This window comes from Mesorhizobium waimense (genome assembly GCF_003601975.1).
Classification (GTDB): domain Bacteria; phylum Pseudomonadota; class Alphaproteobacteria; order Rhizobiales; family Rhizobiaceae; genus Mesorhizobium; species Mesorhizobium waimense.
In genome coordinates this window covers 230380-272825 of record NZ_QZWZ01000005.1, presented here as the reverse complement: position 1 = coordinate 272825, position 42446 = coordinate 230380, and the positions used below count along the sequence as shown (strand labels likewise).

At 60.8% G+C, this 42446-nt stretch carries 44 protein-coding genes and 3 pseudogenes (1 of these 47 running past the window's edge); 27 read left to right on the top strand and 20 right to left on the bottom strand.

Features of this window, described 5'->3' with window-relative positions; translation table 11 throughout:
• A partial coding sequence (locus tag D3227_RS09360) for a hypothetical protein (protein ID WP_245451708.1) occupies nt 1-358 on the bottom strand: 358 nt, incomplete at its 3' end.
• A 129-nt stretch (nt 359-487) separates the two neighbouring features.
• Here D3227_RS09360 and D3227_RS09355 point away from each other — a divergent pair.
• On the top strand, nt 488-952 hold the full coding sequence (locus tag D3227_RS09355; RefSeq protein ID WP_120013845.1) for an Lrp/AsnC family transcriptional regulator: 465 nt from the start codon (nt 488-490) through the stop codon (nt 950-952).
• Nucleotides 953-1045: 93 nt separating this feature from the next.
• Here the strand turns inward: D3227_RS09355 and D3227_RS09350 are convergent.
• The 5 genes and pseudogenes from D3227_RS09350 to D3227_RS09330 form a co-directional block, all read right to left on the bottom strand.
• Nucleotides 1046-1480: pseudogene (locus D3227_RS09350) on the bottom strand (DUF2083 domain-containing protein); the annotation flags it as partial.
• A gap of 116 nt (nt 1481-1596) precedes the next feature.
• A complete protein-coding gene (locus D3227_RS41535) occupies nt 1597-1770 on the bottom strand; it encodes a hypothetical protein (protein WP_167480654.1) in 174 nt (57 codons plus the stop codon).
• Between the two features lie 32 nt (nt 1771-1802).
• Nucleotides 1803-2930: a WD40 repeat domain-containing protein gene (locus D3227_RS09340; protein ID WP_120013813.1), complete on the bottom strand. Its 1128-nt coding sequence runs from the start codon at nt 2928-2930 to the stop codon at nt 1803-1805.
• A 14-nt stretch (nt 2931-2944) separates the two neighbouring features.
• A complete protein-coding gene (locus tag D3227_RS09335) occupies nt 2945-3271 on the bottom strand; it encodes a hypothetical protein (protein WP_120013812.1) in 327 nt (108 codons plus the stop codon).
• A complete protein-coding gene (locus D3227_RS09330) occupies nt 3268-3744 on the bottom strand; it encodes a hypothetical protein (RefSeq protein ID WP_120013811.1) in 477 nt (158 codons plus the stop codon). The genes D3227_RS09335 and D3227_RS09330 overlap by 4 nt, the downstream gene beginning before the upstream one ends.
• Nucleotides 3745-4306: 562 nt before the next feature.
• Between D3227_RS09330 and D3227_RS09325 the strand changes: the two genes are divergently transcribed.
• The 8 genes from D3227_RS09325 (at nt 4307) to D3227_RS09290 (ending at nt 13280) form a co-directional block, all read left to right on the top strand.
• Nucleotides 4307-5980: an aromatic/alkene/methane monooxygenase hydroxylase/oxygenase subunit alpha gene (locus D3227_RS09325; RefSeq protein WP_208646352.1), complete on the top strand. Its 1674-nt coding sequence runs from the start codon at nt 4307-4309 to the stop codon at nt 5978-5980.
• Between the two features lie 53 nt (nt 5981-6033).
• Nucleotides 6034-7095, top strand: a complete 1062-nt coding sequence (locus D3227_RS09320) for an NADH:ubiquinone reductase (Na(+)-transporting) subunit F (protein WP_120013810.1) — start codon at nt 6034-6036, stop codon at nt 7093-7095.
• Between the two features lie 48 nt (nt 7096-7143).
• The gene (locus tag D3227_RS09315; RefSeq protein ID WP_120013809.1) at nt 7144-8202 is read left to right on the top strand and encodes an aromatic/alkene monooxygenase hydroxylase subunit beta; all 1059 of its coding nucleotides are present in this window, start codon (nt 7144-7146) and stop codon (nt 8200-8202) included.
• Between the two features lie 17 nt (nt 8203-8219).
• Nucleotides 8220-8591: an MmoB/DmpM family protein gene (locus tag D3227_RS09310; protein WP_095486293.1), complete on the top strand. Its 372-nt coding sequence runs from the start codon at nt 8220-8222 to the stop codon at nt 8589-8591.
• A 73-nt stretch (nt 8592-8664) separates the two neighbouring features.
• The gene (locus D3227_RS09305; protein WP_120013843.1) at nt 8665-9687 is read left to right on the top strand and encodes an amidohydrolase family protein; all 1023 of its coding nucleotides are present in this window, start codon (nt 8665-8667) and stop codon (nt 9685-9687) included.
• Nucleotides 9688-9692: 5 nt separating this feature from the next.
• Nucleotides 9693-10490 (top strand): iron-sulfur cluster assembly protein, encoded by a 798-nt coding sequence (locus D3227_RS09300; protein ID WP_120013808.1) that lies wholly within the window; start codon nt 9693-9695, stop codon nt 10488-10490.
• A 76-nt stretch (nt 10491-10566) separates the two neighbouring features.
• Nucleotides 10567-12198: a molecular chaperone GroEL gene (gene groEL, locus D3227_RS09295; protein ID WP_120013807.1), complete on the top strand. Its 1632-nt coding sequence runs from the start codon at nt 10567-10569 to the stop codon at nt 12196-12198.
• A gap of 38 nt (nt 12199-12236) precedes the next feature.
• Nucleotides 12237-13280: an NAD(P)-dependent alcohol dehydrogenase gene (locus D3227_RS09290; protein WP_120013806.1), complete on the top strand. Its 1044-nt coding sequence runs from the start codon at nt 12237-12239 to the stop codon at nt 13278-13280.
• A gap of 319 nt (nt 13281-13599) precedes the next feature.
• Here D3227_RS09290 and D3227_RS09280 read toward each other — a convergent pair whose 3' ends face one another.
• From D3227_RS09280 to D3227_RS09270, 3 genes are all read right to left on the bottom strand, one after another.
• Nucleotides 13600-15675, bottom strand: coding sequence for a sigma-54-dependent Fis family transcriptional regulator (locus tag D3227_RS09280; RefSeq protein ID WP_245451707.1), 2076 nt, complete (start codon nt 15673-15675; stop codon nt 13600-13602).
• A gap of 89 nt (nt 15676-15764) precedes the next feature.
• Nucleotides 15765-16238 carry a hypothetical protein gene (locus tag D3227_RS09275; RefSeq protein ID WP_120013803.1) on the bottom strand — a complete coding sequence of 158 codons (474 nt, stop codon included), beginning with the start codon at nt 16236-16238 and terminating at the stop codon, nt 15765-15767.
• A 179-nt stretch (nt 16239-16417) separates the two neighbouring features.
• Nucleotides 16418-16723 carry a ribbon-helix-helix domain-containing protein gene (locus tag D3227_RS09270; protein WP_120013802.1) on the bottom strand — a complete coding sequence of 102 codons (306 nt, stop codon included), beginning with the start codon at nt 16721-16723 and terminating at the stop codon, nt 16418-16420.
• Nucleotides 16724-16961: 238 nt separating this feature from the next.
• Here D3227_RS09270 and D3227_RS09265 point away from each other — a divergent pair, with 238 nt between their 5' ends.
• Nucleotides 16962-17357 (top strand): VOC family protein, encoded by a 396-nt coding sequence (locus tag D3227_RS09265; RefSeq protein WP_120013801.1) that lies wholly within the window; start codon nt 16962-16964, stop codon nt 17355-17357.
• Between the two features lie 309 nt (nt 17358-17666).
• On the top strand, nt 17667-17873 hold the full coding sequence (locus tag D3227_RS09255; RefSeq protein ID WP_120013799.1) for a ribbon-helix-helix domain-containing protein: 207 nt from the start codon (nt 17667-17669) through the stop codon (nt 17871-17873).
• 239 nt (nt 17874-18112) lie between these two features.
• Here the strand turns inward: D3227_RS09255 and D3227_RS41070 are convergent, their stop codons facing one another.
• Complete coding sequence (locus tag D3227_RS41070) at nt 18113-18331, bottom strand: hypothetical protein (RefSeq protein WP_147377590.1); 219 nt, start codon at nt 18329-18331, stop codon at nt 18113-18115.
• Between the two features lie 9 nt (nt 18332-18340).
• Nucleotides 18341-18529: a hypothetical protein gene (locus D3227_RS09250; protein ID WP_120013798.1), complete on the bottom strand. Its 189-nt coding sequence runs from the start codon at nt 18527-18529 to the stop codon at nt 18341-18343.
• Between the two features lie 1022 nt (nt 18530-19551).
• Between D3227_RS09250 and D3227_RS09240 the strand changes: the two are divergent.
• Nucleotides 19552-19868, top strand: a pseudogene (locus D3227_RS09240) (GGDEF domain-containing protein); the annotation flags it as partial.
• A 155-nt stretch (nt 19869-20023) separates the two neighbouring features.
• On the opposite strand, the gene D3227_RS09235 reads toward D3227_RS09240, so the two are convergent.
• From D3227_RS09235 to D3227_RS09210, 6 genes are all read right to left on the bottom strand, one after another.
• A complete protein-coding gene (locus tag D3227_RS09235; RefSeq protein ID WP_120013797.1) occupies nt 20024-20764 on the bottom strand; it encodes a ribonuclease activity regulator RraA in 741 nt (246 codons plus the stop codon).
• Between the two features lie 22 nt (nt 20765-20786).
• The gene (locus tag D3227_RS09230; RefSeq protein ID WP_120013796.1) at nt 20787-21950 is read right to left on the bottom strand and encodes a mandelate racemase/muconate lactonizing enzyme family protein; all 1164 of its coding nucleotides are present in this window, start codon (nt 21948-21950) and stop codon (nt 20787-20789) included.
• Nucleotides 21951-21983: 33 nt separating this feature from the next.
• The gene (locus D3227_RS09225) at nt 21984-23081 is read right to left on the bottom strand and encodes an ABC transporter ATP-binding protein (protein WP_120013795.1); all 1098 of its coding nucleotides are present in this window, start codon (nt 23079-23081) and stop codon (nt 21984-21986) included.
• A 10-nt stretch (nt 23082-23091) separates the two neighbouring features.
• Complete coding sequence (locus D3227_RS09220) at nt 23092-23982, bottom strand: carbohydrate ABC transporter permease (protein WP_120013794.1); 891 nt, start codon at nt 23980-23982, stop codon at nt 23092-23094.
• Nucleotides 23979-24926 carry a carbohydrate ABC transporter permease gene (locus D3227_RS09215; RefSeq protein ID WP_120013793.1) on the bottom strand — a complete coding sequence of 316 codons (948 nt, stop codon included), beginning with the start codon at nt 24924-24926 and terminating at the stop codon, nt 23979-23981. Before D3227_RS09215 ends, D3227_RS09220 begins: the two co-directional genes overlap by 4 nt.
• 77 nt (nt 24927-25003) lie before the next feature.
• A complete protein-coding gene (locus D3227_RS09210; RefSeq protein ID WP_120013792.1) occupies nt 25004-26485 on the bottom strand; it encodes an ABC transporter substrate-binding protein in 1482 nt (493 codons plus the stop codon).
• Between the two features lie 211 nt (nt 26486-26696).
• Here D3227_RS09210 and D3227_RS09205 point away from each other — a divergent pair, with 211 nt between their 5' ends.
• The 9 genes from D3227_RS09205 to D3227_RS09165 all read left to right on the top strand — a co-directional run bounded on the left by D3227_RS09205 (nt 26697) and on the right by D3227_RS09165 (nt 36456).
• On the top strand, nt 26697-27407 hold the full coding sequence (locus D3227_RS09205; protein ID WP_120013791.1) for a GntR family transcriptional regulator: 711 nt from the start codon (nt 26697-26699) through the stop codon (nt 27405-27407).
• A 56-nt stretch (nt 27408-27463) separates the two neighbouring features.
• Entirely contained in the window at nt 27464-28630 is a 1167-nt protein-coding gene (locus tag D3227_RS09200; RefSeq protein ID WP_120013790.1) for a mandelate racemase/muconate lactonizing enzyme family protein, read from the top strand.
• Between the two features lie 62 nt (nt 28631-28692).
• Complete coding sequence (locus D3227_RS09195; protein ID WP_120013789.1) at nt 28693-30051, top strand: mandelate racemase/muconate lactonizing enzyme family protein; 1359 nt, start codon at nt 28693-28695, stop codon at nt 30049-30051.
• A 17-nt stretch (nt 30052-30068) separates the two neighbouring features.
• Complete coding sequence (locus D3227_RS09190) at nt 30069-31268, top strand: mandelate racemase/muconate lactonizing enzyme family protein (protein WP_120013788.1); 1200 nt, start codon at nt 30069-30071, stop codon at nt 31266-31268.
• 324 nt (nt 31269-31592) lie between these two features.
• Nucleotides 31593-32312 carry a FadR/GntR family transcriptional regulator gene (locus D3227_RS09185; protein WP_120013787.1) on the top strand — a complete coding sequence of 240 codons (720 nt, stop codon included), beginning with the start codon at nt 31593-31595 and terminating at the stop codon, nt 32310-32312.
• 55 nt (nt 32313-32367) lie between these two features.
• The gene (locus tag D3227_RS09180; protein WP_120013786.1) at nt 32368-33342 is read left to right on the top strand and encodes a sialic acid TRAP transporter substrate-binding protein SiaP; all 975 of its coding nucleotides are present in this window, start codon (nt 32368-32370) and stop codon (nt 33340-33342) included.
• An 84-nt stretch (nt 33343-33426) separates the two neighbouring features.
• The gene (locus tag D3227_RS09175) at nt 33427-33999 is read left to right on the top strand and encodes a TRAP transporter small permease (RefSeq protein ID WP_120013842.1); all 573 of its coding nucleotides are present in this window, start codon (nt 33427-33429) and stop codon (nt 33997-33999) included.
• A gap of 4 nt (nt 34000-34003) precedes the next feature.
• Nucleotides 34004-35410: a TRAP transporter large permease gene (locus D3227_RS09170; RefSeq protein ID WP_120013785.1), complete on the top strand. Its 1407-nt coding sequence runs from the start codon at nt 34004-34006 to the stop codon at nt 35408-35410.
• Nucleotides 35407-36456 (top strand): L-idonate 5-dehydrogenase, encoded by a 1050-nt coding sequence (locus tag D3227_RS09165; RefSeq protein WP_120013784.1) that lies wholly within the window; start codon nt 35407-35409, stop codon nt 36454-36456. Before D3227_RS09170 ends, D3227_RS09165 begins: the two co-directional genes overlap by 4 nt.
• Nucleotides 36457-36682: 226 nt before the next feature.
• Here D3227_RS09165 and D3227_RS09160 read toward each other — a convergent pair whose 3' ends face one another.
• Nucleotides 36683-36940 (bottom strand): permuted SH3 domain-containing protein, encoded by a 258-nt coding sequence (locus D3227_RS09160; protein WP_483466629.1) that lies wholly within the window; start codon nt 36938-36940, stop codon nt 36683-36685.
• Nucleotides 36858-37052 (bottom strand): hypothetical protein, encoded by a 195-nt coding sequence (locus D3227_RS44785; protein ID WP_483466630.1) that lies wholly within the window; start codon nt 37050-37052, stop codon nt 36858-36860. Before D3227_RS44785 ends, D3227_RS09160 begins: the two co-directional genes overlap by 83 nt.
• Between D3227_RS44785 and D3227_RS42605 the strand changes: the two are divergent.
• A pseudogene (locus D3227_RS42605) lies at nt 37019-37203 on the top strand (protease); the annotation flags it as partial. The gene D3227_RS44785 and the pseudogene D3227_RS42605 overlap by 34 nt on opposite strands.
• A 420-nt stretch (nt 37204-37623) precedes the next feature.
• Here D3227_RS42605 and D3227_RS09150 read toward each other — a convergent pair.
• Nucleotides 37624-38334, bottom strand: a complete 711-nt coding sequence (locus tag D3227_RS09150) for a TetR/AcrR family transcriptional regulator (RefSeq protein ID WP_425374491.1) — start codon at nt 38332-38334, stop codon at nt 37624-37626.
• Between the two features lie 120 nt (nt 38335-38454).
• Here D3227_RS09150 and D3227_RS09145 point away from each other — a divergent pair, with 120 nt between their 5' ends.
• The 5 genes from D3227_RS09145 to D3227_RS09125 form a co-directional block, all read left to right on the top strand.
• Nucleotides 38455-39381, top strand: coding sequence for a shikimate dehydrogenase (locus D3227_RS09145; protein ID WP_245451706.1), 927 nt, complete (start codon nt 38455-38457; stop codon nt 39379-39381).
• Nucleotides 39382-39400: 19 nt separating this feature from the next.
• Entirely contained in the window at nt 39401-40387 is a 987-nt protein-coding gene (dctP, locus tag D3227_RS09140) for a TRAP transporter substrate-binding protein DctP (protein WP_120013783.1), read from the top strand.
• Between the two features lie 72 nt (nt 40388-40459).
• Nucleotides 40460-40978 carry a TRAP transporter small permease gene (locus tag D3227_RS09135; RefSeq protein WP_245451705.1) on the top strand — a complete coding sequence of 173 codons (519 nt, stop codon included), beginning with the start codon at nt 40460-40462 and terminating at the stop codon, nt 40976-40978.
• Entirely contained in the window at nt 40975-42276 is a 1302-nt protein-coding gene (locus tag D3227_RS09130; RefSeq protein ID WP_120013781.1) for a TRAP transporter large permease, read from the top strand. Before D3227_RS09135 ends, D3227_RS09130 begins: the two co-directional genes overlap by 4 nt.
• Before the next feature lie 20 nt (nt 42277-42296).
• Nucleotides 42297-42446, top strand: partial view of a type II 3-dehydroquinate dehydratase gene (locus tag D3227_RS09125; protein ID WP_120013839.1) — the 5' portion only. 300 nt of this gene lie beyond the right edge of the window; the window shows 150 of its 450 coding nt (coding positions 1-150); its start codon is at nt 42297-42299; its stop codon lies off the right edge, out of view.

Below are 42446 nucleotides of genomic sequence, written 5' to 3'. Positions count from 1 at the left end.
CGAGATAATCCTGCTCGTCTGCGCTCAGAACCAACGGCGCGGTTGGGCGGCCATTCGCGTTCGCCATAATGCGCTCCTCTCCAGAAGCGACGTAGCATACAATGTAACGAACTTCAGTTCCAGATGAGTAGATCGGGCTGGCATGCGGCTTCACCGCAACTCTGTCCTCAGGCCGCAGAATGGCGAAATAGAGCGCAGTCAGGATCGTGTTCAGCGAAGCTGAAGACGCTTGGTGGCCCCCCACCTTCAGCCCGTCGCCATTGTCCCGCAGGTGGTTGGCATTGTGGATTGTCCAGATTGCGAGCCACAGCACTTTACGCTCAAGTTGGGAAAGGATGGAAAGTCGTTGCGTTGTCATGATCAGGCCCCTCGAGAGGGTAGAGACTAGGCCTCTTCAGGCGCGAAATGTAACCAAACTTGCCTTTAGGCTGGTGATCATTTAGCTGTTTTCACCAACTTTACGCTTCCGATGAAAGAAAATCAGCTAATGCGCGGGTTGGACGATATCGACAGGAAAATCATCGCGGCGATCCAAGGTAACGGCAAGATCACAGCCAACGAGCTGTCTGATCGCGTCGGTTTGTCGCCGTCCCCTTGCGCCCGGCGTGTGCGCTTGCTGGAGGATTCTGGCGTGATCAAAGGTTACACCGCGGTGATAGACCAAAAGAAGGTCGGCCTGCCGATCAGCGCCTTCGCTTCGATCAAACTCGAGCGGCAGCGCGAAGAAGATCTTGACCGCTTCGCGCTCGCCGTGGCGCGCTGGCCGGAGGTCGTAGACTGCTACCTCATGACTGGGCAGCGCGACTATCTGATGCGCATCGTTGTGCGCGACCTCGAAGCGTACGAGCGGTTCATTAAGGATAAACTCACGCGTTTGGATGGCGTCGCCTCGATCGAAACCAGCTTCGCCCTTGACCAGGTCAAGCGCTCCGAAGTGTTGCCCTTAGAGTAGGAATCAGAGGTGTCGCAGTCGACGACCACGGTCCGGTCGGACTGTCCGATGGAGTGTGAGGCACGTTGGTGCAGTTCCGCCAGAGAGATCAAATCAGGAGATTTGGCAAGGTAGGAATGCCCGCCGCTGATGATCGACGGTCAGCCTGCTCTTCAGGGGAGGCACGGCCCGTTGCGGACAGCTTGCGCGCACGCAGATGCGCCATGAAATTCCGATCGGGTCGAATGCCAACCGATTGTTCAGGTCGAAACCGTCAGCATGGACGAAGTCTTGCGCATACGCTACCTCGCGGCCCAGAACGATGGCGGACCGTCGGTGCGGAGCGTTGAATCCACCGCTGCCTTTGGCAAATTTCGGTGGCTATGCTGAGGTAGCGCGCGCCGTCGGGCCGTCTCAGCCAGTTGGCGGATGATACGGTCCGGCGCTTCAAACGCCTAATGTACATTCCAGAGCGGACATGCTGCCCCGAGGCGAGCGATTTGCAGTATCGCAGCGCTATGACGCTTTGGCGATGTCTCCGGCGCGATCGCGACCATGGCGAGTTGGGAGTCAGCAAGTCCCGCGATCAAGACGACCGCAAGCCATAGCGCCGCTTGAAGCTCCTTCGGAGCATGGTTTGTGAGCGCAATTCGTCGGTCGTGAGCCTAGTTGGTCTTCAACTGGCCGACGCGGTTTTCGGCAATCCAGCGGGCGGCAAGCACCAACGCGCCCATACTGAAATCCTTGCCGTGCTTGGCCACCATTTCTTCCGACAGTTTGGCGAGCCGGTCGAAAAATTCGTCCTTGCTCTCGTCCTCGGGGTTGGGTTCGGATTGCATTTTGTGCTCCTGTTGCATGCGGCCTGCCTTTGCTATTTGAACATCTGCGCGGGAAAGGTGACGATCGCGGCGGTGCCGTCGACGGTGCCCACCGCCAGGTGCAGTCCGTCGCCGGACCAGGCAAGCGCGGTCACCGCGCTGCCCAGGGGTCTGACGAGGAGTTCGTCCCGCGCGCCGATCTGGGCGATGGTGATCCGACCGTTGGCATAGCCGGCGGCAATCAGTTTTTTCTCCGGGTGCGCAGCCACTGTCTCGACCGGAACCAGCCCGGCGCGACCAGTCTCCAGCGCGCCAGAGGTTTCGCCGTCACGTGGCGGCGCGGTCATCGACCAGCCGGCGATCCGGAAGGCGCCCGATGCAAACAGTGCATTTTCCGGCAGGCTCCAGCACACTGTCCGGACCGGCAACGGAAATCCCGCGACGATGTCAGTTCGGCCATCGGTCATGCTGACCAGGGCAAAGCCTCCGGTTTCGAGCCCGCAGGCCAGCCAGGTGCCGTCGTCACTCCAGCGCATAGACACCGGACGCGCCGAAAGGGAAATGTTGCGCATCGGGGCGGCGCCGCCTTCCAGCGCCCAGATCGACAGTCCATGGTCGAAGCCGCAAGCGAGGTGCCGTCCGTCCGACGAGAAGGCAATCGCGTCCGCGGACGATGTCGCGCCGTGTCGCAGCCTCGCTGCGTCGCCTCCGCCGCGCGATAGGAAGATATCCTGCCCATTGCTAACGGCTGTCAGCGCCGCTCGATCGCTATGGTCGATAGCGACGATCGATCCGTCGATCTTGACCAGCGTCTCCAGCACATTGCCGTCCGCGCTCAGATGCACCGCTTTGCCGGCTGCCGTTCCGACGAGGAAACTGGACCGAAGGTAGCTGGCGAGCGGAACGTTGCCATCTCCCATCGCAGCGGTGGCTATCAATGGCGCCGGCAATTTTTCCCTTGGGCGGATCGTCGTCTGGCCGAGATCGCCGCTCACCCTGATCCGCGACTCTGGCGGTTCCTGGTCTGCGACTGCGGCTATGGCGACCGTTCCATCCAAGCAGGCGAAGGCGACAGTCGAGCCATCGGCGCTGAAGCGCAGCTCGGCGACCGCCGACGGGCGACGCCAGCTTCGCGCCAGCAGGTCGAACAAGGTCAGGTTCTGTATCGCGTGCTGGTTCATGGCGGTTCCCTTCGTCAGTTTCCATCCGTCGCCGCGAGGCTGCGGTCGACGTCCTCGACGTCGCCTTCCGCGGCGACGATGCTGTCCTCGCACGCCGCGCATGCGTGCATGATTGCGGCGGCTCTCTCCTCCGCCTCATGCAAATCCCGCACCAGTTGCGCGCTGGCGCCGCTCCTGCCGATTTCGAGTTCCAGGCGCAGCACATCCATCTCGATGCCGGCGCGTTTCTGATTGAGCCGCATCGCCTCGGCAGTGAGCGCGGAGACGTTGGCGACAAGATCGAGCCGGCGGGCGAGCAACGCGTCACGCTTGCTAGTCTGCCCCATCGGATCCTCCGTCATTTTTCGCTCCCAGACATCTGTCCGGGTGGTTTTTCGAAAGCCGACAGCAATTTGGGCAAGGTGCCGGCCTGCGAATGGAACTGTTTTTCAGCCGTTTCGATGTGGCTCTTGAGCTGATCCCAGATGTCGACGCGGATCATCGATGTCGTATCGCCGGTGAGGCGCTCGATCTCGTCGACGCGGAACTGGCGTGACAGCGAAACGCCGGAAAACACGAAGTCCCGCAACAGGATCGCGTGGTTTTCGATGAACAGATGGATCATCGGATGCGTTTCCGTGGTGACGCCGCCGGCGGCAAGTTCGGCCCGGATGAAGTCCTGGAAATGGCTCTGCAGGCGGTATTGGCTCTCGCCCATGAAGCGCATGACAAAGACCAGATCGCGGGGCATCAGCCTGACAAGATCGCCGGTGACGCCGTCGGCCTGGCTGGACATGAGTTCGGGCGGCCCCCGGCTGTCTCTGTCGCTCGGCATAGTCTCTCTCCAGCGCGAGGCCCGTCCATGGGTCGCGCCTTAAAATAGTAGAGAAAGACGACGAATTGAATAGATGATATTTTTGTTTTCATATTTGCCGCAATTGCTAACTAGAAATATTGCGATTGCGAATAGATGCTAAATATTACAAGCGTACGTTACAAATGTAAAAGAACGTTACAGTTGGCCGTCTGCTCATATGCCGAAAGAGCAGTGATTTTGTTTTGAGCCCCAATCGTCGGTGCTATTTCCAAATTGGCACGGCGCTTGCTTTGTACGTTTCCACAAGAAGCCCATCGCGCTTTGATGCGGTGCCAAAAGAACGAAGGAACGGAGGAAGCAGGTCACGTCCGCTTCGATACGCCCATCGCATATGCGGTTGGCGCCGCGATCCCTGCCAGACGCCTCCAACACCTTTGCCGCGATCCACTTGAATGGCCGGACCATGAGTCGCGCCTGAATGCGCAACCCTTTGTAGTGCCGTTCGCATTCTCACTGGCGGTGCTGTGCGCCGCTTCATGCCGGGGTCAAGGGACCTGCGGCTCAAACCTGGTGGAGGCTTATGACCATGACGTCGCTGACGCTCAACAAGATTACCTCGCAACGCGGAATCTCCGTGGGCGAGGCAACCAAGAAGATTGCCGATCTCGGCTGGAATCCTTCCTACGTCCAGGAAGCGATGACGTTTCCGACGGACTACAAGATCAACAAGACACCGCGCGACCCGATGAAGCAGGTTCTGCGGTCCTACTTCCCGATGCAGGAAGAAAAGGACAACCGGGTCTACGGTGCGCTGGACGCGGCACTGCGCGGCGACATGTTCCGCAACGTGGAACCGCGCTGGGTCGAGTGGATGAAACTCTTCCTGGCGATCATTCCCTTCCCGGAAATCTCCGCTGCCCGCTCGATGGCGATGGTCGCCCGTATCGCACCCGGCGAGGAACTCCGGACCGGCTTCACCATGCAGATGATCGACGAGTTCCGTCACTCGACGATCCAGATGAATTTGAAGAAATGGTACATGGAGAACTACATCGATCCGGCCGGCTTCGACATTACCGAGGAAGCCTTCGGAAAATGCTACGCCACCACCATCGGCCGCCAGTTCGCGGAAGGCTTCATCACCGGCGACACGATGACCGCCGCCTGCATGTACCTGACCGTGGTCGCCGAGACCGCCTTCACCAACACGCTGTTCGTCGCCATGCCTTCGGAAGCCGCCCGCAATGGCGACTATGCCCTGCCCACCGTCTTCCTGTCGGTGCAATCGGACGAGAGCCGGCATATCGGCAATGGCCACTCGCTGCTGATGGCGGCGCTCAAGGAGCCGGAAAACCACCTCTTGCTGGAACGCGACCTGCGCTACGCCTTCTGGCAGAACCACGCGATCGTCGATGCGGCCATCGGCACCTTCATCGAATACGGCACCACCAACCGCGACAAGAACAAGGAGTCTTACGCGGAAATGTGGCACCGCTGGATCTATGAGGACTACTACCGCACCTACATGCTGCCGCTCGAGAAATACGGCATCAAGGTCCATCACGACGACGTCCAGGCGGCCTGGGAGCGCATCACCAAGAAGAACTATGTCCACAAGGTCGGACAGTTTTTCGCAGTCGGCTGGCCGGTCAATTTCTGGCGCATCGAAGCCCAGACCGACAAAGACTTCGAGTGGTTCGAGCACAAGTATCCGGGCTGGTACGGCGAGTTCGGCGAGTTCTGGAAATGGTACGCCAAGCTGAGCCACAAGGGCGAGAAGGTGCTCCTCTTCAATAGCGACGTGGGCTACGTCTATCCGCACCGCTGCTGGTCTTGCCTTGTTCCCTGCCTGATCCGCGAAGACATGGTGGTCGGCGAGATCGATGGCCAGTTGCACACCTTCGCCCACGAGCTCGACAAGTGGACCGCGACCGTGGCCTTCGCCGACGAGTATGAGGGCCGTCCGACACCCGCGATGGGCCGCTTCAGCGGCAAGCGCGAGTGGGAGACGCTCTATGACGGCTGGGATCTGGCCGACGCTATCAAGGACCAGAACTTCGTCCGCTCCGATGGCAAGACACTCATACCGCAGCCGCATATGCGCTTCGACGACAAGGAGATGTGGACGTTGGACGACGTGCGCGGCAACACGCTGGGATCGCCGTTGAAAGCGCTTCGCGGCATGACGCCGGAAGCACGCGCGCAGCACCTGGCGGACTACGCCAAGGGCTTCACCATCAATCCCTGCAACTGATTAGGCCAAGGGGGCGGGTTCGTCCCGCCCCCTTCCTTTTACTGGAGGTCCGTATGTCGGAAACCCACACGGTCAGGCTAAGCCCAGTCGGCGTCGAATTCGACGTCGAGCATGGTGAAACGGTGCTCAACGCCGCTTTCCGCCAGGGCATTGCGCTGCCGCACGGCTGCAAGGAAGGGCAATGCTCGGCCTGCAAGAGCGTGTTGCTCGATGGCGAAGTCGACATGCTCAAATACTCGACCTTCGCGCTGAACGACATGGAGAAGGAGAGCGGCCACATCCTTTTGTGCCGCTGCATCGCCTACTCCGATCTGGAAGTCGAGCTTCTCAACTACGACGAGGAGATTTTGGCGAAAGCGATCGCCGTGAAGACGTTCAAGGGCCGGATTGCTCTGATCGAGCATCTGACTCACGACATTCGCGGCATCGAGATCGAACTCGGCTCGCCGATAAAGTTCTGGGCGGGGCAATATGTCGACATCACGGTTACCACGGAAAAAGGGGAGACGATTACGCGCTCGTTCTCCATGGCAAATACGCCGGACCAAACCCAAAAACTTTGCTTCATCATCAAAAAATACCCTGAGGGAAAGTTCTCCGGAGAACTCGATTCCGGAGGAATCAAGGTCGGAGCCGAAGTCACCGTCGTCGGACCCTACGGAACCTGTTTCCGTCGGGAAGAACGGCAAGGACCCCTAGTGCTGGTCGGCGCCGGCTCCGGCATGTCGCCGATCTGGTCGATCCTCAACGACCATCTTAAGAGCGGCGAGAAACGTCCGGTCTATTTCTTCTACGGTGCCAGGACGCGCAATGACCTGTTCTATCTCGACAGGATCGCCGAGCTGATCGGCCAGCATTCGGATGTCACTTTCATTCCCGTGCTGTCGCACGCGGCTGATGACGCCGAATGGGAAGGCGAACGCGGTTTCGTACACCAGAGTGTCGACGCCAAGCTCAAGCAACTGGCGGTCGACGGGCAGGGCGATGTCCATGCCTGTGGCCCGCCACCGATGATCGATGCGCTTCAGCCGGTTCTGTTCATGAATGGGTTCGAGACCGAGCGGATCTTCTTCGACAAGTTCACCACATCGGCAGGTGCAACGCCGACCCACTGAAGGCGGCAACGCGACTGCAACCACAACTGCAACAAGGGAGTGAAGACTATGCCAGCTATCTCGAGTTCAGTCGGATCCGGAGCCGCCGGCGCGGCGATCTTTGCCGACTCCGACAGCCGGAAGTACCGGTATTTCGACCCGAAGGGCCAGCGCGCCACGCACTACGAAGACATGACGGTCGACGTACAGCCTGACCCGGAGCGTTACCTGATCCAGGACTGGATCATCTCCTTTGCCGACGGCAAGGGCGCCTATGTCAAGCAGAACACCGCCGCGCAGAGCTCCAACTGGCATGCCTTCCGCGCCCCCGATCAGGAGTGGGAACGCACGCACTACCAGCGCCAGTCGAAAATCGAGACGATGGTGCAGAGCGTCATCAACAATGCCCGCAAGTCGGGGGCGCCGAAGACCTTCGACAAGGCCTGGGTCAAGATCCTGCAAACGCAGCTCGGCGCCTGGAAACACGCCGAATTCGGCCTCGGCACCTCGCTGATGCAGGCGCAGCGTTACGGCTACACCCAGATGATCAACAACGCGACGCTGACCAATTCGTCCTACAAGCTGCGGCTGGCGCAGGACATCACGCTCTACCTTGCCGAGATCGGCCTGGACTTGCCCGGCTGGGACGACGAACTCGGCAAGAAGTCATGGCTCGAGGACAAGAACTGGCAAGGTACCCGCGAAGCGGTCGAAACCGTCATGGGCGCGACCGACTATCTCGAACAGTATTTCGCCATCAACATCGTCTTCGAACCGCTGGTTGGAGAAGTGTTCCGCTCAGGCTTCCTGATGCAGATCGCCGCCGCCAACCATGACTTCATCACGCCTGCGGTGATCTCGGCAGCCGAGGCCGACTATGAGCGCAACCTCGCCAACACGATCGACCTCATGCACTTGCTCGCCAACGACGAAAAACACGGCGCGGCCAACAAGAAGCTCTTCCAGGGCTGGGTCATGAAGCACGGCGCGCTCGCCGACAAGGCAGCCACCGGTCTGCAGCCGATCTGGTCGATGCCGCATTCCAAGCCGGTCGCTTTCGCGGATGTCCGTGCCAAATCCGAGGAACGGATTGGGCAGATCCTCGGCGAACTTGGCCTCAAGCGCTGACACAAGGAGAAACCGTCATGTCAACTGCAGCACGCGACGCATCGCAATCCAACATCTTCAGGTCGATGAAGGACATCACCTTCGAACAGACGATTTCGCATCAGTGCGGCGTCACCATGAACGACTCCGTGGAAGCCAGGGCCATCGCTGAATTCATGGGCCTGAAGCCGAACGTAACCGTCACCTACCAACCGGCGATGATCCGCATCGATGGCACAGGCAAGCTGATCTTCAAGATGGACGAGATCAGCGAATATCTCGGCCGCGAGATGACGGCTGAAACCTTCGAGGTCAACAGCTCCACCCACTACGGGCGGATGGTGCGCATCGACGACAACACCGTGATCCTGTTCGGCAACATGGACGAGATGTTCGAATACATCGAATAGGCGACAAAAATTAGGGCGCGCCGCCCGGTTGTGGCGCGCCGATCCGATCAACACGCATCTTGCGGAGGGAAGAATGTTTAGGACACCGGAAGGCAAGGATATTTTCGTGGTCGACGGCCACACCCATTTCTGGGACGGCAGCCCGGAGAACCAGAAAAATGTCCACGGCAAGCAGTTCATCGATTGCTTCTACGCCTATCACACGGGGCTGAGCCCCAAGGACCAGCTGTGGGAGAAGAGCAAGTTCGAGAAATACAGCGCTGACGATCTCTATCGCGACCTGTTCATCGATGGTCCCGATGACGTGGCGATCGTCCAGTCGACCTATCTCAAGGACTTCTACAAGAACGGCTTCAACACGATCGAGCGCAACGCCGAAGTGGCCAAGCGTTATCCGGAGCGTTTCATCGTCAATGGCGCCTTCGATCCGCGCGATGGTGTGAAGGCGCTTGAGTACATCCACTTCCTCAAGGAGACCTACGACGTCAAGGGCGTGAAGATGTACACGGCCGAATGGAACGGCTCTTCCAAAGGCTGGAAGCTCACTGACCCCGATGCCTACAAATGCTTCGAACTCTGCGACAAGCTCGGCATCAAGAACATCCACGTCCACAAGGGTCCGACCATCATCCCGCTCAGCAAGGACGCCTTCGACGTGCATGACGTCGACCACGCGGCGACCGATTTCCAGAACCTCAACTGGATTGTCGAGCATTGCGGCCTGCCGCGCCTCGACGATTTCTGCTGGATCGCGACGCAGGAAACCAACGTCTATGCCGGGCTGGCAGTGGCGCTGCCCTTTATCCACTCGCGTCCGCGCTATTTCGGCGAGGTCATCGCCGAACTTCTGTTCTGGATCGGGCCGGAGAAAATCCTGTTCGGTTCCGACTACGCGATCTGGACGCCGCGCTGGCTTGTCGAGAAATTCTGGGACTATCAAATCCCCGAGGATATCGCCGCAGAACGTGGTGTGCAGCTGACCGACGAGATCAAGGAAAAGATCCTCGGCCTCAACGCCGCGCGTCTCTACAACATCGACATCGAAGCCAAGAAGAAGGCGCTCGCCAGTTCGCCCTTCAGCGTCGCGGCGGAGTAGGAGCCATGGCAACCGCCAGCGTTTCCGGCAGCCGCGAGAAGGAACTCTGGCGGCGCCTTGGTGAGGTCAACGACCCGGAACTCGACGAGCCGATTACCGAGATGGGCTTCGTCGAGCGGGCCGCGATGACGAGCGACGGCAGCGTGGAGATCGACTTCCGCCTGCCGACCTACTGGTGCTCGCCCAACTTCGCGTTCCTGATGCTGGACGGCGTCCGCAAGGCGCTCGACCAGTTATCATGGTCGCCCGCATATCGCGTCAAGCTGCACGACCACATGTTCGCGGAAGAGGTCAATCGCGGCATGGAAGCCGGCAAGACATTCAGCGATATATTCGCCGACCTTGCCGAGGATCAGGATCTCGGCGCTTTGCGCGAAACCTTCAGGATGAAGGCATTCAAGCGGCGCCAGGAGGCAGTCTTGCGGGGCCTGCGGCAGCACGGTCTGACCGATCGGGAAATCCTCGCCATGGAGCTGCCGGCATACGACGCCGCGCGGCTCGAACCAGGCGAAGGGGCAAATCAGATGCCAAGGTACAGGGCGGCTCTGCTTGAACGCTTTCCCGACCGCCGGGTGGATGATCCTGTTTTCGTGACATGGGAAGGGCAACGCATACCGCCCGCCGCACTCGGTGCCCATCTCGCCGACCTGCGTGGTGTGCGCGTCAATATGGAGTTCAACGGCGCGCTGTGCCGTGGGCTCAAGCAGACCAGATACAAGGAACTGGATGTGGTCGACGGCGAACCGACGCTGGTCGATTTCATCATGGATCGCGTGCCGGCACGAGCCGTGCCGACCGCCTGAAGCAGAGCCGACACAACGGCCTCCCTCGCACGAGGCCCCTAACCAACAACCCGCCCGTAAGGCGGAAGGAGGAATCATGCCCAAAATAATGCTTCACAATTCCGAGGCCCGCCGTGCTCTCGCCCGTGGCGTCTTTCGGCTGGCCGCTGCCGTCGAGCCGACGCTCGGCCCCAAAGGCATGAACGCCATGATCGACCGGCCGATCGGCACGCCGATGGTGACCCGCGACGGTGTCAGCATCGCCTCCGAGATCGAGCTGCACGACCGCTTCGAAAACATGGGCGCGCAAGTCGTCCGCGAAGTGTCGATGCAAACCAACGAGGTCGCCGGCGACGGCACCACGACTGCCATCGTGCTCGCCAACGCGCTCATCCAGGGTGGTGTGGAGGCGAATGAACGCGGCGTGAAATCCGTCGATCTGTGCAAGGGCATCGACCTTGCCGTGGCGGCGGTGGTGGCGGCACTCAAGGCTTCGGCCAAGCCGGCAAAGGGCAACGGCATTCTCGCTTCGGTCGCCAACATCGCGGCAACCGATGCCAAGCTTGGCGCACTGGTGGCGGAAGCCCATCAGCGGGTAGGGGTCGAAGGCGTCATCACCACCGATTTCAGTGTGACCACCGAGACCACACTTGATGTGGTCGAGGGCATGTCCTTCGAACGCGGCTATCTCTCGCACCACATGGTGACCGATCAGGAGAAGATGGAGGCGGTTCTCGAACGGCCTTACATCCTGATGACCGACCTCAAGATCAAGGAGCCCGAGGCGTTGGATGCGGCGCGCCGCATTGCCGACGAGGATGGTCGGCCGCTGCTGATCGTGTCCGAGGAAATGTCGCCGGAAGTGGTGGTGACGCTGCTCGGCAAGCAGGGGCCGGGAAAATACCTCGTGGTCCACCCGCCGGAATATGGCCATTGGCGCAAGGCGATGATGGAAGATCTGGCGATCATCACCGGCGGCAAGGTGATCGCGCGCGACCTCGGCGGCCGGCTGGAGGACATCACCGCCGACGATCTCGGAACGGCTGACCGGGTGAAGACCAGTTCGTCCTACACGTCGATCATTCGCGGCGGCGGCGACCATGCGGCAATCGCATCGCGCCGCGCCCAGGTGCAGCGGCAGTATGAAGCCTCGCCGCCGAACATCGATCAGGACAAGCTGCGCGAACGCCTGGCCAAGCTCTCCGGCGGCACCGCGATCCTCTATGCCGGCGGTGTCACACCGGTCGAGCAGAAGCGAACCATTCAGCTCATCGAGGATTCGCTGAATGCGGTGCGCGCCGCAGCCGAAGAGGGCGTGGTCGCAGGCGGCGGCTCGGCGCTTGCCCAGATCGCGCCGCTGCTCGACAAGGTGGCGGCCGGCGTTGACGGCGATATCGCTGAAGGCGTGCGCCTGGTGCGGTCGGTGCTGTCGCGGCCGCTCTGGCGCATCGCCGCCAATGCCGGCGCCGATCCCGAAGCAGTCGTGGCGGAAGTCACGCGCATCAACGGCGGCTATGGCTACAACGCCTCCGCCGGCAGCTACCAGAACATGTTCGAGGCAGGGATCATCGATCCGGTCCGCGTCACCTACACAGCACTCGCCAACGCAGCTTCAGTGGCGACGCTGATCCTGACCACCGAAACGCTGATCGGCCATCTCGCCGAAGACGAGGACCCGACGGCGGGACCGGCTCGCGGCGGCGGCTCCGAAAAACTCGGCCGCGCCTGAAGCAATCCGAACAATCCCGACGTTGAAAGGACACGACGATGAAAGCTGCCAGACTTTACGAATACGACCCGCACATGAACGTCCAGCTCAAGATTGAGGAGGTCGCGGCGCCGACGATCACCGCCCCCGACGAGGTGATTGTGCGGGTAGGTGCTGCCGGCCTCTGCCGCACCGACCTGCACATCATCGAGGGTGTTTGGAAGCCGACCATGGACCCTGAAGGCACGCTCCTGCCTTACGTCATGGGTCACGAGAATGCGGGTTGGGTCGAGGAGGTCGGCAGTGGCGTCAGGTCGGTCAAGCGCGGCGACGCCGTGATCTGTCACCCGTTTCGCTCGTGCGGCATCTGCCTCAACTGCCGGCATGGCGAGGACATGTATTGCGACAATGGCCAGTTCCCTGGCCTTGGCATGAATGGCGGCTTCGCCGAATATTTCATCACCAGCGAGCGCTCGCTGATCAAGCTGAATGCCAACGTCACGCCGATCGAGGTGGCGCCGCTGGCCGATGCCGGGATCACCGCCTACCGCGCCGCCAAGCGGGCGGCGAAGCTCTTGCGGCCGGGGAGCTACTGCGTACTGCTAGGCATTGGTGGCCTCGGCCATATCGCGCTGCAATCGCTGCACGCCATTTCGGGCTGCCGCATCATCGCCGTCGATCGCGAGCCAGCGGCGCGCGTGCTGGCCAAGGATCTTGGCGCCGACTTCGTCCTCGATGGCGGGCCGAACGTCGTCGAGGAGGTCAGCCAGATCACTGGCGGCGGCGCGCATGTGGTCATCGATTTCGTTGGCGAACTCGGCGTCGAGAATATCTGCTGGAAGATGGTGCGCAAGGGCGGGCAACTGTTCGTCGTCGGCTATGGCGGCACCGTCAACGTGCCGACCGCGCATCTGGTCATCGAGGAGATCAACATCGGCGGCAGCCTGGTCGGCAATTTCACCGAGCTTGTCGAACTGATGGAGCTCAACGCCGACGGCAAGGTGAAGATGCACTACACGGAATACAACCTCGCCAGCATCAACACCGCGCTCGACGATTTCAAGAACCGGCGGTTCACCGGCCGCGGCGTCATCGTGCCCTGAAATATTTGGACCGGACTTCGCGCAGCGCAGACGGGTGCGGCGTCCGGTCCCCACCATCGTCCAGAGGGAGCGGAGAGGTATGAACTAATATATCTGTGAATTCATCGGAACCTCGGTGTTGGTCTTCTTCGGCTGCGCGACAGCTCCGAGGTCGGCTGCCCCGGAGCGGCCGCTGCCCGCTTGACGTTGCGCACTGGTGTCATCGGCGCGGGCGAAGCCGAACCAAAGACTTCCTGACCGGCGGCCGGCCGCCAGCCAGATTTGCCAGCCGGATTTCCCCCAACCCATGGCGCAAATGCCATGGTTTTTGCCGCCTGTATCAGACGAAGCTGCGGCGGATACCGTATTGGTCGAGCTTGCGATAGAGCGTCGGCCGGGAGATGCCGAGCCGCCGCGCGACCCGACTGAGATTGCCGCCTTCGGCTGCCAAGGCGTTCTTCATCGCCTGGCGTTCCGCCTCGACGAGTGTACCTCCAGGCAACTCGGGTGAGAGGATTGTTCCTTCATCCGACGTGGCGCGCGGTTCAGAGCTGGGCGCCGTGATTTCCCCGGGCAGATCGTGAAGTCCGATATCGTGGCTCCGCGCCAGAACATGCAACCGCCCGATGAGATTTTTCAGTTCGCGTACATTGCCCGGCCAGCGATAGGCGAGCAGGGCATCGAGCGCTTCGTGCGAGAATTCCAGCGGGTCCTCGCCCGCTGCGGTGGCGATCTGCCGGTTGAAATGTTCGATCAGCAGCAGCACATCCTCACCGCGCTCTCGCAGCGGTGGGACAGTGATCGAGACCGCGCCAATTCGATAGTAGAGATCGCGGCGGAAGCGGCCTGCGGCAATTTCCTGCTTGAGATCGCGGTTGGTCGAGGCGACCAGGCGCACCTCCACCGGGCGACCCCGGCTGTCGCCAATGCGGTTGACCACGCGCTCTTCCAAGACACGCAGCAGAAACGGCTGGACCTCGAGAGGCAATTCGCCGATCTCGTCGAGACTGAGGACGCCGCCATTGGCGAGCTCGAAAACGCCCGGTTTGCCTTCACGCGAGGCACCGGTAAAGGCGCCGGCGACATGGCCGAACAATTCGCTGCCGAACAAGTCCTTGGTGATCGCCCCACAATTGATCGCGATGAACGGATCGTTCGCCGTGCGCCGGCTGCCGGCATGGACAAGCCGCGCAAACAGCTCTTTCCCGACCCCTGTTTCACCTTCGACCAACAGCGATGTTACGCTGCTCGACCGGGCGACGCGGCAGGCGACGTCGATGGCGGCCTGCAGCGCTTCGCTTTCGCCGACGATCATGGCGACAGCATCCTGAAGATGCTTGTTCACTTCCCGGTGGACCACCGCCACGCTTGAGGCTACCGGCACTGAGGGGAATACCAGCGCCGCGCCTCGCAGGTCGCCGTCGAGCTTGAGCGGCGTGATGTGGCAGGATCGCAGATGGGCCGGCAACGCGCTGGCAAGGTCGGCGTCGGAGCCGGACGACGGAAGGTTCATTAGCCAGCGGCCACGGCCTGGCTCCATCGGACCGTCCATCATCTCGGTGGTCTCGCCGTCAGGCACGTTGTTGCAGAAGATAGCGCGGCCGCGATGGTCGACGATCACCAGCCCGTCTTTTCGGCGGTAGCTGGGAGCTGACGAGATAAAGGCTTCGAGCAGGCGCGTGCGTTGTTCCTGCTGCTGTTCGGCCAATGCCTTTTCGATCTGCCGGGCTGTGGCGGCGACGAGTGCGGTGTTGTGAGGCCGGAAGATCGGCGAATAGCCTGACAGGTCCACCACACCGATGATCTTGCCGTCCAGCGGATCGCGGATCGGCGCGCCGGCGCAGGTCCAGGATTTGATGCCGGCGCAGAAATGCTCGGCCGCATGGACGAAAGTGGGCACACCGGTCCACAGCGCCGTGCCGATGCCATTGGTCCCGACGGCATCCTCGTTCCATTTGCCGCCGATGTCGAGGTGGATATCCATGCCGGCATGCAGCGTCTTCTTGTCGCCGATGGTGTCGATCAGCACGCCGTCGCTGTCGGCAAGGACCAGCATCGCGCCTGTCCCGTCCAGCAGCTGGCCAAGGGAGGCGAACGACCGCCGCGCCGCCGAAACCAGTTCTGCATTGGCCCGGGTCAGATATTCGATCTCGTCGCGATCACTGCTCAGCGGCGCCTCAATCCGTTGAGCGCTGATGCCGCCGGTGGCGCTGCGATACCAGGATTCGTGAATGAGGGAGCGCACATGGCTTGGGTGGACAGGATCGCGGGCACATTTGGGCTCGTCAGCCAGAAAACTTTCCCAGGCGCGCATGGTGGCACGCTCGTCATAGTCGATGTTGCCCAGAACCATTTGCCCAGTGTCCAGCGATGCACGTCCCGGAAGAGCATCGATCTTCATCTGATTGGGGCTCATCTCGCGTTTCATTCAGTCATCACAGACCCTTGAGGCATGCCATTTCTGTATGCTGCCGCGGTCGCAAGCTGCCGCGGATTGGACTGCGGTCAGTCGATGCCGAGTTTCGCGCCGATGTCGGCAGCAAGCTGTTCTTCGGTATAGGTGGCGGCGAGGCAGGATCCGTCCAGGTCGGCAAGCGCCGCGGCGACAGTTTCGTCGACCGGCGAGAAGAAGCCATTCTGCTTCGTCGCCAGCACGAAGACCTGGTCCCCGCCCCGGTTGCGGATATCGCCGATGTGATGAAGTTGACGACCTGTGTTCTGATCCTTCGAGATCACGCGGCCGTTCATGGTGACATGGATGGACGGTTTGGCTTCGGCGACAGGGGCGGCACTGCCGCCAACATGGATGATCAGACCTTCGGCCTTTGGTTGCTGGCGCGGCTTCCTGGACGCCGAATAGCCGCCGCCGCTGATCTGGTCGGCAAGGCGAACGATGGTCGAGCGGTTCTGCTCGATCAGTCTTTTGACTTGTACGTCCTCGCGCCGCGGGCCATCCCGCTTGGAGATAATCTCGACCATGAATCCTCCCAGATTCGATCCGCGTCGCCGTTGCTACGGCTCATTTTTCTTGTTGATGGTGAACCCTACACTGTCTCCGTGAGGTTCGCCATTCATATAAGATAGCGCCAAAATTTGCTCGCTGGTAGCAGGCGGCTGCTACACAGGATTTCCGGTATTCGTACGTTTTGAGCCGCGTGTCAGGCTGCCTTGTTCGTCAATTCCGAGGGGTCGCTGTCGAGTGGTTGCCTGTCGCGCAGGTAAAGCGCGCACGTGGTGCGCAGCATGGAGGCAAAGTTCGGGATATTGCCGTTGATCTCCAGCGCTTCGTCGTAAAGCGTCGAGAGGAATTTAGGCGCCGTCATCCCCTGTCCCTGCGCGATCTCGTCCAACAGCGTCCAAAAAGTGGCCTCGAGCTGGATGCTCGTCGAATGGCCACCTATTCGAACTGAGCGATTGATTAGCCGATACCCTTCCGGATCCTGCCCGGCAAAGACCTTACACATGCGAAGACCTCCCGTTTGATGTTTGCTTTGGGCGAAGGCGCGGTTTCTGGGCCATTCGCCGGGATGATATCAATCCGAAGCGCATTTTCCGCTCAATTTGCAGTGACTACGATTGGGACCTTAGTGCGTGAACCAGCCTTACGCAATTTCTTGACGTGGTAACCGGCTGCCACCCCTTTTGGGACCAATGGGCCATCGTGGGCGGTATCCGAGGCCACGCGGTAGACTGGAAGCTCCATTGGCGAAAGCAATTCATTCGATGATCCGGGTGGTGAATGAGAATCTGTCGGTCAGTTTTTATAGAAGCGCGTTCGGACTCGATGTTGCGGACCGGTTGGATTTCGACACGTTCACACTGGTCTATCTGCGCAATGCGGAAGCTGATTTCGAGCTTGAACTGACGATCAACAAGGGCAGGGCAGGGCCCTACGCGCTTGGCGACGGCTATGGCCACTTGGCCCTTTGCGTCGACGATCTCGAGGCAGAACATGAGCGCTTGGTGGCCGCAGGTTTCAATCCACGAAAAATTGTCGAGTTCAACCGCGAAGGCGCACTGCTTGCGCGGTTCTTTTTCGTGGCCGACCCCGACGGTTACCAGATCGAGGTGCTGCAGCGCCACGGGCGCTACAAATAGGACGTTGCGCCCCTCAGCGGCGGTCGACGACGCTGATAACGCTCGACATTCCTGCTTGGTCAATCATTAACTGCTTTGCAGAAGCAACCGTGGAAGACTTCGGTCGAGATCGAGGAACTTGGAAATAGGCATTATGTGCGGGTCATCGAGAACGGCGCGGTAAGCATCAAGGGCTTCGGTTCCCAGGCAGATGCCAAAGCCTTCGCCCAAGGCGAACGAGCGCGGCTCGGGCTTGACTCGCCTCTCAAGAACTAAAGCCAGGCCACCACAGCGCTTCCGTAAGAACGAGAATTCTGATATCAGAGTTTTATGCCAAAGCAAGAAACCGTGGCATCAAAGAAACGTCGCGGACCGGCCCCAACTGGCAAGGGTGTGCCGATCATGGTGCGCCTTCAGCCGGACATGCTCGCGGGCGTCGATCAATTTGTTGCCGAGCATGATGTTTCGCGACCTGAAGCCGTTCGAATGATCATTCGTGACTGGTTGATCAGACACCAGGTACTGAAAGCTGAGTGACCCGCCTCGCGTCGGCATGGCTGCTGTTACAGGTGGAAAAGCCCCGACGCCGCTAGGCGCGAGGCAGTGCGCAAGGAGTGCGCTTGATGTTGAACGGCTATTTCGCCGTGGCTGTCAGCCAATGGATGAGCAGGGCGTCGGCCATCTGTCACAGCGGATTTTGGAAAATAGGGCGATGTCTGTCGCTCAAAAAGGATAGTTTGAAATCGGCGGGCTTCAACCTGACGATTGGACAGTCGCTAATGATTGTCCAACAAGATGGCTAGATGTCTGGTCGCGGCGCTTTCTAAAATCAGCTCCTCCAGCCCACTTTCGCTGATCGGCGAACCGTTGACGCGACGTCTGAGTACACGAAGCGCTTCTGAAATCGACACTGCTGTGTTTTTCGCGTGATCATCCAGGTAACGGCCGACTTCAATCACGGCATCTGCATCTACGTTGGATGGTAATTCTCGCATGCCACCCTCCTATTTCCTCCATTTGCCCTCTCGATCCGCATGGGAAATGATCAAGAAGAACGCGGCCCGAGCGACTTTCTTCTTCGAAGCGTATGGATGCACCCTGCGTGCCACTTTGATCAATTGCTTGGGGGTCATGTCCGGCTTCAGAATCCGTATGAGGGTGTCGCAAATCGCCCGCAATTCGGCTGCTTCCATATGGAAATCTCCGTCGTTCAACTCGGTGCGGCTGGCGAATGGCGCGATGATCGTACAGGCCCAGTGTGTGGCAGGGAACTGCAAATTCTTCAGCCTTTACGTCCGTCGATACAAGAAGTGGGAGGGCGCCCTATTCATTTTGGCTTAATTGCGCGATCCCTCATGCGGAGATAAATGAATCTCGACGGAGGGAACTCACCGAGTTTCAGCCGCAGGCGGCCGATGCGGGGCTAGCCACCAGGCATTCGCATCGGCCAAGGCCTAGGGCGCCGCGGCAATCAGCCTTCCTCCCGTAAATCCTGCAGCGAAGCATGATGTAGGTCTTCCTCGTCGCGCAAGTGCTTCACCCGCCCGATCAGCCCGGCTTGACCCCTTGCGTGGCTTGCCGCTTCATGGCCTTTGGCGCTGCGCCCGCGTGCTCCTGGACGCGGTTCTAGAGCCGTTCGCGCATCTCTCGGTTTAAGGTGATGAATGCAGAGCCGACATAGCGGTCTGTGCAGCGCTCAGCCATCAGGGCAAAGGCAGGCTTGCCGGCCTAGCGCTCGACGCGGAGCAATTCGTATTCATCGATGCTAAAGGCTGTTGTCTTTAGCCAGGCTGTCGAATTGCCGCCCCGGTAGTCGGCTCAAGTGCTAGAACGGCCCGCCGGTCGAGCGTTCAGCCCTTTTTTGTAAATCCGCACGAGCACGTCGCGAGCAGACACGGCGCGCTCCCGCGTGCAGCCTATAAGTATTTTCCCACCCAAGGTTGCGGGCTCGCCGGTAACTTCATCCCATACCGTCCAAGCGCCAGACGGCTCAAGAAGGCAACTAAATCTACCTTGGCTTTCTTCCATCGCCCCATTCCCGAACGGGCAGAGCCTTTCACTATTTTAGCAGTCACGCAAGTAATGCAGGTGAGAGATCACTGCATCATTTGGTAAAGGTTAATTGCGATCCAGAGAAAGCTTGGCTTGGCATCGAATTCACTGGCGTTTTATTAAATAGCCATCCAAACTTCGGCGTGCAGGATGACCCTGCCATCACGTGGCCCGCTACGTCGGCGAAGAATTCCTTGTGCTCCTGCACGGGGTGGACGAGCAAGAGGCCATCTCCGTGGCTGAGCGAATTCGTAAGAGCGTCGAGGCCGCCGCTTTTCCCAACCCTGCAGCCCGCGTGTCGCGCCGCGTCACGCTCAGCATTGGAGTGCAGTTCAGACGGATGACGAGGACATCTCACCGGAGCAGTTACAGCGTCAGGCGGATGCGGCACTCTATCTTGCCAAGCAAACCGGCCGCAACCGAGTGCTGCTCCACCGACCGGAGCCATTCGGGCGCAAACATATTCAATCGACACGGTGATGCCGTCGAATAGGCCAGCGACGCGATAGTAGAATAGTCGCTCCGCTACGCCGTTCCAGTCAAACCTTTGGCCCAGACGCTTCCAGAGGTGATTTTTGACACGTTGTTCGCGCCAAAAGTCGTCGTATCGGAAAACGCGATTAGCGTCCCGTATATCAAGATTTGGGGTGGGCTTTCTGCCAAGCCTCGTACTCATCGGTCGCACTTGGGTGCAGCGGATAGTAGCGTTGCAACGGCCCGCCCTCCATCAGCTTCACACGCGAGAACTCCTCCCATTCGTGATGCTTCTGTGATTCTTCGATTACCTTCGGGGCCATTGCGACGGGAAGCACCACCACCCCGTCATCGTCGGCGACGATGATGTCGCCGGGGATCACCGTGACGCCGCCGCAGGCAATCGGAACGTTGACGGCATTGGGGTAGATGTTGGTCTGCACATGGTAGTTGGGCGTCCAGCCGCGTAGCCATAGGGGCAGATCGAGCTTTTCGACATTGGGCCGGTCGCGCATGCATCCATCGATGACGATACCCGCGCCGCCTCTGCCCTTGAAATACGTCGACATCATATCGCCGAAGACGCCCGAGCTCATGTCACCGCGCGCGTCGACCACGACCACATCGCCCTCCTGAGCGTGATAGAGCACGTGCCGGTGCAGTTGTGTCTCTGGGTCGGCATATTCTCCCTCGTTGAAGAGGTCGGGCCGCTGCGGCATGAACTGCAGCGTCAGCGCCGGCCCGACGATCGACTTCCCATGGTTCTGCGCCACCGGACCGACCATGTGCGGATTGCGGAAGCCCATGTGGCCAAGCGTGCCGGCAACTGTCGCGGCGCCGATCTCCCTTAGCGCCTCGATCAGATCTTTAGGCGGTCGCGTGATGTCGGGAGTATGCGTCATTTTAGACTCCGGTGGATGGGAACTACCAGTTCGTGACAGAACCGTCGCGGCGCTTGAGGTGGGGCGCTTCCCAGAAACGGAAACTCTCCGCCTGGATCGCCTCCTCGTTGATCTCGACGCCCAGCCCCGGCAGATCGCTGACCGGATAATCGGGGCCGTCGAGTTGTGGTTGCACCGGGAAGAACTCGGAACTGTCGAACCCCAGCTTTCTTTCCGGCGCCCTGGTCTCAAGCCACGCGAAGTTCGGCACCGCGGCGGCGAGATGCATGGTCGCGGCGGTGCACACTGGACCTAGAGGATTGTGCGGCATCAGGTCCACATAGTGCGCCTCGCTCCAGCCGGCGACCTTCATCGCCTCGGTGAGCCCGCCGACATTGCAGACATCGAGCCGGTTGAACTGATGTATGCCGCGCTCGATGTAGGGCAGGAACTGCCACTTGCTGGCAAATTCCTCGCCGATGGCAAAAGGGATATCGGTCATCGTACGCAGGGATTCGTAGGCCTCCGGTGTTTCGTCTCGTATCGGCTCCTCGAGGAAATCAAGCACACCACGGCCGAGCTTGTTGCAGAAGCTCGCCGTCTCGGCCACCGACAGCCGATGGTGATAGTCGATGCCGAGGACGACGTCGTCGCCCAGCGCCTCGCGCGCCTTGTTTAGCATACTTGCGGTAGCGCCGATCGACTCGCGCGGCTCGAAGACGTCCCTGCTGTTTTGCCCAACGGGGAAGAAGCGGATCGCCTGCCACCCCTGTGCGCGCAGTTCCCGGGCTCGTTCTATGGCAACATCACCCTCGGCCTCGTCTCCGGTCGAGGCGAAGGTTGGAATGCGGTCGCGCTGCTTGCCGCCCAGCAATTCGTAGACCGGCACGCCCAGCGCCTTGCCCTTGATGTCGTGAAGCGCGATGTCGATGGCGGAAATCGCCGCCTGCAGAACGCGCCCGCCTTCGAAGTACTGGCTGCGATAAACCTCTTGCCAGATCCGGCCGATCTGCATCGGGTTGCGGCCGATGAGGAACTCGCGATAGTGCTCGACCGCGCCGGCCACGGCCATCTCGCGACCGCTCAAGCCGCTCTCGCCCCAGCCGAAGATGCCCTGATCGGTCTCGACCTTGACGAGCATCTGGTTGCGCGTTCCTACCCACACTGGATAGGGCTTGATCGCGGTGATCTTAAGCTTCGTAGTCATTCACGCCCACGTCCCACACGCATCCGCCCTGTCTCAGTTTGCCTCGAGGGCCATCTCCGTTTCGCCGTCGAACAGATGGATGCGTTCCTGGTCGAACTCGAGCCAGATCTGCTCGTCAGGTTTGACAGCGATGTTGGGGGGTACGCTGATGTTGACGATGGCGCCGGACAGAAACGCCTGCACGAAGGTGACGTCTCCGGTCGGTTCCACCGTATATGCCTTGGCCGGAATGGCACCATGGACCGCGCTCTTGTGCAGCTTGATCGTCGAGTGTCGCGCACCGAGCACGACCTTCTTAGTAGTCGCTCTCTGGACCTTGCGGGCATTGAGTTGCGACAGCTGGAGGGTCCAGCCTTCCGCGCTCGTCAGAACGGTGTCGCCGTTTGCCGTCGATGCCTCAAGCGGAATAAGGCTCATCGCAGGGCTGCCGACGAAGCTCGCGACGAACATGTTGGCGGGATGGGCGAAAACTTGCGCCGGCGAATCGTATTGCTGCAGATAGCCGCCGTTCATGACGGCCATCCTGTCTGCCATGGTCACGGCCTCCAGCTGGTCGTGCGTCACATAGACGATCGTCGCCTTGAGGTCCTGATGGAACCGCTTGATTTCGGACCGCATCTGCACGCGCAGCTTTGCGTCGAGATTGGAGAGCGGTTCGTCCATCAGGAATACTGCCGGATCTCGAACGAGGGCGCGCCCCAGGGCCACGCGCTGCTGTTGCCCGCCTGAAAGCTCGCGCGGCTTGCGCTCGAGCAACTGCGTCATGTCGAGCACTCGCGCCGCTTCCCTGACCTTCCTGTCGATCTCGTCCCTGCGCAGCTTGCGCATTTGCAGCGGGAAGGCGAGGTTCATATAGACCGACTTTTGCGGATAGAGCGCGTAGTTCTGGAACACCATTGCGATGTCCCGGTCCTTGGGGTCGAGCTCGTTGACCACGCGGTCGCCGATGACGATGTCGCCCGATGTCATCGGGATCAGCCCCGCGATGAGGTTGAGCGTTGTCGTCTTGCCGCAGCCTGAAGGGCCGACAAGCGCAACGAACTCGCCGTCATTGACCGTCAGCGAAACCTCGTTGACGGCCTTGAAGCTGCCATAGGTCTTGACGAGATCTTTGAGGACCACGTGGGCCATCGGCAACTCCCTAGTGCTTGACCGCGCCTTCTGTAAGGGCGCGTACGAAGTATCGTTGCAGGACGAGGAACAGCACCACGACGGGCACGCTCATCATGAAGCTGGCCGCCATCAGACCTGGAAAGTCCGTCGTGTTTTCCGAGAAGAAGCGTTGGATGCCGACCGGCAAGGTCAGCTGCTCGTTCTTGGAGAGGAAGGTGTATGCGTAGATGTACTCGTTCCAGGCGCCGATGAAGGAATAGATCGCGGTGGCGATGATTCCCGGCGTCGAGAGCGGCATCACGATCAGGATGAAGGCCTGGAACCGCGTTGCCCCATCGATGCGCGCCGCCTGCTCGAGTTGCACCGGGATGTTGTCGTAGAAGCCCTTGAGGAGCCAGATTGCCAGCGGCAGGCCGAAGGTGAGATAGGTCAGAATCAGCGAGCCATGCGTGTTCACCAGCCCGATCGCGCGCATCAGGATGAAGAGCGGCACGAGAAAGATCACCGCCGGGAACATGTTGCGAAGCAACACGGCGAAGAACAGAAAGTTCCGGCCAGGGAAGGTAAAGCGCGAGAACGCGTAGGCCGCAGGGACAGCAACGATCACAGAAAGGATGGTCGTGGCGGTCGAGACGAAAAGGCTGTTCCAGAAGAAGCGGAGGAAGTCCTGGCCGACACTGTTCTGCGGATCGAGCAGCTTCTGGTAGCTGGCAAGGGTAGGTTGGTCAGGCCACCATTGCGGCGGGAATTGCATCGCGGCGAAGCCGGACTTGATCGAGGTGATCAGCATCCAGATCATCGGCAACGCGGTGTAAAGCAGCATGAACACGAGGAAGATACGCCCGCCCCAGCGCCATCCGTCGATGCTCGCACGTCGACGGGCCTGACCTCGACGGGCTGTCTCGGCAATCGTGCTCATGCGCTCCCATCCTTCCGTTCGTTTCCGCTTAGCGCACGGACGTAGAAGTAGCCGAGCGTCATCAGGATGAGGAACAGAAGTACCGAATAGGCCGATGCCACGCCCCAGCGCTGCCGGCCGAAGGCGAGCTCATAGATGTGGGTGATCCAGATGTGCGATGCGTTCGACGGCCCGCCGCCGGTCATGATCCAGGGGATGATGAAGGAATTGAAGTTGGCCACCGCCAGCAGCAGGATCGTCACTGTAGAGACGTTTCTCAAGTGCGGGAAGGTGACGTGCCAGAAGCGCTGCCATGCATTGGCTCCGTCGACCTTTGCGGCGCGCAACAACTGGTCGGGGACTGTCTGAAGACCGGCCATCATCATGATCATGGCGAATGGAAACTCCCGCCAAATATTGACGACGATCAGGGAGGGCAGCACCGTGCTGACGCTGTCGATGAAATTCGGCGGCCGGTCAGCCAATCCGAGGCCGACCAGCACCGCGCCGATGATTCCAAAGTCCGAATGGTAGATCCACTTCCAGATATAGGATGCGGCGACCGCGCTGATGACCCAGGGAATGATCAGGATAGCGCGCAGCACACCCCGACCGATAAAGTCGCGATGGAGCGCCAGCGCGCTGGCAAACCCCAGGACAAATGCGATGAAGGTCGATGCCAGTGTCCAGATAAGGGTGTTGGAGGTGACCTTCCAGAACACCGGACTTGTGAGGATGGAGGTGTAGTTGCCGAAGCCGACGAAGATCTTGTCACGGAGCTGCAGGCCAGGCGGCGTGTTGAAGAACGACAGCTCAATCGTGTAGTAGATCGGATAGGCGATGACGATGAGCATCACGGCAATCGCAGGAAGCACGTACGCGTAGTCAGCGCGATGTTCCCAAATCTTCCGCAGCAGGGGTCGCAATCTTCCGCGAGCCCCGGTCTTGCCGGTCACGATCGTCACTTTGGCGGGCCTTTGTTTTTCGGAACGAACCGGCTGCGCTCTCGGCGCAACCGGTAAGGTCGCAGATCAGGCTTCGGCTAGAGTCCGCCGCCCATCAGGTCTTTCACCTTCTTGGCCGCGTCGTCCGCCGCCTGGTCGACGGTCATCGCTCCGGTCAGGGCATTTTGCAGCATGTCCGGGACGATGATGTTCATGATCTCGGGGGACTGCGGCAACGCCGGAAACGGGATGCCGTATGGCAGCATCGAGGTGGTGACGTCGAGGAACTTGATGCTGTCCAGACGCTCCTTCATCCATTTGGTCTTGAAGCCGTTGAGGTTGCCGGGGTTCGAGCCGGCGTAGGCCATCTTCAGCGACCATTCAGGGCTGGTCCACATGCAGATGATGGCCTTTGCAGCCGGTTCGTCCACCTTGCCGCCCTCGACATATTCGGGCTTCAGGATGTGAATGTTCGAGCCGCCGAACACGACTGCCCGCTTGCCGTCGGGGCCGGTCGGAATCAGGCCGTAGCGCATGTTGTCGATGACGGTCTGCGCCTTGTCCTTGTCGGTACCCGTCGCCTTTTTCTGCAGGTCGAGCATGACATTGTAGTCGGACGGGTGCGAGATCATCATGCCGAGCTGGCCGGCGAGGAACAGCGGCTGGTTGTCGGCCTGTTGGTTGGTGAGTGCCGAAACCGGAACCGACTTGTCGCGGACATACATGTCGTAAGAGGCTTGCAGCGCGGCCTTGCTCTGCGGGCTGGCGAGCTCGATCTGCTTATAGGTCGGGTTCGCCGTGGCTTCGTCGAAGACGCCGCCGCCATAGGCCCACAGTTGCGGCATGAAGCGGTACGGCGTATTGCCGGCATTCTTGCGAGCCACGAGGCCGTAGCCGGCAATGCCGAGCTTGTCGTGGATCTGCTTGGAGTACTTGACGACGTCGTCCCAGGTTGCCGGAGCCTTGTCCGGATCGAGACCTGCGCGCTTGAAGATGTCGGCATTCCAGATGAACGCCATCGTCTCATTGTTGGTTGGAATGCCGTAGGTCACACCGTCCCAGGTCACGGCTTTCATGGCGCCGGGCCAGAAGTCCTCGGTCGAATACCCCACGTCCTCGGGCTTGAGCGGCTCCAGATAGCCCTTTGAAGCGAACTCGGTGCCACCCAGGATTTGCAGGCGTACCGCCATCGGCGCGGCATTGCCAAGGAGCGCCGTGCGGAACTTGTCAAGGAGATCGTTGTAGGTGAGGGCTTGTTCCTCGAGCTGGATGTTCGGATAGGTCTTGCGGAAGGTCTCGAAGAAATCCTTGTAATACTGGCGCAGGAGGTCGGGGTCGCCCTCGAACACGCCCTGATACCAGAAAGTCAGTCGCCCCTTGTAGTCGAGCGGGGTGACCTTGGCGCAATCGGCCGCCGTATCAAAATCCTGTGTGCCTGCAATGGAGCGCACATATTCCGGCGACCACTTGCTCAAGTCGACCGGCGCCGCACCGAGCGCCGGCGCAGACATCAACGATGCCATTAAGGCAGTGGAGACAGTGCCGCGCAGGACGGCACCGCCGAGTGTAATCCTCGTCATAGGTATCCTCCAGGTTTCTCTCCCATGCCGCTCTGCATCGAGGCGAGCGGTCTTGCTCGTCGGCCGCGAGACAGCTCATTCAATGTATCCATTCGAGCACTTTGTACGTTTTCAGATCGTGGATTGTCTGTCAACGCGATAAATCGTACATTGTTTATGGAAACCGTGCGTGATATCGAACAAAACGTGTATTGAACGAGGGGAGCCGGGCTTGGCCGAAACAAGCGATTTCAAAGCAGAGCCACCCGAGGGGATTGACCCTCTCGGGGCCTCAAGCGAGGGCGCCTCGCTTTATCAACTGATCAGGGAAGACATCATCGAAGGGCGGCTCGCCGCCAACGAACGGCTCGTGGTAACCGATCTCGCCCGGCGTCACGGCACCTCGACCAACCCCGTGCGCGAAGCTCTGCAGCTGTTGCGCGGCGAGGGCTTTGTCACCTTCGTTCCCAACCGAGGCGCGCGCGTTCGACCTATAGATCAGGATTTTGTCCGGGATATCTACGAGATCGGAGTCCTGATCGAGCCGGCCCTGACGCGATGGTTCGTGAATATGGCGACCGCCGAGGACATTGCCGAACTCGAACGTATCCAGGGCCTGATTGAAGAGAACAACTTTGCCGACACGTTCAGGCACAGCGAGCTGGATACCGCGTTTCACACCGTGATGTACCAGAGGCACTATAACCGCCATGCGGCCGAGCTTTGGTGGAAGCATCGCGAAGTGCTGCGAGCCGTGAGCCGGCGTTTCAATTTCACGCTCGCCCGGCGTGCCGCGATCCTTCGCGAGCACCGCGAGCTCATCGCGCATGTAAAGGCGGCAAATGCCGACGAGGCAGCCGAACTCATTGCGCGCCATGTCGAGGGCTCCGGGCGGCATGTCCTCGAGCACATGCGCGCGCGTAACGCCGCTCGGGCAGGGTAGCGTATTCGGTCCAGAACACCGCTATTCGGGTCATTCCAGACGAAGGTAGTTGAGAGATGAAAATCACGAGCATTCGGCCGTGGCTGATCAAATCCGATGCTTCTTATTGGGGAGAGTACCTGTTCGTCGAAGTGACGACCGATGAGGGGGTGAGTGGCTGGGGAGAGATCACCACCACTACAAGGCTCGCCAACCGCGCTCTCTGCACGATCCTGTGGCAGATCGGCATCACCGTGACCGGCGAGGATCCAGCGCGCATCGAGCACCTCTGGCACAAGATTTTCCGCAGCTTCACCTATATGGGCAGCCGCGGCGCCGCCGTCGAATGCGTGAGCGCCATCGACATAGCCCTCTGGGACATCCGCGGCAAAGTCCTCGGTAAGCCGATTTACGAGCTGCTGGGCGGACCGGTACGCGATGAAATCGCGCTCTACACCCATCCCAACCAGGCCAAATTTACCAGCAAGGAGGCTGTGGTCCGCGAAATTCGAGACATCGTTGAGTCCGGCCACACCGCGCTCAAGTTCGATCCTTTCCCCCATCAGGGCCGCACCGCCGATGGACTGTCCCGCGAGCAGCGGGACGGCTACCTCGATGGTAGCATGACCCGCAAGGACGAGCGCGAAGCGGCCGAACTCACGGCTCTGATCCGCGAAACGGCAGGCCCTGACATCGACATCCTCATCGATGCGCATGGCCGCTTCGACGTCCCCACCGCAATTCGCCTCTGCCGCAGCCTCGAGGAAGCCGGCCAGATCGACTGGTTCGAGGAGCCCTGTCCGCCCGAGAGCCTTAACGCTCTCAAGCAGGTGCGCGAGAAGGTCAGCGCCGCTATCTCTTGGGGCGAGCGCGGCCACACGAAATGGGATTTCGTGCCGGTGCTCGAGAACAAGCTCGCTGACTACATTATGCCGGACGTCACCTGGACCGGCGGCATTACCGAGCTCAAGAAGATTTCCGCCCTGTGCGAAGCCTACTACATCCCGGTCTCGCCGCATGACGCCGCGGGGCCGATCAACGTGGTTGCGGGGGCGCAGGTGATGATGACCGTTCCCAACTTCTACAAACTTGAGACGTCGGAGTGGAACCTGGGCAAATACGATCATCTCATCGATAGACCACTCGACGTTTCGAACGGCTGCCTCAAGCTGACGTCGAAACCTGGTCTCGGTGTCGAGATGAACCGCGATTACCTGCAGGCCCATGAGATTGAGCTGAGTTAGCAACGCTCCATGCCGGCCGGCGTTCGGGGCGGCAAGCCCCCTGACCAGAACGAGGACAAGTCATGCCAAAGACGGACGGAGCCGACGAGGCTCTCAATCGGGTGAACACGAACTCCAAGCCGTCCGACCTTCGCATCACCGACATGCGGGTAGCCGAAATCGTCGGCGCGCCGTTCACCTCAGCACTGCTCAAGATCTACACCAATCAGGGGATCGTCGGGCTTGGCGAGGTGCGTGACGGCGCCAGCGCCACCTACGCGTTGATGCTGAAAAGCCGGCTGCTTGGCGAGAACCCTTGCGACATCGATCGCCTGTTTCGCCGCATCAAGCAATTCGGCGGGCACGGCCGGCAAGGTGGCGGCGTCTCGGCGGTGGAAATCGCGCTGTGGGATCTCGCAGGCAAGGTCTATGGCGTCCCCATCTACCAGATGCTCGGCGGCAAGTTTCGCGACAAGGTGCGCATCTATTGCGATACCGACGCCGAGAAACCGAGCGGCGCCGAAACCGGAAAGCGCCTCAAGGAGCGTATGAACCGCGGTTTCACCTTCCTCAAGATGGACCTGGGCTTGATGCAGATCGCCCATGTCTCGGGCGCCGTGGCCGCGCCCGCCGGCGCGCTCGAAGGGTTTCACGCCAACCCACGCGGCCGTGGCGGCGCGCTCGAGGAGCGTAAGGCGCGCAATCTCGCCTACGATGCGCAGAACGTGCAGCACCCGTTCACGGGCCTGCATTTCACCGAAAAGGGAATCGACCTGCTCGAGCAGTATATCCACGAGGTCCGCGAGGTGATCGGCTACGAGATCCCGCTTGCCATCGACCATGTCGGCCACGTCTCGCTGCAGGACGGCATCCGTCTCGCCCGGCGGATCGAGAAATACGTTCCGGCCTGGCTCGAGGATGTGATCCCATGGCAGTTCACCGAACAGTACCGACAATTGCAGGAGGCCACCACGGTGCCGATCTGCACCGGCGAGGACATCTACCTCAAGCAGGCCTTCGAGCCTCTGCTTAAGAGCGGCGGCCTCTCCGTTATCCACCCGGACCTGCTCACCAGCGGCGGCATCCTCGAGACCAAGAAGATCGGCGATATGGCGCAGGACCACGGCGTCGCCATGGCGATCCACATGGCAGAAAGCCCGATCGCCGCAATGGCCGCGGCACATGTCGCGACCGCGACCGAAAACTTCATGGCCCTCGAATACCACTCCGCCGATGTCGACTGGTGGGACGATATCGTCACCGGCCTTCCCAAGCCGCTCGTCAAGGACGGCTTTATCACTGTTCCGGACAAGCCGGGCCTGGGGATTGACGACGTCGTCGACGAGGTGATCTCGCGGCATCTGCAGCCGGGTGTCACCGGAATCTGGCAGCCCACGGATCACTGGGACGACGAGTATTCCTGGGATCGCACCTGGAGCTGAGGCGAAGAGAACCGAACATGAAGATCACCGACCTTCGCTGCGCCGTTATCGGCAAGCACCCCATCGTTCGCATCGACACCGACGAGGGCATGCACGGCCTGGGCGAAGTCGAATACACCAAGCCCTACCTCAAGCCTTTGGTGCTGCATTTTCGCGAGGCGCTGATCGGCGAGGATCCGACCGATGTCGAGCGGGTGATGCTGAAGATCCGCCAACGCGGCTCTTTCAAGCCCTATGGCGCGGCGATAAGCGCCATCGAGCATGCGCTGTGGGACATCGCCGGCAAGGCGGCGGGCGTTCCAGTCTACAAGTTGCTCGGCGGCAAGGTGCGCGACAAGGTACGCGTCTATAACGGCTCGATCCGTCAGAAACGCACGGGCGACCGACCGGAGGATTACGCCGCTGACGTCCAATGGATGATGGAGCAGCCGCAGAACTTCTTCATGGTCAAGCAAGGAATCTCGTTCCACTCCAACATGAAGGATACCATCGAGGGCTTCCATTACGGCGTGACGCAGAAGAAGGCCGGCTACCACGGCGCCATGGATCAGGGTGTGATCAGCGAGCGCGGTTTCAATCACATGCTCGACTGCGTAATCGCCATGAAGGAAGTGCTGGGCGACAAGGTCAGTCTGGCGCTCGACTGTGGCCCGGGCTGGATGCTGCCCGATGCGATCAAGTTTGCTCGCGCGGTCGAGAAGTATAATTTGATGTGGGTCGAGGACATGCTGACTGGCGACTATGTGCCATGGGTCAATCCGCAGGCCTATCGGGAGCTGACCACTTCCACCTCGACGCCAATCCATACCGGCGAGCAAATCTACCTGCGGCACAATTTCAAGGAACTGATCGAGACGCAGGCGGTGCGTGTCATCGGTCCGGACCCGGCCGATATCGGCGGGATTGCCGAGCTCAAATGGGTCGCCGAGCACGCCTATATGCACTCGATCCTGATAGCGCCGCACGGCACCGCGAACGGCCTACTCGGCCTCGGCGCGCTGATCAACGTCTGCGCCACCTTGCCCGCCAACTACATCGCCTTCGAATATCCGAGCGCCTCTGACCCCTGGTGGGAGGACCTCGTAATTGGCCTGCCGTCGCAGATCGTGAAGGACAGCATGGTGGACCTGCTGGAAGCGCCGGGGCTTGGCCTCGATATCGACGCCGAAGCAGCCAGGAAGTATCTCAGGGAAGAGGATGCGGCCTTCTTCGACTGAACCATCCCTCTTTCTCCACCCTGCACCACACGGACCGCTTCTGTCGGGACAACGCGGAACATGTCAGCAGCCCAGGAAGCTTGATCACATGCTCATGCGTGAGCGCGTGCAAGATATGCGCCCAGGCGGCCGAGATACCTATCGACATCGCTGTCGCAAAGGCGCTTGCGGCGGACGACGCCGGTCGCCGAGACCGAAATGACACCAACAGCCTCCACATGCCGGTCTAGATCGCTCTTGACCCATGCTGCTCATAGGTTAAAGGTCAATTGGCCAGACCAATTTACCAAATTGGATAGACGGCGCCTTCGGGAGCAGGGTGCGATGCCCATTCAGGCTGTTGAGCCGCGTCGGCTCTATCGACAGGTGGCCGATCAACTGAGGCAGCTGATCGGCTCTGGCGAGTTTGCCGTTGGCGACCGTCTGCCGACGGAGCGGGAACTGGCCGACCAGTTGGGCATCTCGCGCCCGACGGTCCGTGAAGCGCTGATCGCGCTCGAGGTTGAGGGCCGCATACGCATTCGCGTCGGCTCCGGCATATACGTCACTGCCCCGCCACGCGCCGAAATACCCGCCGCAGAAACGGATGAAGGCCCGTTCGAACTGCTGCGGGCGCGGGAGTTCATCGAAGGTGCGATCGCCGCAGAAGCCGCTCTCCAGGTTCGGCCGGCCGATATCGATCTGCTGGACGATGCGCTGCGCCGGATGGACGACATAAGCCTGCCGACCACGACGATCATCATGCTTGACCGGGAGTTCCATACGACGGTGGCGGCTGTCCTCGGCAACGCGGTGCTGGTGCGTTTTATCGGCGAGATGTTCGACCAGCGCATGAACCCCTATTTCGAACGTCTCTCGAGCTATTTCGAGAATAATGACTCCTGGCGGGCCGCCGCGGCAGAGCATCGCGCGGTGCGCGATGCGATTGCGGCGCGCGATCCGGAACGGGCAAAGGCGGCGATGCGGGAGCACCTGCGTCAGTCGCAACTTCGATTCTCACGCAACTTCGGTGAGAGCCCCGCAACCGTGGAGGATGCGGAATAGAACCGGCCGGGAGGAGATCCGGCCGTCATCGGTCCAATCACAGGGAGGAAAGAAGATGCTTTCAAGGTATACCGCACTGCTTTGCGCGATCGCCACGATCGCTTTGCCCATGGCTTCGGCCTCGGCACAAACGGCGTTGAAATGGGCGCATGTGTACGAAACGTCCGAGCCCTTCCACACGGAGTCCGTGTGGGCGGCCGAAGAAATCAAGAAGCGCACCGACGGCCGCTATACGATCGACGTGTTTCCGGCGTCCCAGCTCGGCAAGGAAGCCGATATCAATCAGGGTCTGACCCTGGGTACGGTCGACATCATCATTTCCGGATCAAGCTTCGCGGCGCGCGAATTCGCCCCGATCGGCGTCACCTATTTTCCGTTCATCTTCCGCGACGCCGACCACCTACTCGCTTACGCGAAAAGCGACAAATACAAGGAACTGACCGGCGGCTACGAGGAAGCATCCGGCCATCACATCACGGCGACGACCTATTACGGCACGCGCCATACCACCTCGAACCGGCCTATCGCGAAATGCGCGGACATGGCTGGCCTGAAGATCCGGGTGCCGGATGTGCCGGCCTACCTCGCAATGCCGCGCGCCTGCGGTGCCAACACTGCGCCGATCGCCTTTGCCGAGGTCTATCTCGCACTGCAGCAGGGCACGGTCGAGGCGCAGGAAAACCCGCTGACGACGATCGACGCGAAGAAATTCTACGAGGTGCAGAAGCACATCGTCTTAACCGGTCATATCGTCGACCATCTCAACACGATCGTGTCGAAATCGCGCTGGGCCGAGCTCTCTGACGCGGACAAGGCGATCTTCACCGAAGTGATGCAGGAAGCCGCCGCGCGCGCCACCAAGATCATCGTGGATCGCGAGAAGGCCCTCGTTCAGACCTTCAAGGACCGCGGCCTGACCGTGACCGAAGTCGATCGGGCCGACTTCGAGAAGAACGTGATGGAAAAAGTGACGTTCGAGGAGTTCGGCTACCGCAAGGCAGATTGGGAGGCGATCCGCGCCATCAAGTAATCGCTTTCAAACCGGTCCGGCGTACACGCGTCCGGACCGGTTTGGACCATGACTGCGCAGGTCGTTCAATCCGGAGCCATGCCGATGACTGAAGAGATTCACAACCCGGTGACTGCCGAAGAACTGGTGCAGGCCTTCGAGGAGGAGACCGCGCCCGTCGACCTCTCTCGCTACGCAGTCGAGGACTGGGCAACGCTCGCCGTGTTCTGGGGCATGTCGATCTGCGTCTTCCTGCAGTTCTTCACCCGCTATGTCCTCAACAACAGCTATGCCTGGACCGAAGAGATCGCGATTAACTGCCTTGTCGTCGTCGTGTTTCTGGGTTCGGTGATGTGCACCCGCATGTCGCGCCACATTCAGGTCGATGTGCTCTACCACTATCTGCCGGCGTGGGTCGGGCGCTATCTGGCGCTTGCGGTGAACCTGATCACCGTCGGCTTTTTCGCCTACATGTCCTGGCTTCTGTGGCGCTATGTCGGGATCGTCCACCGCGAGCGGATGGTCACGATCAACCTGCCGCGCAACATCGTCTTCTACTCAGTATTCGCCGGCTTCGTGCTGATGATGCTTCGCGCGGTCCAGGTGTTCGTCGGCAATGTTCGCCGCGGCTACTCGGTGCTTGAGCGCCCCGCCGCATTCGACGGGCTGGGGGAGTAGGGCGATGCTGCTTCTGATCGGAGCCTTTCTCGTCCTTATGCTAATCGGTGTGCCCGTCGCCGTGTCGATGGCAGTCTCGTCGCTGCTTTACCTCGTCTGCTACGGTGTGGCGCCCGACATCATCGCCGCGCAGCGCATGATCGCCGGCGTCGAGAGTTTTCCGCTGCTCGCCGTGCCCTTCTTCATCTTCGCCGGCAATCTCATGAACATCGCCGGCGTCACCGGGCGTATCTATTCGTTCGCGCTGGCGCTTGTAGGCTGGATGAAGGGCGGCCTCGCCCAGGTAAACATTATCGGATCGGTGGTTTTCGCTGGCATGTCCGGCGCGGCCCTCGCAGATGCTGCCGGGATCGGCACGATCGAGATCAAGGCCATGCGCGATCACGGCTATCCGGTCGAGGCGGCGGTCGGTGTCACCGCTGCATCCTCGACGCTCGGCCCGATCTTTCCGCCGTCGCTGCCCTTTGTCATCTACGGCATGATGGCCAACGTCTCCATCGGTGCGCTGTTCATGGCGGGCATCCTGCCCGGCGTCGTCATGACGGTGCTGATGATGGTGACGGTCGCCATCTTCGCCTATCGCCGCGGCTGGGGCTCCGACACGCCGTTCGAACTGCGCAAACTCGGCGCCGCGTCTCTCGAGATTCTGGTCGTCGCCTGCTTTCCGGTCCTGGTCTACATATTGGTCAGCGCCGGGTTGTCGCTCAACATCTCCGTCGGCATCGCTCTCGCGGTTTTGATCGCCTGCGATTGGTATTTCGACTTCTCCGCCGTGATGGCTTTGATGACGCCCATCATCCTGATCGGCGGCATGACAATGGGTTGGTTCACGCCAACCGAGGCGGCCATGGCCGCGGTCATCTGGTCGCTGTTCCTGGGGCTCGTGCGCTATCGCACGATGACTTTCGCAACGCTGGCCAAGGCCAGCTTCGACACGATCGAGACGACGGCATCGGTTCTGTTCATCGTCACCGCAGCGTCGATCTTCGCGTGGCTGCTCACCGTCAGCCAAGCGGCGCACATGTTCTCGACGTTCATCACCTCGCTAACAGAGAACAAATGGGTGTTCCTGATTCTGGTCAACATCCTGATGCTGGTGGTGGGATGCTTCCTTGACACGATCGCCGCGATCACCATCCTCGTGCCGATCCTGTTGCCCATCGTCATCCTGTACGGCATCGACCCGGTGCACTTCGGCCTAATCATGACGCTCAACCTGATGATCGGCCTGCTGCATCCGCCGCTCGGCATGGTGCTGTTCGTCCTCTCGCGGATCGCCAAGCTGTCGGTCGAGCGCACGACGATGGCGATCCTGCCCTGGCTCGTGCCGTTGCTGGTCGCGCTGATCCTGATCACCTTCATCCCGGCCATCACGCTGTGGCTGCCGACACAAATGGGACTGATCAAATGACCGGCAATGTGATCGCTGCGACGTTGTTCAGCCCCGAAGACTTGCGCATGGTGGAGCGTCCGCTCGAACCCCTTGCGCCGGGCATGATGCGTGTACGCTTCGGCGCGGGTGGCATCTGCGGCTCCGACCTGCACTATTTTCGCCATGCGCGGACCGGCGATTTCGTCGTCACATCTCCGCTCGTACTCGGTCACGAGGTTGCCGGAGAGATTGTCGAGATCAACGCCGCAGCGTGCGGACTTGCCATCGGTGACCGGGTTGCGGTCAACCCGTCTCGGTGGTGCGGGAATTGCGCGCGATGCGCCGAAGGCCGCGCCAATCTCTGCGAGAACATCTACTTCATGGGTTCGGCGTCCAGGACGCCGCACATGCAAGGGGGGTTCGCCAGCGTCTTCGACGCCACGCCGGCGCAATGCGTCAAGGTCCCACAGCATGTGGGATATCAGGCGGCGGCACTCGCCGAGCCGCTCGCCGTCAGCCTGCACGCGGTGGCGCGAGCCGGCGCGATCGCTGACAGGAATGTCATCCTCTTCGGCGCCGGGCCGATCGGACTTCTCACCATGCTCGCGGCCAAGCTCAAAGGCTGCGGCGGGATCACTGTCGCCGACATAGCCGCAGCGCCGCTCGCCTTCGCCACCCGGTTGGGCGCAGATCAGACGATCGATCTTTCCGGCGGCGATGCCGAACTCAAGGCGCTTGCCGCCGACAGACCATTCGATGTTGCTTTCGAAATTTCAGGCACCGCGGCCGGCCTCAACGCGGCGATCGCCAGCGTCCGGCGGGGCGGCGTGGTCGTCCAAGTCGGCAATCTCCCGGGCGGCCAGATTCCGGTACCGGCCAACGCCGTCATGGCCAAAGAGATCGACCTGAAGGGGACATTTCGTTTCGGGGCCGAGTTCAATCAGGCGGTCACTCTTATCGTCGATGGAGAAGTCGACGTCTTGAAGCTGGTTACCGCCGAACGCGCCCTTTCGTCCGCGCCCGAGGCCTTCCGCCTCGCCGCCGAGCGCTCCCAAAGCGTCAAGGTTATTCTGACTGCAGAGTGACCGACGCACATGCTGCGGCGCTGGCCTCCTGGCGCTGGCAACTGGTCTCAGGCCACGCCATTATTATCCACCTCCATAGCGACATGCGGAGGTAGGACGGAGGTATTCACACGTCATACTGTCCATCTTGAGATTGAAGATGGACGTGTCCAAAAAAATGATCGCGCTTCGCGAGAGATCGTCGAGATAGCATGTCGCAAGTTCCGATCCACTCGATCTGGGTGTTTCACGTAGCTCCCGCGCAGACGCCGGTTGCATCGCCGCCGGTTCGCACAAACTGCAAGCCCTCGACGATGACGCGGTCGCCGTCGCCAAAACCGGACTCCACCAGCCAGTTGTTGGCGACGCTGTTGACAACGGCAAGGATACGTTCCTCGACCTTGCCGTCGCGTTCAGGCTCATCACCGTGGCCTCGCCCATTGGCATTTCGGCTGACGGCGCGCCAGGAAGCTGTTCTGCGCGACGCCTTCCTCGACCATGGCACGCACATGCATGCCGGGCAGGAACAGCCGGTCCGGATTTGGAAACTCGGCACGCGGCGAGTTTGTGCCGGTCCCTCTGAAAGAAGGTGGCGGCGCTCGCGGCTTGCTTGCCAGAGGTGACGCTTGCTGGCGGCACTTACATCGATCTGTCCCCCACCGATGCCTACGTGGATGGGACGATGATTTCGGCCAAAGGTGGACGGCGCTTGTGGCATTCATCCGCGAATGCCTGAAGGTCCTGGGAACGGAAATCCGCCACGCTTGAGCCTTTTGTCTCGACGCTTCCTGAAGGAATGCATCGGATCCCTCAATGGCGCGTCGATTTCCGTCATTCATCAAATCCAATCAGCGAACGCATCAGAGTTGCTCTTGCGGAAGCGAATGCGCCTGACAGGCGCGCGCCAATCGTCCGCGTTTGCGGACGCGTGCATGACTGCGGCTTATGCGCCGTTCTTCCTTAGACCGATGGCCGCCATTTTCGTGACCGGCAGTTATGCTTTTGGTGTGGTGGTTGATGGTAGCGCGAGACCGCCACCGCCTTTCCCCACATTCGGAAACCCTGCGATATTTTCTGCGGTGTTGGGCGTGATGGACCTGTCTCGGTGCTGCAAAGACCGGTGGGGAGTGCGAAAGCCTGACCCGAAGCAGGGTCTCTGCTTCTAAAACTGAACGGAAAGCACAGCGGTCAGGGGCGCGCTGCCCTGCGAGCTCGCCCTTTCGCGCGATCGAGTTTCAGCGCGAGGCCGACGACCATTTCCACCAAATGATCTCGTAGCGAGCGCTGCCCGTCCACGGTGTAGAGCGTGCTGCCAAAAATCCGCGAGAAGGTGGCCTGGTTGGAAACGTTGAAGAAGCTCGACGCACTGATGTGCCAGTGCAGTTCAAGCGGCGACACGTCTTCACGGAAAAGGCCATTGGCGCGCCCGCGTCGGCAAATCGCTTCAAGCTTCTGAATAGCCCCTGCATTCAACAGCCTGATCAGCTCAGACTGTTCGAGATACACGCCATGATGGATGTTTTCGATCATCACGATCCTGATGAAATCCGGATGGCGGCTGTGATGATCGAATGTGAACTCGGCGAGCCGCTTGAGTGCCTCGACGGGCGGCAGGTGATCAAGCTCCAACTCCTCCTCGCCAGTTCGCACGTGCCGGTAGGCTTCCTCGAGGACCCGGCCGTAGAGCCGTTCCTTGTCGCCGAAATAGTAGTAGATCATCCGCTTTGACGTGTGCGTCTTTGCTGCGATCTCGTCGATGCGCGCGCCGGACAGGCCGTTTGCGGCAAACTCGGTCATCGCCACCGCAAGTATGTTCTTTTGAACGCCCGCGGGATCCTGCTTCCACCCGCTGCGGCCGCCTGCCACCGCCTTCTCGTTCAGCATCATGTCGTCATTCATGTCCGCTTCTCGCAACCCTGGATCGGCACATAGCATAGCAAATTAACCGAATGGTACAAAGCTGTTGACGAAATTAACTGACTGGTACAAAGTGTGCCCAGTTCGATTTGGGCGGATCGCTTGGCCCTGTTGGCCACCGCCGCCGAGAACTGGGAAACGTCTCCTGGGTCGCGCCGCATGTTGGTTGGCTTGCTTGGGCGTGGAATTCAGCTTTCCCGGACGCCCGCGATGCACGAGGCGGAAGGCCGCGCCCGGGGGCTCTCCTTCGTTTATACGCTGCTCGATACCGAAACCATGGGCGAGACTGCCCCACCTTTGGGCGATCTCATCACCTTTGCCGGGCACTTCGGCTTCACCGGCTTCAACGTTACATTCCCCTACAAACAGGAAATCATCCCGCTGCTCGACGAGCTTTCCGAGGCGGCCGAGATCCTTGGCTCGGTGAATACCGTGGTGTTCCGGGGCGGCCGGCGCATCGGCCACAACACCGACAAATGGGGGTTCAAGGAGAGTTTCCGCCACGGGCTGGCCGGACAGAAGCGTCGCGAGGTGCTGCTGCTGGGAGCCGGCGGCGCCGGCGCCGCGGTGGCCTACGCTTTGTTGGAAAGTGGCGTCGAAACGCTGCTTTTAACCGACGTGCAGACTGATCGGGCCGAAGCGCTGGCGTGCCGGCTTGGGTCGGCCGGCGGCACGCAAAAGGTGGAGGTGGTAACGGACCTCGCTGCGGCCTCCGCTCGCGCAGACGGCATCGTCAACGCGACGCCGGTCGGGATGGCAAAGTTGCCCGGCATGCCGATCGCCGCAGATCTGTTGCGACCGGAGTGCTGGGTCGCCGACATCGTGTACCTGCCGCTCGAAACGGAACTGCTCAGGGAGGCACGGCAACGAGGCTGCCGCACGCTCAGCGGCGAGGGAATGGCCGTCTTCCAGGCCGTGCGGGCTTTTGAACTTTTCACCGGGCTTGCGCCCGACGTTGAACGGATGAAGGCGGCGTTTGCCGCCTTTGGGAGCGCCCGTGACCCAGCAGACACAGGACTTGGACAATAGCCAATAGGGAGGAAGGAACATGACTTTCAATGCCACACGCCGGGAACTCCTGATCGGGGCGGGCGTGCTCGCCACGACGGCAGCCTTTCCGGCACTCGCCCAGGACAAGCCGAAGCTGCGCTTCTCGGCCGTGTTTTCCGAACAGGACATCCGCGCCGACATGATGAAAATGTTTGCCGACGCAATCAAGGACGACTTCGTCTTTGAGGGCTACTACGGCGGCAATCTGTTCAAGCAGGGTACCGAGCTCGTCGCCCTGCAGCGCGGCAATCTTGAGATGGGCAACATCGCACCGCAGGATATCTCCAAGCAGATCCCGGCATGGTCGATTGTCACCGCTGCCTATTTGTTCCGCGACGCCGCGCATCTGAAAACTTTCTTCGCCGGCGATCTCGGCGCAGAGATGAAGAAGATGACCGAGGACCAGCTTGGCGTGCGCGTGCTCGGGCCGACTTATTTCGGCGCCCGGCAGATAGGCCTAAAGCCGGACAAGAAGATCACCACGCCGGCCGACATGGCAGGCATCAAGCTGCGCATGCCGGGTGGCGACGCATGGCAGTTCCTCGGCGCCGCGCTCGGGGCCAATCCCGTCGCGATGGCTTACGCCGAGGTCTACACTGGTCTGCAGACCGGCGCGATCGACGGCCAGGACAATCCGCTGCCGAACGTCGAGAACATGAAGTTCTATGAGGTCATGTCGCAGATCGTGCTGACCGCGCACCTGGTCGGCTTCGATCTGCTGACCGTGTCGAAGAAGGTGTGGGATGACATGGGCCCCGACAGGCAGGCGAAGTTCCAGGCCGCCGCCGACGCCGCCATCGAATTCAGCACGCAAAAGCATCTTGCGCGCGAGAAAGAGCTGGTCGAGTTGTTCAAGGGCAAGGGCCTCAAGCTCTACGAGCCCGACATCGCTGCGTTCCGCAAATACGCTCAGGAGAAATACCTGTCGTCGGACCTCGCCAAGGACTGGCCGGCCGGCATGGTCGACAAGATCAACGCGCTCTAAGCCGGAGGGGCGGCGGGCATTCGCCGCGCCTCCTCCATCCCACTGATGGCTTTCACAGGCGGAGAATCGCGCGTGAACCCTTCGCTCCGAAACCTCGGCCGCTGGCTGTACCGGCGCGCCGAAAACGTCCTCGCCGTCATGCTGGCCGCAATGTTCGCGGCATTCCTGCTGCAGATCGTCTTTCGCTACCTGCTCAACATGCCGATCGGCTGGACCAACGAAATCAGCGTGATCCTGTGGATCTGGCTGGTGCTGTGGGGTGCAGCCTTCGTCGTCCGCGAGGAGGAGGAGATCCGCTTCGATCTCTTTTACGCATCGGCCCCACCGCGTGTTCGCCGCATCATGTTCCTCATCGCGGCCACATCGCTGATTGCGCTTTACGCGATTTCGTTTCCAGCCGTGCTCGACTACGTGACGTTCATGAAGGTCGAAAAGACCGCCTATCTGAAGATCCGCTTCGACTGGCTGTTCTCGATCTACATCATATTCGTCGTGGCGATCATTCTCCGCTACCTCTGGCTGTCCTGGCAGGCCGTGTTCGGCAAGGCGCCAAAGGAGTTCGATCCCACCAAGGCGGGGTCGGGTGTATGAATTTCGCCAGTCCGTTCTCGATCTCGGTCGTCGCGATCACCGTGCTTGCCTTTCTCGGGCTGCCGATCGGGCACTCCATGATCGCCGGCTCGATCCTCTATCTGCTGCTGGCAGGGCTCGATATGGGGACGGCGGCCGAGCAGTTGCTGAACGGGATGTACAACAACTACATCATCCTCGCCGTGCCGTTGTTCATCCTGGCTGCTGAGCTGATGAACATCGGCTCGATGACGGAACGCCTGCTGCGCTTCTGCGATGCCGTGGTCGGCCGGTTCCGGGGCGGGCTTGCCTACGTCAACGTCGTCCAGAGCATCATTTTTGCGGGCATGTCGGGATCGGCCATCGCCGATGCTGCCGGCACCGGCAAGATGATGCAGATGATGATGACCAAGGACGGCAAGTACACGCCGAGCTACGCAGCGGCGCTGACGGCTGTGACCTCGGTCATCGGGCCGATCATCCCGCCGTCGATCCCCATGGTCATCTACGCGCTCGTGTCCGATGCCTCGATCGGCTACCTGTTCCTCGGGGGCGTCATCCCCGGCCTGCTGATGGCGGCGGCGCAGATGGGGATCGTGGCATACCAGGCGCAGCGCAACAACTTTCCGGTTGAGACGCCGACACCGCTGCGCGAACTGCCGGGCATTACCTGGCGTGCCTTCCCCTCGCTTATGATGCCGGTCGTCCTGCTCGGCGGCATTTACACCGGCGCCACCACGCCGACCGAAGCGGCGGCCGTGGCCGCGGCCTATGCTCTGGTCATCTCTGTCGTGCTCTACCGCAGTGTCAGCTTCGCCGACTTCTACCAGTCCGTGCTGGCCAGCGCGCGCACCTCGGCCTCGATCGGCATGCTGATCGCCGGCGCTCTGGTCTTCAATTATGTGGTCACCGTCGAGAACATCCCGGAATCGATCAAGGCCATTCTCATAAGCTGGGATCTTTCGCCGATCGGCTTCTTGATCCTGGTCAATAGCCTGCTCCTGCTGCTCGGCTGCGTGCTTGAAGGCACCACGATTCTGCTCGTGATCGTGCCCGTCCTGATCCCGACGGCGCGCGCGCTCGGCATCGACATGGTGCATTTCGGCGTGATGGTGGTGGTCAACATCATGCTCGGCCTGGTGACGCCGCCATATGGTTTGCTGCTGTTCATCATGACCAGGATCGCCGAAGTACCGCTGAGAGACATCGTCCGCGACGTGCTTCCGTTCCTGTGGGCGATGATCGCTTCGCTGGTTCTCATCACTTTTCTCCCGGGGCTCGTGCTCTGGCTGCCCCGGCTGCTGGGTTACCAGGGTTGATCGAAGACAAAGGAGCCGTCATGGCGAAGCCCATCTATGTGATCAACGGCCCGAACCTGAACCGACTCGGCAAGCGCGAGCCGGAAATCTACGGCACGACGACGCTGGCCGAGATCGAGGCCTTCTGCCGCGATGCGGCTGGCGACACACCCATCCGCTTCCATCAGTCG

Coding starts and splice junctions, on each gene's coding strand:
- D3227_RS09200 (WP_120013790.1), top strand. CDS start 27,464: ATGAAAATCACGAGCATTCGGCCGTGGCTGATCAAATCCGATGCTTCT.
- D3227_RS09230 (WP_120013796.1), bottom strand. CDS start 21,950: ATGACTACGAAGCTTAAGATCACCGCGATCAAGCCCTATCCAGTGTGG.
- D3227_RS09315 (WP_120013809.1), top strand. CDS start 7,144: ATGCCAGCTATCTCGAGTTCAGTCGGATCCGGAGCCGCCGGCGCGGCG.
- D3227_RS09150 (WP_425374491.1), bottom strand. CDS start 38,334: ATGAATGACGACATGATGCTGAACGAGAAGGCGGTGGCAGGCGGCCGC.
- D3227_RS09180 (WP_120013786.1), top strand. CDS start 32,368: ATGCTTTCAAGGTATACCGCACTGCTTTGCGCGATCGCCACGATCGCT.
- D3227_RS09280 (WP_245451707.1), bottom strand. CDS start 15,675: ATGAGCCCCAATCAGATGAAGATCGATGCTCTTCCGGGACGTGCATCG.
- D3227_RS09165 (WP_120013784.1), top strand. CDS start 35,407: ATGACCGGCAATGTGATCGCTGCGACGTTGTTCAGCCCCGAAGACTTG.
- D3227_RS09330 (WP_120013811.1), bottom strand. CDS start 3,744: ATGCCGAGCGACAGAGACAGCCGGGGGCCGCCCGAACTCATGTCCAGC.
- D3227_RS09300 (WP_120013808.1), top strand. CDS start 9,693: ATGGCAACCGCCAGCGTTTCCGGCAGCCGCGAGAAGGAACTCTGGCGG.
- D3227_RS09235 (WP_120013797.1), bottom strand. CDS start 20,764: ATGACGCATACTCCCGACATCACGCGACCGCCTAAAGATCTGATCGAG.
- D3227_RS09320 (WP_120013810.1), top strand. CDS start 6,034: ATGTCGGAAACCCACACGGTCAGGCTAAGCCCAGTCGGCGTCGAATTC.
- D3227_RS09130 (WP_120013781.1), top strand. CDS start 40,975: ATGAATTTCGCCAGTCCGTTCTCGATCTCGGTCGTCGCGATCACCGTG.
- D3227_RS09225 (WP_120013795.1), bottom strand. CDS start 23,081: ATGGCCCACGTGGTCCTCAAAGATCTCGTCAAGACCTATGGCAGCTTC.
- groEL (WP_120013807.1), top strand. CDS start 10,567: ATGCCCAAAATAATGCTTCACAATTCCGAGGCCCGCCGTGCTCTCGCC.
- D3227_RS09325 (WP_208646352.1), top strand. CDS start 4,307: ATGACCATGACGTCGCTGACGCTCAACAAGATTACCTCGCAACGCGGA.
- D3227_RS09185 (WP_120013787.1), top strand. CDS start 31,593: ATGCCCATTCAGGCTGTTGAGCCGCGTCGGCTCTATCGACAGGTGGCC.
- D3227_RS41535 (WP_167480654.1), bottom strand. CDS start 1,770: ATGCAATCCGAACCCAACCCCGAGGACGAGAGCAAGGACGAATTTTTC.
- D3227_RS41070 (WP_147377590.1), bottom strand. CDS start 18,331: ATGCGAGAATTACCATCCAACGTAGATGCAGATGCCGTGATTGAAGTC.
- D3227_RS09220 (WP_120013794.1), bottom strand. CDS start 23,982: ATGAGCACGATTGCCGAGACAGCCCGTCGAGGTCAGGCCCGTCGACGT.
- D3227_RS09275 (WP_120013803.1), bottom strand. CDS start 16,238: ATGGTCGAGATTATCTCCAAGCGGGATGGCCCGCGGCGCGAGGACGTA.
- D3227_RS09210 (WP_120013792.1), bottom strand. CDS start 26,485: ATGACGAGGATTACACTCGGCGGTGCCGTCCTGCGCGGCACTGTCTCC.
- D3227_RS09190 (WP_120013788.1), top strand. CDS start 30,069: ATGAAGATCACCGACCTTCGCTGCGCCGTTATCGGCAAGCACCCCATC.
- D3227_RS09270 (WP_120013802.1), bottom strand. CDS start 16,723: ATGTGTAAGGTCTTTGCCGGGCAGGATCCGGAAGGGTATCGGCTAATC.
- D3227_RS09355 (WP_120013845.1), top strand. CDS start 488: ATGCGCGGGTTGGACGATATCGACAGGAAAATCATCGCGGCGATCCAA.
- D3227_RS09170 (WP_120013785.1), top strand. CDS start 34,004: ATGCTGCTTCTGATCGGAGCCTTTCTCGTCCTTATGCTAATCGGTGTG.
- D3227_RS09250 (WP_120013798.1), bottom strand. CDS start 18,529: ATGGAAGCAGCCGAATTGCGGGCGATTTGCGACACCCTCATACGGATT.
- D3227_RS09335 (WP_120013812.1), bottom strand. CDS start 3,271: ATGACGGAGGATCCGATGGGGCAGACTAGCAAGCGTGACGCGTTGCTC.
- D3227_RS09310 (WP_095486293.1), top strand. CDS start 8,220: ATGTCAACTGCAGCACGCGACGCATCGCAATCCAACATCTTCAGGTCG.
- D3227_RS09175 (WP_120013842.1), top strand. CDS start 33,427: ATGACTGAAGAGATTCACAACCCGGTGACTGCCGAAGAACTGGTGCAG.
- D3227_RS09305 (WP_120013843.1), top strand. CDS start 8,665: ATGTTTAGGACACCGGAAGGCAAGGATATTTTCGTGGTCGACGGCCAC.
- D3227_RS09255 (WP_120013799.1), top strand. CDS start 17,667: ATGCCAAAGCAAGAAACCGTGGCATCAAAGAAACGTCGCGGACCGGCC.
- D3227_RS09195 (WP_120013789.1), top strand. CDS start 28,693: ATGCCAAAGACGGACGGAGCCGACGAGGCTCTCAATCGGGTGAACACG.
- D3227_RS09340 (WP_120013813.1), bottom strand. CDS start 2,930: ATGAACCAGCACGCGATACAGAACCTGACCTTGTTCGACCTGCTGGCG.
- dctP (WP_120013783.1), top strand. CDS start 39,401: ATGACTTTCAATGCCACACGCCGGGAACTCCTGATCGGGGCGGGCGTG.
- D3227_RS09290 (WP_120013806.1), top strand. CDS start 12,237: ATGAAAGCTGCCAGACTTTACGAATACGACCCGCACATGAACGTCCAG.